Origin of the sequence: Methylocystis borbori (genome assembly GCF_036576025.1) — a bacterium.
GTDB lineage: Bacteria > Pseudomonadota > Alphaproteobacteria > Rhizobiales > Beijerinckiaceae > Methylocystis > Methylocystis borbori.
This window is the reverse complement of the sequence record NZ_JAZHYN010000013.1, coordinates 1-57,671: the sequence shown is the minus strand read 5'-3', so window position 1 is coordinate 57,671 and position 57,671 is coordinate 1. Positions and strand designations below refer to the sequence as shown.

Sequence of the window (57,671 nt, the reverse complement as noted above, 5' to 3'; positions counted from 1 at the left end):
CCGCCGAAAGTGAGATTTCCGGCGAAATAGGCGGGCGCCGCGACGATGATCGGCGCGACGATGGTGAACCACCCATAGCCGGCCGTGACCCAGGTCAGATTCGTCGTCGCGGTGACGATGCGGCGCAGCACGGCAAGAAGCCGGTCTAATTCGTCGTGCAGACGATTCTCTTCAAGCTTTTCTCCGCGATAGACGGAAATCGCTTCAATATGTTCATTCGCGTTCATGAGCGCGAAACGCATTTCCGATTCGCGCGCATAGCGCTCGGCGCCAAGCTCGACGAGCGGCCGGCCGACGCGCCAACTGCCAAAGGAGGCGACGCTCGCGTAAAGGAGCGCAGCCCAAACCATATAGCCGGGAATGGCGATATTCTTGCCGAAAATGTCGAAACTGACGCCTTCCGACAGTCCCCACAGCACGCCGACGAAGCTGACGAGCAACAGCGTCGCCTGCAGGAGCCCAATTCCCAAATCCGTCGACACCTCGGCCAAATGCTGCGCGTCGGCGTCAATGCGCTGGTCGGGGTTGACGCCGATTTCGCCGAGATTGGCGATATGGAAGCCCCGGTGCGGCTTCAACCACTGAAAGAACAAATCCCGCGTCAACCCCTCGCGTAATTTCAGCTTGGTCATCTGCGAGAGCCAGGTCTGCGCGACGTTGAGAACGAGCAGTGCGCCGGCGATATAGGCGAAAACCAGAAGCTGCTTGGTCACGCCCGGAAGATCCTTGCGCGAGAGCGCATCATAGAAGGGCTCATTCCAGGCGTTCAGCCGAATCTGGCCATAAGCCGTCGCGGCGACGATTACGACGACCGCGACGCCGAGCCCATAGAGCGCGCGTCTTTGGCGCGAACCGCCAAGGGCGTTAAGGATCGTTTTAAGATGCGGCCATAGGTCGATAGCCGCAATCTTCTCCCGAACTGCGCCGCTCTGATCCGTCATCGCCGACTATCCCGCCGAAACTTGCGTTCTTCGTCGCCGCGTCGCTTTGCCAGTTTGGCGGCCTATTGCAATATGGATGCAGTGTAGGACGGATCGTCGCGTCAAGGCGAGGGTCATCGATGCGCGAAAAGGGCCTTTATGAAGAAGTCCGCGGCGGGAGAGGCCATGGCGCGCATTGATTCCCTTCTGCGCGCCATGACGCTTGAGGAGAAGCTCGGCCAGCTTAATCTCGTCACGGCCAATCAAACCGTAACCGGACCAATCGTCGCAGGGGAGATGCCGCAAGACATTCGCGCCGGGCGCGTCGGCGGCGTCTTCAACCTGTGGGGGCGAGAGACGGCGACGGGGGCGCAGCGGCTCGCGGTCGAGGAGACGCGGCTCGGCGTTCCGCTTCTTTTCGGCCTCGACGTGCTGCATGGGCATCGTACGATCTTTCCGATTCCGCTCGCCGAGGCGGGCGCCTTCGACGAAAGCCTATGGGAGCATACGGCGCGCGTCGCGGCGTTTGAGGCGGCGAACGAGGGCGTTTGCCTGACCTTCGCGCCCATGCTCGACGTGGCGCGCGACCCGCGCTGGGGCCGGATCGCCGAGGGGCCGGGCGAAGACCCATTCCTCGCCGAAAAATTCGCGCGGGCGAAGGTTAAGGGCTTCCAGGGCGAGAGTCTTTCGCATCGAAACGCCATCGCCGCGACGGCGAAGCATTTCTGCGCAGGCGGCGCCGCGACGGCGGGTCGCGATTATGCGTCGGTGGATGTCTCGGAGCGTGCTCTGCGCGAAGTCTATCTGCCGCCCTTTCGCGCCGCCGTCGAAGCTGGCGTTGCGGCGATCATGTCCGCCTTCAACAGCGTCAACGGCCATCCTATGGCGGCGCATGGCGTGTTGCTGAACGGCTTTTTGCGCCGCGAACTCGGTTTCGAGGGCGTCGTCATGAGCGATTATGGGGCGATCGCCGAACTCGTCGAACATGGCGTCGCCGCCGATCTTGTCGAGGCGGCGGCGCTCGCGCTCAAAGCCGGCGTCGATATGGATATGGTCAGCGGCGTCTATCTTAATCGCCTGCCGGAGGCGCTGGCGCGCGGCCTTGTCGAAATGGGCGACATCGACGCGGCGGTCGCGCGCGTGTTGAGGCTCAAGGAGCGGCTCGGGCTTTTCGACGATCCCTATCGCTTTGCGATGCTCGAAGAAGATGCGAACGAAACGCATCGGGAGTTGGCGCGGGAAGCCGCGCGCCGCGCGATCACGCTGCTCTCCAACGATGGCGTGCTGCCGCTCGCCGCCGATATTCGGCGTCTCGCGGTCATAGGCCCCTTGGCGGACGCGCCCGCGGAGATGCTTGGCCCCTGGTGTGCGGCGGGCGCGAGCGCGAATTGCGTCACGGTTCTCGAAGGGCTGAAAAGCGCCTTGCCGCATTGCGACATCGCGCATCATCCGGGCGTCTCGATCGCGGGCGATGACGAAAGCGGGATCGAGGCGGCCTGCGCGCTCGCCGCCGGCGCCGACGCTATCCTGCTCTGCCTCGGCGAATCCGCCGGCATGAGCGGCGAAGCCGCCTCCCGCGCGATGCTGGGATTGCCGGGCAAGCAGCGCGCGCTTGCCGAAAAGGTCTTGGCTTTGGGCGCGCCTGCGATCGCGCTTCTGACGTCCGGTCGCCCGCTGACTGTTCCCTGGCTCTTTGAGAAAGCGCAGGCCGTGCTCGCGACTTGGTTCCTCGGCGATATGGCGGGCAATGCCATCGCCGACGTTCTAACGGGTCGCTTCAATCCCAGCGCGCGGCTCCCCGTCGCCTGGCCACGAGAAGTCGGGCAGATTCCGATCTTTTACGCCGAGCGTTCGACCGGCCGGCCGCCCGAAGCCAACAATCCTTTCACGAGCAAATATCTCGATTGTCCCGTCGAGCCCCAATTTCCCTTCGGCCATGGGCTCTCGTACGCGCGCGTGACATTGGCTAATCTTCGCGTGAATAAAATCGAATTTTCGCCAGATGAGCATATCGAAACGACGATCGAAGCGCGCAACGAAAGCGACAAGACGACGCAAGAAACGATCTTTCTCTTCATTCACGACGTGACGGCGAGCGTCGCGCGCCCGTTGATGGAATTGAAAGCCTGCGCCAGGGTCGCTCTCGCGCCTTACGAAAGCAAAACCGTCGCTTTCACGCTCGGCGCGGAAAGCTTTTCCTTCCTCGGCGAGGATATGGAGCCGCTGATCGAGCCGGGCGCCTTCGACATACTGGTCGGCCTCAGCGCCGAGCGGAAAAATCTGCTGAGCGCCCGTGTGCGGCTTCTTTCCATATCGCAGCCAGGAGGAAGAGCGTGATGTCCTATGCCTGGTGGCAGACCGGAACGGTCTATCAAATCTATCCGCGCTCCTTTCAGGATTCCAATGGCGATGGCGTCGGCGATCTCGACGGCGTTCGGCGCCGGCTCGACTATCTCGTCTGGCTCGGCGTCGACGCCATCTGGCTTTCGCCCTTCTATCCGTCGCCCATGCATGATTTTGGCTATGACGTTGCCGATTATTGCAATGTCGATCCGCTCTTCGGCTCCCTTGCCGATTTCGACGCGCTCATGACGGAAGCGCATGCGAGGCAACTAAGGATCATCGTCGATTTCGTTCCGAACCATACGTCGAACGCCCATCCCTGGTTTCTGGAGAGCAAAAGTGCGCGCAACAATCCCAAGCGCGATTGGTATCTCTGGCGCGACGCGGGGCCGAATGGCGAACCGCCGAATAATTGGTTCAGCCATTTCGGCGGTCCTGCCTGGACATGGGACGAAGTTACGCAGCAATATTATCTGCACTCATTTCTGCCCGAGCAGCCCGATCTCAACTGGCGCAATCCTCAAGTGCGTGTGGCGATGCATGACGTGCTGCGCTTCTGGCTGCGGCGCGGCGTCGATGGCTTCCGCGTCGATGTGATCTCCCATCTCATCAAGGATGCAGCCTTCCGCGACAATCCCGTCAATCCCGGCTTTGCCGGAGAAGGGCCGGATATTCGCCGTCTCGCGCAGACCTACTCCTCTGACCAGCCCGAAACGCAAGAGGTCATCGCGGGCCTGCGACGCGTTATCGATGAATTTGAGGACCGCGTGCTGATCGGCGAAATCTATCTCCCCGTCGAGCGGCTCGTCGCCTATTACGGGAAGAATCTTGGCGGCGTGCATCTGCCGTTTAATTTTCAACTGATCGGCGCGCCTTGGGACGCCGCCGAAATCGGCGGCTTGATCGAGAAATATGAAGCGGCGCTGCCGGAAGGCGCCTGGCCCAATTGGGTGCTCGGCAATCACGACCAGCCGCGCATCGCCGCGCGCGTCGGCGCAGCGCAGGCGCGCGTCGCCGCCATGCTGCTTTTGACGCTGCGCGGGACGCCGACCCTCTTTTATGGCGACGAAATCGGGATCGGTCATGTCGAGATTCCGTCCGATCGCGTGCAGGACCCCTGGGCGAAGCGCGAGCCAGGCCTCAATGTCGGCCGCGACCCATCGCGCACGCCGATGCAATGGGATGCGAGCGCTTTTGCTGGATTTTCCACGCGCGAGCCCTGGCTGCCGCTGACGGAGGATCATCGGACCCGCAATGTCGCGACCCTGCGCGAGGACGAGTCGTCCATCCTTTCGCTGACGAGAAACCTGCTGCGCTATCGGCGCGAACACGCCGCGCTCGACGGGGGCGCCTGGCGCCTGCTGACGGCTGAGAACGACATTCTCGCCTATGAGCGCGTCCATGATCGCGAGCGCGTTATTGCCGCGCTAAATTTCAGCGGCGAGGCGAGAAACTGGAAGCCGCCGGCGCTCTCCGGCGCGACGATTGCGATCTCCACGCATGGCGGCCGCAATGGGGAATTGCTCGCGCCAGAAATAACGCTTCGCGCCGACGAGGGGCTTCTGATCTCGCTCTAGATCACGCTGCCTTTGGGCGGAAGCGCCCAAAGGCAGATAACGCGATCGATTCAAAAAGTTTAGAGCGCGCTTTCCGCGAAAGGCCGGATTCCACCTTTTCGCAGCGCGCTCTAGCCTCCCGAAATCGGCCACATTCGTAAAAAAAAGGTTAACGCGGCGGCGGTCGTCGAGACGAACCGTAAGAAGGATGGCGCCGATGCGCGAAAAGCGTCTGTGGATTGTCTTTGCGGCGCTTTGTCTTTGCGGCGCCGCGCCGGCGCGCGCTCAGGAGAGCCCGCTCAGTCGCGGGCCGCTCGCGGATTTTCTCAACATCTTTCGAGAGCAGGCGATACCGCGGCAAATCGTCTATTGGAAACATCCGCAATATGGGCGCGGCACGATCGTGATCTCAACGAAGGAGCGCCGGCTCTATTATGTGCTGGGCGAGGGGCGCGCCATCGAATATGGCGTCGGCGTCGGCAGAGAGGGCTTCGCCTGGTCTGGCGTGAAGACGGTCTCGCGCAAACGCGAATGGCCGGACTGGAGCCCGCCGCCGCAGATGCTGAGGCGCCGTCCCGACCTGCCGCGGCACATGGCGGGCGGCATGGACAATCCGCTCGGCGCGCGCGCTTTGTATTTGGGCTCTAGCCAGTATCGCATTCACGGCTCCAACGAGCCGGATACGATCGGCGCCGCCGTGTCTTCCGGCTGCATCCGCATGACCAATAAGGATGTCGTTGATCTCTACGGCCGCGCGAAGGTCGGGACGAAAGTCGTCGTGCTCAATTAGGCCGCGTCGCCTCGTCGGCTTCGACCGCTTCGCATATGGGTCGTTGGCGCCAGACGCCGTAGCGCCAGGGCGTCAGCGCGCTGGCGTCGGCGCGCAGCCTGTCCGGGACAGGATCGAAGCCCGCGCCGCCGCCGGGGCGGCAACGGCAGAGGCGCGCCAGGCCCATCCAGCCGCCGGCCCAGAGGCCATGGCGCGCGATCGCTTCGTCGGCATATTCCGAGCAGGTCGGCGCATAGCGGCAGAAGCGCCCCGCGATCATCGAGAAAGTGACGCGATAGAGGAAGATCAGCCCGCGCGCCGCACGGGCGGGGAGGGATAGGGACACTGCTGCGTTCCTTTCCGCTCACATATAGGCGATGCGCAGCCGGCGTGCAGCATGGGCGTCCTAATTCCGTTGCACGCGCAATGACAGCGCGCAGGCCAAAGCAAAAGGCCGCCCGGCAAAGGGCGGCCTTTTCAATTTTCATAATGCCTGCAGTTTCACTCCGCTGGCGGCAGCGCCGGCGCGGGTTCAGCCGTTTCGGCGCGCTGCTCGATGATGAGATCGTCGCGGCCGCCGGCGATGCCGCGGAACTTCGACATCGCCGCGCCGGTGCCGGCCGGAATGAGCCGGCCGACGATGACGTTCTCCTTCAGCCCGACCAGCGGGTCGATCTTGCCGTTGACCGCGGCCTCGGTGAGCACGCGCGTCGTCTCCTGGAAGGAGGCGGCGGAGAAGAAGGAGCGCGTCTGCAGCGACGCCTTGGTGATGCCGAGCAGCACCGGCGTGCCCGTCGCGGGTTTGCCGCCATTCTCGATCGCCTTGACGTTGGCCTCGTCGAGCTCGACGTGATCCACCTGCTCGCCTTCGAGGAAGCCGGTGTCGCCCGGATCGACGATATCGACCTTCTGCAACATCTGACGCACGATCACTTCAATGTGCTTGTCGTTGATGTTGACGCCCTGCAGCCGGTAGACCTCCTGGATCTCATTGACGAGGTAAGCGGCAAGCTCCTCCACGCCCTTGATCGCCAGAATGTCGTGCGGCGCCGGATTGCCGTCGACGATATAATCGCCTTTTTCTACCACGTCGCCGTCCTGAAGGTGAATATGCTTGCCCTTCGGGATGAGATATTCGACCGGCTCCGCGCCTTCCTCCGTCGGTGTGATGGTGATGCGCTGCTTGTTCTTATAGTCCTTGCCGAACTGCACGACGCCGGAGATTTCCGCGATGATCGCATGGTCCTTCGGCCGGCGCGCCTCGAAGAGTTCGGCGACGCGCGGCAGACCGCCGGTGATGTCGCGCGTCTTGGCGCTTTCGACCGAAATACGCGCGACGATGTCGCCGGCTTTCACCGTGCCGCCGGGCTCGACCGCGATGATCGAGTCGACGGGCAAGAGATAGCGGGCGTCGCCGCCGCGCTGCAGCTTGCCGATCTTGCCGTCCTCGCCCTTGATGACGATCGAGGGCTTGAGACTCGCCGAGCGCAGGTTGAGGCGATAGTCCATGACCATGCGCTTGGAGATGCCGGTCGACTCGTCGGCCGTCTCCGACATCGACTGGCCCTCGACCAGATCCTCGAAGCCGATGATGCCGTCGATTTCGCTGATGATCGGCCGCGTATAGGGATCCCACTCGGCGAGGCGCTGCCCGCGCTTCACCTTGTCGCCCTCGTCGACCTTCAGCCTCGCGCCGTATTGGATACGGTTGACCGCGCGCTCGGAGCCGTCGGGACCAAGAATCACCACGGCGACGTTACGCGCCATGACGATGAGGTCGCCGTCCGAGTTGCGGGCGACATGGCGGTTGCGCACATGCACCTTGCCCTCGAAATTCGACTCGATGAAGGACTGGTCCGCAAGCTGCGCCGCGCCGCCGATATGGAAGGTGCGCATGGTGAGCTGCGTGCCCGGCTCGCCGATCGACTGCGCCGCGATGACGCCGACGGCTTCGCCCATATTGACGGGCGTGCCGCGCGCGAGATCGCGCCCATAGCACTTGCCGCAGACGCCGTTCTTGGCCTCGCAGGTGAGAACCGAGCGGATCTTCACCTCCTGAATGCCGGCGGCGTTGATCGCCTCGATATGCTCCTCCTGGATCATGTCGCCGGCGCGCACGATGATCGTCTTGCCGTCCTGCGACTTCAGATCCTCCGCCGCGGTGCGGCCGAGAATGCGCGAGGTGAGCGAGGCGACGACCTGTCCCGCGTCGATGATGGCGCGCATGCGGATGCCGTTCTGCGTGCCGCAGTCGGTCGTGGAGATGATCGAATCCTGCGCGACGTCGACGAGGCGGCGCGTGAGATAGCCCGAGTTCGCGGTTTTCAACGCCGTGTCGGCGAGACCCTTGCGGGCGCCGTGCGTGGAGTTGAAATATTCGAGAACGGTGAGGCCTTCCTTGAAGTTCGAGATGATCGGGCTCTCGATGATCTCGCCGGAGGGCTTCGCCATCAGGCCGCGCATGGCGGCGAGCTGACGCATCTGCGTCGGCGAACCGCGCGCGCCAGAATGCGACATCATATAGATGGAGTTGATCGGCAGATCGCGGCCGTGCTCGTCCTTATGGACGGCCGAGATGCGCGCCATCATCTCCTCGGCGAGCTTCTCGGAGCATTTCGCCCAGGCGTCGACGACCTTATTGTATTTCTCGCCCTGGGTGATGAGGCCGTCATTATACTGCTGCTCATATTCCTTGGCGGCGGCGCGCGTCTCGCCGACGATCTTCTCCTTCGTCTCCGGCACGACCATGTCGTCCTTGCCGAAGGAGATGCCAGCCTTGAAGGCTTCGCGGAAGCCGAGCGACATGATGCGGTCGCAGAAAATCACCGTCTCCTTCTGACCGCAGTTGCGGTAGACGGTGTCGATCATGTTGGAGATTTCCTTCTTCGTCATCAGCTTGTTGACGACGTCGAAGGGAATCTTGTGGTGGGTCGGCAGAAGCTGGCCGAGCATCATGCGGCCGGGCGTGGTGTCGAAGATTTTTGATACGCGACGGCCCTTCTCGTCATAGGTCCAGGCGCGGCCCTTGATCTTGCTGTGCAGCGTGATCGCCTTGGCGGCGAGCGCATGCTCGATTTCGCCCTGGTTCGAGAAGGCCATGCCCTGTCCGGGATCGCCGTCGCGCTCGATCGTAAGATAATAGAGGCCGAGAACGATGTCCTGGCTCGGCACGATGATCGGCTGGCCATTGGCGGGATGCAGGATGTTGTTCGTCGACATCATCAGCACGCGCGCTTCAAGCTGCGCTTCGAGCGACAGCGGCACGTGAACGGCCATCTGGTCGCCGTCGAAGTCGGCGTTGAAGGCGGCGCACACCAGCGGATGAAGCTGAATCGCCTTACCCTCGATCAGCACCGGCTCGAAAGCCTGAATGCCGAGGCGATGCAGCGTCGGCGCGCGATTGAGGAGCACCGGATGTTCGCGAATGACCTCGTCGAGAATGTCCCAGACTTCGGGCTTCTCCTTTTCGACGAGCTTCTTCGCCTGCTTCACGGTCGCGGAATAGCCCTTGGCGTCGAGGCGCGAATAGATGAAGGGCTTGAACAGCTCCAGCGCCATCTTCTTGGGCAGGCCGCATTGATGCAGCTTGAGCTCCGGTCCGACGACGATGACCGAACGGCCGGAATAGTCGACGCGCTTGCCGAGCAGGTTCTGGCGGAAGCGGCCCTGTTTACCCTTCAGCATGTCGGCGAGCGACTTCAGCGGGCGCTTGTTGGCGCCCGTGATGACGCGCCCGCGCCGGCCGTTGTCGAACAGCGCGTCGACCGCCTCCTGCAACATGCGCTTCTCGTTGCGGATGATGATGTCCGGCGCGCGCAGTTCGATGAGCCGCTTGAGGCGATTGTTGCGGTTGATGACGCGGCGGTAGAGATCGTTCAGGTCCGAGGTCGCGAAACGGCCGCCGTCGAGCGGCACGAGCGGACGCAAATCCGGCGGAATGACCGGCACTTCCTTGAGGATCATCCATTCCGGGCGATTGCCCGACTGGATGAAGGCCTCGATGATCTTCAGGCGTTTGGCGAGCTTCTTGGGCTTCAGCTCGGTCTTCGCTTCAGAGATCTCGATGCGCAGCGACGCGGCGATGGCCTCGAGGTCCATCGACTCCAAGAGCTTGCGGATCGCCTCGGCGCCGATCATGGCCTGGAAATGATCCTGGCCATATTCGTCCTGCGCGCGCAGACATTCCTCTTCCGACAGGAGCTGGCGCTCCTTGAGCGGCGTCAGGCCTGGATCGATGACGATATAGGACTCGAAATAGAGGATGCGCTCGAGATCCTTGAGCGTCATGTCGAGCAGCAAGCCGATGCGCGAGGGCAGCGACTTCAAGAACCAGATATGCGCGACGGGCGCGGCGAGCGAAATATGGCCCATGCGGTCGCGCCGCACGCGCGCCAGCGTCACCTCGACGCCGCATTTCTCGCAGATGACGCCCTTATACTTCATGCGCTTATATTTGCCGCAAAGGCACTCATAGTCCTTGATCGGACCGAAGATGCGCGCGCAGAAAAGGCCGTCGCGTTCGGGCTTGAACGTGCGGTAGTTGATCGTCTCGGGCTTTTTGATTTCGCCGAAGGACCAGGAGAGGATTTTCTCCGGGCTCGCGATCGAAATCTGAATCTGGTCGAAGGCCTGCGTCGCCACGACCGGATTGAAGAGATTCATGACCTCTTGCTGATTCATGGTCTTCTCCTGGACCGGGATGGAAGCGCGTCTTGCGTCTTCCGCCGGTCGAAAATCTCTGGGCGCGTCCCTTCTCCCGCTTGCGGGAGAAGGTGTCGTCACGAAGTGACGACGGATGAGGGCCCTCACCCGGCTCGACTTCGTCGAGCCACCCTCTCCCGCGAGCGGGAGAGGGAAACGCGAACTTACTCCGCCGCTTCGGCCGCCGTGGGCGGCGCTTCCTCTTCCGGCGCGGCGTTGGTCAGCTCAACATTGAGCGCCAATGAACGCATTTCCTTGATGAGCACGTTGAAGCTCTCGGGGATGCCGGATTCGAACGTGTCGTCGCCGCGCACGATCGACTCATAGACCTTGGTGCGGCCGGCGACGTCGTCCGATTTCACCGTCAGCATTTCCTGCAGCGTATAGGCGGCGCCATAGGCTTCGAGCGCCCAGACCTCCATTTCGCCGAAACGCTGGCCGCCGAATTGCGCCTTGCCGCCCAGCGGCTGCTGGGTGACGAGCGAATAAGGGCCGATCGAGCGCGCGTGAATCTTGTCGTCGACGAGATGGTGCAGCTTCAGCATATAGATGTAGCCCACCGTCACCTTGCGGTCGAAAGTTTCGCCCGTGCGCCCGTCGAAGAGCGTCACCTGACCGGACGAGGCGAGCCCGGCCTTGGCCAGCATCTCGACGATGTCCTTCTCGCGCGCGCCGTCGAAGACAGGCGTCGCGATCGGCACGCCGCGCTTCAAGTCCTTGCCGACCTCGATCAGGCTTTGATCGTCGAGCGAGGAAAGCTCCGGATCGTCGCCATAGACCTCGGTCAGCGCCTTGCGCAAAGGCTTGATGTCCTTATTGCGGTAATAGGCGTCGACCGTTTGCCCGATCTGCTTGCCCAGTCCCGCGCAGGCCCAGCCGAGATGCGTCTCGAGAATCTGTCCGACGTTCATGCGACTCGGCACGCCGAGCGGGTTGAGCACGATGTCGACGGGCGTGCCGTCCTCGAGGAAGGGCATGTCCTCCTGCGGCACGATGCGCGAGACGACGCCCTTGTTGCCGTGACGGCCGGCCATTTTGTCGCCGGGCTGAATCTTGCGCTTCACCGCGACGAAGACCTTGACCATCTTCATCACGCCGGGCGGCAGTTCGTCGCCGCGCTGCAATTTCTCGACCTTGTCGAGGAAGCGGTTCTCAAGCCCCTTCTTCGACTCGTCATATTGCTTGCGCACGGCTTCGATCGACGCCATCAGCGCATCGTCCTCGACGACGAAGGTCCACCATTGCGAACGGGGATATTCGTCGAGAATCGCCTGGCTGAGCTTTTCGCCCTTCTTGAAGCTCTTCGGCCCGGCGATCGCGACCTTGCCGACAAGCGTCTCGCCGAGGCGCGCATAGACGTTGCGGTCGAGGATGGCGAGCTCGTCGTCGCGGTCCTTGGCGAGACGCTCGATCTCCTCGCGCTCGATCGCCTGGGCGCGTTCGTCCTTCTCGACGCCGTGGCGGTTGAAGACGCGCACTTCGACGATCGTGCCCTGAACGCCCGGCGGCACGCGCAACGAGGTGTCGCGCACGTCGGAGGCCTTTTCGCCGAAGATGGCGCGCAGGAGCTTCTCCTCCGGCGTCATCGGGCTTTCGCCCTTGGGCGTGATCTTGCCGACGAGAATGTCGCCCGCCTGGACCTCAGCGCCGATATAGACGATGCCCGCTTCGTCCAAATTCTTCAGCGTCTCTTCCGAGACGTTCGGAATGTCGCGGGTGATCTCCTCGGGACCGAGCTTGGTGTCGCGCGCCATCACCTCGAATTCGTCGATATGAATCGAAGTGAAGACGTCGTCCTTGACGATGCGCTCGTTGAGGAGGATCGAGTCCTCGAAGTTGTAGCCGTTCCACGGCATGAAGGCGACGAGCACGTTGCGGCCGAGCGCCAGATCGCCGAGGTCCGTCGAGGGGCCGTCGGCGATGATGTCGCCCTTTTGCACCAGATCGCCGACGCGAACGAGCGGCTTCTGGTTGATGCAGGTTGACTGGTTCGAGCGCTGGAACTTCATCAGCCGATAGATGTCGACGCCGGGCTTCGCCGGATCGAGCTCCTCCATCGCGCGGACGACGATGCGGGTCGCGTCGATCTGATCGACGACGCCGGTGCGGCGCGCCGAAATGGCGGCTCCAGAATCGCGCGCGACGATCGGCTCCATGCCGGTGCCGACGAGCGGCGCGTCGGCTTTCACAAGCGGCACCGCCTGGCGCTGCATGTTAGAGCCCATCAGCGCGCGGTTGGCGTCGTCGTTCTCCAGGAACGGAATGAGCGCCGCCGCGACCGAGACGAGCTGCTTGGGCGACACGTCCATCGCGTCGACCTTTTCGCGCGGCACCAGCATCACGTCGCCGGCGTGGCGGCAGAGCACGAGGTCTTCCGTCAGATTGCCATTGTCGTCGACCGGCGCGTTCGCCTGGGCGACGTGGTATTTCGCCTCCTCCATCGCGGAGAGATAGGCGACCTCGCCCGTCACCTTGCCGTCGCGCACGCGGCGATAAGGCGCTTCGATGAAGCCGTATTTATTGACGCGCGCAAAGGTCGCGAGCGAATTGATGAGGCCGATGTTCGGGCCTTCCGGCGTTTCGATCGGACAGATGCGGCCGTAATGGGTGGGGTGCACGTCGCGCACCTCGAAGCCGGCGCGCTCGCGCGTCAGGCCGCCCGGACCCAGCGCCGAGAGACGACGCTTATGCGTGATCTCCGATAGCGGATTGGTCTGGTCCATGAATTGCGAGAGCTGCGACGAGCCGAAGAATTCGCGCACCGCCGCCGCCGCCGGCTTGGCGTTGATGAGGTCCTGCGGCATCACCGTATCGATGTCGACCGAGGACATGCGCTCCTTGATCGCGCGCTCCATGCGGAGCAGGCCGAGGCGATACTGATTTTCCATCAATTCGCCGACCGAGCGCACGCGGCGGTTGCCGAGATGGTCGATGTCGTCGATTTCGCCGCGGCCGTCGCGCAGATCGACGAGCGCCCGCACGACCGCGACGATATCCTCGCGGCGCAGCGTGCGCGTCGTGTCCGGCGCGTCGAGATCGAGGCGCATATTCATCTTCACGCGGCCGACCGCCGAAAGATCGTAGCGCTCGGAATCGAAGAATAGCGAATGGAACATGGCTTCCGCCGTGTCCATCGTCGGCGGCTCGCCCGGACGCATCACGCGATAGATGTCGAACAGCGCCTCCTCGCGGCTGCTGTTCTTGTCGACGGCGAGCGTGTTGCGGATATAGGGGCCGATATTGATATGGTCGATGTCGAGCACGGGCAGCTCGTCGAAGCCTTTTTCGATGAGCAGCGGCAGCGTTTTCACGGTGATCTCGTCGCCGGCCTCGGCGAAGATTTCGCCCGTCGCTGGATCGTAGAGATCTTGCGCGAGATATTGGCCGTAGAGCTCTTCCGGCGCGACGCGGACCGCCTTCACGCCGTTTTCGGCGAGTTGGCGCGCGGCGCGGACGGCGAGTTTCTTGCCGGCTTCAAGAATGACCTGGCCTGAATCGGCGTCGATCATGTCGGCGACGGCCTTCACGCCCTTGACGCGTTCGGCGTCGAAAGGCATGCGCCAGCTCTCGCCATCCGCCGTATAGACGATGGTCTTGTAGAAGGTCGAGAGAATCTCCTCGCCGTCGAGGCCGAGCGCGAAGAGCAGCGACGTCACCGGAATCTTGCGGCGCCGGTCGATGCGCGCATAGACGATGTCCTTGGCGTCGAATTCGATGTCGAGCCAGGAGCCGCGATAGGGAATGATGCGGGCGGCGAACAGGAGCTTGCCGGAAGAATGGCTCTTGCCCTTGTCGTGATCGAAGAAGACGCCGGGCGAGCGATGCATCTGCGAGACGATGACGCGCTCGGTGCCGTTGACGACAAAGGTGCCGTTCGACGTCATGAAGGGCATGTCGCCCATATAGACGTCCTGCTCCTTGATGTCCTTGACCGACTTCGCCTGCGTGTCGGGATCGACGTCGAACACGATGAGCCGCAGCGTCACTTTGAGCGGCGCGGCGTAGGTCATGCCGCGCTGGCGGCATTCGTCGACGTCATATTTGGGCGCCTCGAATTCGTAGCGCACGAATTCGAGCAGCGAAACCTGCGAGAAATCGGAGATCGGGAAGACGGATTTGAAGACGGACTGCAGGCCCTCGTCGGGACGCCCGCCCTTCGGCTCGTCGACAAGCAGGAACTGATCGTAGGAGGCCTTTTGCACCTCGATCAGATTGGGCATTTCCGCCGCTTCGCGGATATGTCCGAAGAATTTGCGGATGCGCTTGCGACCGGTGAATTTTCTCGCCGACGTCTGAGCCATGTCGCCCTTCGAGCCTCTTGGTGAGTAGCAACCGAAATCTAAAAGCGCGGTGCGCTTCCTCTCCCCGCGTGCGGGGAGAGGGTCTGAGCAGCGTAAAACGCGGCTCGCTTACTTGAGTTCGACCTTGGCGCCGGCCTTTTCGAGGGCGGCCTTGATCTTCTCGGCTTCTTCCTTGCTCGCGCCTTCCTTGACGGGCTTGGGCGCGCCTTCGACGAGATCCTTGGCCTCCTTGAGGCCGAGGCCCGTGATCGCGCGGACTTCCTTGATGACCTCGATCTTCTTGTCGCCGGCGGCGGCGAGAATCACGTTGAACTCGGTCTTCTCCTCGACGGCCGGCGCGGCGGCGGCGCCGGCGCCCGGGGCGGCCGCGACGGCGACGGCCGCGGCGGCGGAGACGCCCCATTTCTCTTCGAGGAGCTTCGCAAGCTCGGCGGCCTCGAGCACGGTGAGGGCCGAGAGGTCTTCGACGATCTTTTCCAGATTAGCCATTTGTTACGTCCTTTGAATTTGGTTCTTTAGGTTGCGAGCCTCTTAGGCCGCGTCTCGATTGGCGTAGGCTCCGAAGACGCGCGCGAGCTTGGCGGCCGGCGCGGTCGAGAGCTGGGCGATCTTGGTCGCGGGCGCCTGGATGAGGCCCACGAGCTTGCCGCGCAGTTCGTCGAGGGACGGCATGGTCGCGAGCGACTTCACGCTGTCCGGGTTCAGAGCAGTCTTGCCCATGGCCCCGCCGAGGATGACGAATTTGTCATGGTCCTTGGCGAAGGCCACGGCGACTTTCGGCGCCGCCACCGGATCGTCCGAATAGGCGATCAGGGTCGGCCCCTTGAGCAGGGGCGCGATGGAGGCGACGTCGGCGCCATCGAGAGCGATCTTGGCGAGGCGGTTCTTTGCGACCTGGACCGTCGCGCCCGCGTTGCGCGCCTGCTTGCGCAGGTTTTGCAACTGAGCCACGGTCAGGCCGGAGTAGTGCGCCACGACGACCACGCCCGTCTTCGAAAAGACTTCGCGCAACGTCGCGACCGCTTCCTTTTTCTCCGCTCTGTCCACGGTTGCTCTCTTCTAACTGGCGGGAAAACCCCGCCGGTTGCGACATGCCGCTCGCGCGAGGCAATTTTGCCTGGAGCAAGCGGCGCCGTAGATCCTGTCCCCGTCGCGGGCGAAGCCGCGGCGGTTGAAGGGGCGTGAACCAAATTCGAAGGACGCTGGCGGGAAACCCGTTCACGGCCTTGTAAAATTACGGTTTCCCCGTCTGTGCAGGCCGCCCTCAAGGCGACGGACGGGCCGTCGTCTCCTGGGCCGATTGAGCCGCTACAGGGTTTTGAGGCCCCTAGCGCGCGCCGGCAGTCTCGGACAGGACATGGCCGGACCGGACACGAGGAATTCCCCGGGTCCGCCGGCCTATCCGCCGCCATTGACTAAGCCCTTGTTAGGACTTTTGTTTTAGGCGGAAGCTCAAATCTGAAAACGGGGCCGCAGGTCGATTGGCCAGCCCCGGAACGCTCTATTTAGTCGGGCGGAGCGGTTTTGCCAAGGGGAAAATTCGGGATTTCCGCTAATCCCTCGCGACCTCAAGACTGGCTGATCTGCAATTTGGATACATCTATTTCACAAACAATGTTGTTGGAGCGGTCCCGGACCATAAAAGCCTTGTCTCCTTCGTCGATCATATAGAAATGACCTTGATCCGTGACGAAATGCCATGCCGTTCTTCGGGCGCCATTAAATTCCTGGCTAACACCCGCAGTGACTGTTTCAAGCTTTTGGTTCGCCTCGGCGCATAAAGCCAGGATGATTTTGTGATCGCGTCGGGCTTTAGCTCGCAAAGCAATCCTCGCGTCCTGATCCGGAACGCAATCAGCGCGCCTCTCGATTTCAGCGTCTATCTGTTCGCCGCTCGCTATCACCAGCGCGGGATGCGCTTTTAGCCAAGCTGAGTTGAGTTCAATGAGGTCTTCTTCCTCATTGATTCGAAAAAAATCGTCGCTGATAAAATCTAGGATAGGCAGTTCCGGGCTGGCGACATAAGTATCGATGTCCGCCTGCGAAAAAGCTTGTAGCCGTTCTGGGGAGAGCGTAGCTACTAATGCCGCGCCTTTTTCGAAAAGTTGGGAATGTTTAGCCGCGCCAATTGCTTGCAGGCCATTTCGAACACACTGTATACCGAAAGAAGGCCAACCTGAGTTGTGAACGAATTGGGCAAAACCGCCGTTGTTCATTTGCGTGAGGTAGTAATCAACCCAGTAGCTTAACATCGCATGATAGGATATTTCCTCTTGCATGTATAGCATGCCAAGCATGTCGTTTATAAAGTCGATGTTAGATTGGATAATATCATAATTGTCACCCGTAGTTAAAGATTCGTCGAAGATAATGATTGCTTCTGGATCAGTTATTTTTGTCAAAGCTGCCCCCTATCGTCTGTATTCATTGACGTCGGCCAGGCGTGAACTCCATCCGCACGCGGCCGCCGCGTCCCTGCGAGAGCTGCGCCCCTCCTGGCGCCGGGCGATAGCTCCCCGCGCCTTTGCTCCTGCCGCCCTCGCTGGCGACGCCGGGATATGTCTTGCCGCGCTGGCCGCGAACCGGCCCAAAAGAGGCGAGGCAGCGATTATAGGCGTCGGCTTCCTGAATCTTCTCGCAATCGGCGATCGAGCGCGCCGCCGCGCCCGCGCGCCCGGGAAGGAGCGTCACGGCGAGGAGCGCGGCGCCGAGCGTGCGCGCCCAATAATGTTCGCCTATCCTCTGAGCGTCGCGCCGCATTTTTTTTCCGCCTCCGTCACGATTTTTTGCGCGATCGTTTCGATCTCGGCGTCGGTCAGGGTTTTCTCGCGCGGCTGCAGGGTGACGGCGACGCCAACCGACTTCTTGCCTTCCGGCACGCCCTTGCCCTCATAGACGTCGAAGACGCTGACATCCGAGATGAGCGCCTTGTCGGCGCCGGCGACGGCGCGGATGAGATCGCTCGCGAGCGCGTCGCGCGCGACGAGGAAGGCGAAATCGCGCGAGACGGGCTGAAGATCGGAAATCTCCAGCTTCGGCTTGATCTTCGTCGGCTTCGCCTTCGGCGCCGGCAGCGCATCGAGAATGATCTCGAAAGCCGCGACCGGCCCTTCGACGTCCATCGCGGTCAGCGCCCGCGGATGCAATTCGCCGAAATGGCCGATGACGGCCTTGGGCCCGAATTGCAGCGTCGCCGAGCGGCCGGGATGAAACCACGGCGGCCCGCCGGGAACGACCTGCAGACCGCCCGTCGCGACGCCAAGCGTCGCGAGCAGCGCCATCGCGTCGGCCTTGGCGTCGAAAGCGCCGGCGTCCTGCGCCGGCGCGGACCAGTGGCGGCCAGCGCCCGTAAGGCCGCGCCTGACGCCCGCGGCGGCGAGGCGCTGGCCCTTTTCGCTTGGATCAAGGAAAATCTGCCCGACTTCGAAAAGAGCTGTGTCGCCAAGCCCGCGCGCGGCGTTGCGCCCCGATGCGGCGACAAGGCCCGGCAGCAGGCTCGGCCGCATGTCGGAGAGGTCCGACGCGATCGGATTGGCGAGCGCGAGCCCCGGCGCGCCGCCGCCGAACGCCTCCGCTTGCTCTTTCGAGACGAAGGACCAGGTCACCGCTTCGACGAGGCCCTGGCTCGCGAGCGCGCGACGGGCGTTGCGGGCGCGCTTCTGAAGCAATGTGAGCACTGGCGGCGCGACGCCGTCCATGCGCGGCAGCGGCGTCGCGGGCACATTGTCGACGCCGACCATGCGTACGATTTCTTCGACGATATCGGCCTTGCCCTCAATATCGGGTCGCCAACTCGGGGCGGCGATATGCGCAATCTCGTCGCCGGCGCTTTCCACGCTGAAGCCGAGGCGCTCGAGAATCATCGTCGCTTCTTCGCGGGTAACATCCAATCCCGTGAGGCGTTTCGTTTCGCTCCAGGGAAAACTGATCGCGCGCGAGAGCCGCGGAAGCTCGCCGGCGAGCGTGAGCTCCGACGGCGCGCCGCCGCAGAAGTCGAGCGCGAGCTGCGTCGCGAGTTCGAGACCCGCCAGCGCGAAGTCGGGATCGACGCCGCGTTCGAAACGATAGCGCGCGTCGGTGACGATGCCGAGCTTGCGCCCGGTATGCGCGATATTTTGCGAGTCCCACAGCGCCGTCTCGATCAACACGTCGGTCGTCGATTCATCACAGCCTGACGCCTCGCCGCCCATGACGCCCGCGAGCGATTCAGGCCCATTGTCGTCGCAGATGACGACCATGCTCTCGTCGAGTTCATAGGTCCTGCCATCGAGGGCATGCAGGGTCTCGCCCTTTTTCGCGCGGCGCAGGACGAGATTTCCCTTCACCTTTTTCGCGTCGAAGACATGCAGCGGGCGCGCGCGGTCGAAGGTGAGAAAATTGGTGATGTCGACGAGGGCGTTGATCGGACGCAGGCCGATCTCGCGCAGCCGCGCCTGCAGCCAGGCGGGGCTTTGCCCGTTCTTGACGCCGCGTACGAGACGCAGGCCGAAGAACGGCGCGAGATGCGCGTCTTCCTCCGCAAAGTCGCGGGTCACGGCGACGGGGCAGGGGAATTTGCCCTCGACCGGCAGAATGTCTCTCGTCTTGAGAACGCCGAGGCCCGCGGCGGCGAGATCGCGCGCGATTCCATAAACGCCGGCGGCGTCGGGGCGATTGGGCGTCAGATTGATCTCGATCACCGGATCGTCGAGCCCGGCCCATTGCGCGTAAATCGCGCCGACCGGCGCGTCATCGGGCAGGTCGATGATGCCGTCATGATCGTTGGAGAGTTCAAGCTCGGCGGAAGAGCAGAGCATGCCAAGCGACTCGACGCCGCGAATGACGCCCTTGCCGAGCGTGATCTTCTTGCCGGGAATATAGGTTCCGGGCGGCGAGAAGACGCTCTTCATGCCGGTGCGGGCGTTGGGCGCGCCGCAGACGACCTGCACCGGCGCGCCGCTTCCCGTATCAACCATGCAGACGCGCAGACGATCGGCGTTGGGATGCGGCTTCGCCTCGATTACGCTTGCGATGGTGAAGTCTTTAAGCTGCGCGGCCGGGTCATGCACATGCTCGACCTCGAGGCCGATGCGCGTCAGCGTCTCGACGATTTCGGCGAGCGAGGCCGAGGTGTCGAGATGTTCCTTAAGCCAGGAGAGGGTGAATTTCATTTGCTTTATTGCGATGCCGAGATTACGCGCGATTCTGCTATAGGAATTCCTGCGCCCGTTAATCGTTGTGCGATTTTGGCAGCTACCTCTTTTACATGAGTGTTGTACTCAACACGGATGATGCCCTCGAGGTCGGACGGCAGTTCTAGCGTGCCCTTCTTTATAAGGGCGACTCGATCAGAGCCAAGTTTTGACAACGCCATCCCGGCTTCCAGAATTACATTCTGGCGGGCTCGTGGTTGCCGTTCCGTATCGTTTTGATCCTTGCGGTATCCGTAATCGTCTGGAGTCATCAGCACGAATACGAAGTCCGATTCATTCCCAATGTTTTCCATGAGAGCATGAAAAAGGGGCAGGCCCTTACCGTCCACGTTTTTCTGAATTAGAGGCTCGATACCCAAACGAAACAACACTAGTTCGAGCTGCTCGAGAGCTTCGTGATCGCTGCCATGAACGATAAAAATTCGCCGAACATTAGACGACGCCTTGGCTTCAAAATTTGCCTTTTCGCCAATGATCCTCGTCAAATCGGCGGCAAGCGCGTCTGCCCTTTTTCCTTGGCAGCTGACCGTCCCAGTCTTTGGCCACCAGTTTAGAATGTCGCCAGACCTTGATCGGAATCGGTGACAGCCCTTCCCATCGTCAGACCAATCTCCCTCGCGCCCGGCAAATTTTACATACTGCTGTAGTTCATCAAGTTCACCGTGAAACTTCATGATGACAGTCCTCCCGCGAGCGTCGGGAAGTCGAGCGGCCTGAATCCATAATGCGCGAGCCAGCGCAGGTCGGCGTCGAAAAAGGCGCGCAAATCCGACATGCCATATTTCAGCATGGCGAGGCGGTCGACGCCGACGCCGAAGGCGAAGCCCTGATAGCGGTCGGGATCGATGCCGCAGTTTCTGAGCACATTGGGATGCACCATGCCGCAGCCCAAAATCTCCATCCAGTCCTCGCCCTCGCCGAAACGGATTTCGCCGCCCTGGCGCCGGCACTGAACGTCGACCTCCATCGACGGTTCGGTGAAGGGGAAGAAGGAGGGGCGGAAGCGCAGTTTCACCCCCTTCACCTCGAAGAAGCTCTTCAAGAATTCTTCAAGCGTCCATTTGAGATGTCCCAAATGCGTCGTCTCGTCGATGACGAGGCCCTCGATCTGATGGAACATCGGCGTATGCGTCTGATCGAAGTCGCAGCGATAGACGCGGCCGGGGCAGATGACGCGGATCGGCGGCTTTTGCGACAGCATGGTGCGGACCTGCACCGGGCTCGTATGGGTGCGCAGCAGCCGCTTCTCGCCGCCTTCCGGGGCGAGGAAGAACGTGTCCTGCATCTCCCGCGCCGGGTGGCCCTCGGGAAAGTTCAGCCTGGTGAAATTATAGTCATCGCTTTCGATGTCGGGGCCTTCCGCCACCGCGAAGCCCATATCGGCGAAGATGACGGAAAGTTCGTCCGTCACTTGCGAAATCGGGTGAATGCGTCCGCGCTCGAGCGGGCTCGTCGCGGCGGGCAGGGTCACGTCGAGGGTTTCGGCCTTGAGCCGCGTTTCTAAAGCGGCTTCCGAAAGCGCCGCGCGGCGGGCGGCGATCGCCTCGGCCGCCTTGTCCTTCAGCGCATTGATCTTTGCGCCTTCGGTCTTGCGCTCTTCGGGCGCCATTTTGCCGAGCGTGGCGAGCAGCGCCGAAATCGCGCCCTTCTTGCCGAGCGCGGAAAGGCGCACGGCCTCGAGCTGCGCTTCGTCGGTCGCGGCGTCGATCTGGCGCAGCGTCTCTTCTTCCAGTTTGGCGATGTCGGTCATAGGCGTCGATCGGGCGTCGAAAAAGTCGCGCCCGGCGGCGACGCGGCGCGTCGCCCCGAGCGCCGAAAGCGTCACGGATTGAGGCGTTTCTGCCATGCGGCGCGCGCAATGTCGAGAAGCGCGCGGGCTTTTGGCTTCCCGCGCTAAAGCGGCGGCTGGCGCGGCCGGTGGGTGAAAATCTGCGCCAGCGCGGAGGAAACGACGCGCGATTGGACGTCGTCGGCGCGACTCGTCAGCACGATGGGGACCCGCGCGCCGAGCACCAGCCCCGCCGTATCGGCGCCGGCCAGAAACACCAGTTGCTTGGCGAGAATATTGCCGGCCTCGAGATCGGGCGCGACGAGAATATCGGGGTCGCCGGCGACTTCCGAGCGGATATGTTTCGCCTCCGCCGCCTCGCGCGAAATGGCGTTGTCGAAGGCGAGCGGCCCATCGAGCGTCGCGTCGGCGATCTGGCCGCGATCCGCCATTTTGCAAAGGGCGGCGGCCTCGACGGTCGAGGGGATTTTCGCCTCGACCGTCTCCACCGCCGAAAGCAGCGCGACCTTCGGCCGCTCGATGCCGATGGCGTGGGCGAGATCGACGGCGTTGCGCACGATGTCGCGTTTAACGTCCAGCGTCGGCGCGATGTTGATCGCGGCGTCGGTGACGAGCAGCAGCTTGTGATAGGTCGGCGCGTCAATGACGAAAACATGGCTGATGCGGCGGTCGGTGCGCAGCCCCGAGCCCTCGCGCACCACGGCGCTCATTACTTCGTCCGTATGCAGCGCGCCTTTCATCAGGGCGTGCAGCCGGCCGCGGCGCACGAGTTCGACGGCCTGGTCGGCGGCGGCGTGGCTATGCGGCGCGTCGACGATCTCGACGCCTTCGAGCGAAACGCCGCTCGCGCGCGCCGCCGCCTCGATCTTGGCGCAGGGCCCAACGAAGGTGGGGACGATCAGCCCCTTGTCGCGCGCGGCGAGCGCGCCTTCCAGCGAACGGGCGTCGCAGGGATGGACGACGCCCATGCGGATCGGCGGCAGCGATTGCGCCCGCAAAACAAGTTCATCGAGAAGCGCGCCGCGCGTGCGCGCGAACGCCATCGCCGCCCAGGGCGGCCGCGTGGCGTCCGTCGTTTCTCCGCCGACTCTCTGGCTCATGCGCTCCCCTTATTCACTGTGACGGATCGCGGTCGACGCGGTCCATGAAAAATTTCGCCGCCCGCGCCCGGGAACTGTCATTGTCGCCGCGAAAATCGAAGCCTTGATGAAAGATCAATTCGCGGGTCGAAAGCGCGCGCGACCCCCGTTCGGTCACGACGATATCATATATTTGTCGCGGGGCGGCTCGGGGAGCGCGAGACCGACCGGATTGCTCCGGTCCCTCATCGCGCCTTGGCTCCATATTTATGGAGATGCGCGCCATGCGCGGAAAGCCAGGCCTCGGCGCGATCGGTGTCGGCGCAGAGCCGGCGCGCGAGGCGCCAGAATTTCGGCGAATGATCGAGATGGACGAGATGCGCGACTTCATGCGCGGCGAGATAGTCGAGCACGAAAGGCGGCGCCATGATGAGCCGCCAGGAAAAATTCAGCGCGCCGGTAGCCGAGCATGATCCCCAGCGGCTCACCGGATCGCGCAGGCCGATGCCGCGCGGGGCCAAGTTCAGCGAGGCGGTGTGACGGGCCACGGCCTCCTCGATGTCGCGGCGCGCCTCGCGCTTGAGATAGTCCTGCACGCGCCGATGCACATGTTCCGCGCGTCCCGCGACGCAGAGCGCGAAAGGCGTCTCGGCGCCGTCGCGCTCTTCGATCCAGGTGACGCCGCGCCGCTCGGGACAATGGGCGATCATATGATCGACGCCGCGCAAGGGCGTCACCGAGCCATGTGCGAAGGGGATCGTCGCCGGCAGGCGATTGAGCCGCGCGGCGATCCAGGCGGCGTGGCGCTCCGCGAATTCCCGCGCGTCGCGCAGGGAGGCGCGCTGCGGCATGGTCAATACGGCGTCGCGCGCCGCGAAGCGCACGCGCAGCGTGAAACGTCTTGCATTCTGCGAACGGCGCAGGGCGACGACGATGGTCGCGTCGGCGTGGGTCAATGTGAGCAGCGAGGCGCCGCCTTTTGGCGCTGGCCCTTCACGCAGGAGTCGAAGCATGGCCTTATGGTAACGCAAAGGCCATATGAGTCGCGAGATCGAAAAACGCCTCACGCGAAAATATTTCGCTTGCGCGGCGCGTCGCGCATGATCTTCTTGCGCGCTAAGGGCGGCGGCGCATTCATGAATCATCGATTCATGAAGACGTTCCAACTCAGCGCGCGTTCACCACGCCAGTCCCCGCGCTGGGCGTAAACGCTTCTTAAAGATAACGCTCAAGCTCGCGCGCCGCTTCCGCGGGGCGGCGCGCCACGTTGAAGGGGCGCACGAAGCGGCCGTTCTTGTCCATCAGATAGACGACGGTCGTGTGGTCGACGGAATAGTCTTCCTCCTTGCTCGGCGCGCGCTTGGAGAAGATGCGATATTCGCGCAGCACCGGGTCGATCGAGGCGCGCGGGCCGGTGACGCCGATGATGCGCGGATCGAAATTGGCGAGATAGTCCTTGAGTTTTTCCGGCGTGTCGCGTTCGGGATCGACGGTGACGAAGAGTCCGCCGACCTTGGCGTCCGGCCCCAGGGCGCGCAGCACCTCCGACATTTCGAAGAGCGTCGTCGGACAAACGTCGGGACAGTGCGTATAGCCAAAAAAGACGAGGAAAGGGCGTCCCAGAAAATCCTGGTCCGTCACCGGCTGGCCGGTATGGGCGGTGAGCTGGAAGGGGCCGCCGATCGCCGAGGGCGGCGGGGCAGAGGGCTTGCCGCTCGTAAAGAAGACGAAGACGCCGAAGATGAGCGCGAAGACGGCGCCGACGCCGATCACCAGCGGCTTGGAGATGGCGGGCGCCGCCGCGCGGCCGTTTTTGGCCCCACTCTTGCCCCCCTTCGAATTATTCTTCGTCGGCCCGTTGGACATGGATGCGTTTCCTGGCGATTGTTTGAATTGGCGGCGAGCGCCGCAAAGGCGGGGCGGGGCGTCGCTGCGAAAGCCGACCGGCCTCTTGTCGCCGCCGCCGATTTGATATCGAAGCCGTCAAGCGCCGCCGCCGCCAAACGTCGCGTCATTGAACTTCCTTTCGCGCGCGGGGAAACTTATCTCGGCCCTTTGCATTCGCCAAGCGCCGGCGCCGAGCGCGGACTTGGGGGCTTCGACGCGGGACGGGCGACGATGCGCCTGGCGGGCGAATGGTGTAGCTTTGCGGCCTTTCCGCGATTCCGCTTCGAAAGCGCCTTTGATGATGAGCGACAATCCCAATGACGTTCCGGGCAAAATCCTCGTCGGCGCGAGCGCGACAGGCGAAAAATTATTTCAATATCGTTACCTTTCCCTGGCGCTCGGCAATCGCCATGGCCTGATCGCGGGCGCGACGGGCGGCGGCAAGACCGTTTCGCTGCAGCGGCTTGCGGAAGGTTTCTCCAATGCGGGAACCGCCGTCTTCCTCGCCGACGTGAAGGGCGATCTCGCCGGCCTCTCGCAGCCGGGCGACGCCAAACCCGCTTTCGTCGCCCGCGCCAAGGAGATCGGCGTTCCTTACGCGCCCGACCGTTTCCCCGTCGTCTTCTGGGATGTTTTCGGCGAGCAGGGCCATCCGGTGCGCGCGACAGTCTCCGAAATGGGACCGCTGCTGCTCTCGCGCCTCCTCGACCTCAACGATACGCAGGAAGGCGTTCTCAACATCGTCTTCAAGGCGGCGGACGAGCAGGGAATGCTCCTGCTCGATCTGAAAGATCTGCGCGCCATGCTGACCCATGTCGCCGAGAACGCCGCGACCTACAAGGCCAAATATGGCAATGTCGCGCCCGCGAGCGTCGGCGCGATCCAACGCCAGCTCCTGGTGCTGGAGACGCAGGGCGGCGAGAATTTCTTCGGCGAGCCGGCGCTCGACATCATGGATTTCCTGCGCGTCGATCGCGACGGGCGCGGCGTCGTCAATATTCTCGCCGCCGACAAACTGATGCGCGCGCCGCGGCTTTACGCGACCTTCCTGCTATGGATGCTGTCGGAGCTTTTCGAAAGGCTTCCCGAGGTCGGCGATCTCGACAAGCCGAAGCTCGTCTTCTTTTTTGACGAGGCGCATCTGCTTTTCGAGGATGCGCCCAAGGCGCTGCTTTCGGCGATCGAGCAGGTCGTGCGGCTCATCCGCTCCAAGGGCGTCGGCGTTTATCTCGTGACGCAAAATCCGCTCGACCTGCCCGATACGGTGCTGGGCCAGCTCGGCAATCGCATTCAGCATGTGTTGCGGGCCTTCACCCCGCGCGAGCAGAAGGCCGTGCGCGCCGCCGCCGAGACTTTCCGCGACAATCCTAAGATCGACGAAGCCGACGTCATCATGCATCTGGGGGTCGGCGAGGCGCTCGTCTCCATGCTCGACGCCAAGGGCGCGCCCGAGGTGGTCGAGCGGGCCCTGATCGCGCCGCCCGCCGCGCGCGTTGGCCCGATCACGCCCGAGGAGCGCAAGGCGATCCTTGCGGCGAGCGCCCTTGCCGGAAAATACGACACAATGTTCGATCGCGAGTCCGCTTTTGAGCTTTTGCAGGCGCGCGCGGGCAAGGGCGATTCCGGCGAGGCCGCGGGCGGCGGCCTGCTAGGAACTTTAGGCGGCGTGCTGGGAAGCATTTTCGGCAGGGCGGACAGGAAGCGCATGTCGCCGGCCGAACTCGCGGCGCGCGCCGCCATTCAATCCGCCGCGCGCTCCGCCGGCACGCAGATCGCCCGGCAGATTTTGCGCGGCGTGCTCGGCGGCATGTCGAAGTGACGCCTAACCGTCACGCAAAAGGGTCGTTACTCTCGATGATGGCGAAACTCTGCACAACGCCTTCTTCGATCGAGACTTCGGGAAAGAAAAGCCATGAAGCTTCACTACTATCCTGAGACGGACAGTCTTTACATCGAATTGAAGGCTTCGCCTGCCGCTGAAACGCGCGAAATCGTGTCCGGCGTCAATGCAGATTTTGATCCGGCGGGCGACCTCGTGGGGCTAGATATCGATCACGCGTCCAAGAAACTCGATTTAATGACGCTCGAAACCATCGCCTTGCCGCTGCGCGTTGCGAAGGTCGCCTAAGCGCTTTTCCAAGCGCATTCACATTGCGAAATCTTAATCCCGGCTTTAGCGCGCCTTCACGCAATCGTCATTTTCCCGCCCCCTGCCGGCGCCCTATAATCTCCCCTCGCGGTCGGCGTCTCGCGATCGCTCATTGCGGTCCCGCCAAGGCACGGGGGTCCGCTCGGAGGACGACTTTATGGCGAATGCTTTGCCCATCGTCTCGGAAGACGGCCTCACACGCTATCTTTCTGAAATCAGGCGGTTTCCTATGTTGGAGCCGCAGCAGGAATATATGCTGGCCAAACGCTGGCGGGAGCATGAGGACCCCAAAGCGGCTCAGGAGCTGATCACCTCGCATCTGCGTCTCGTCGCCAAGATCGCCATGGGCTATCGCGGCTATGGCCTGCCGATCGGCGAAATCGTCTCGGAAGGCAATGTCGGCCTGATGCAGGCCGTCAAGCGTTTCGAGCCGGATCGCGGCTTTCGCCTTGCGACCTATGCGATGTGGTGGATCCGCGCCTCAATTCAAGAATATATTCTGCGCTCCTGGTCGCTCGTGAAAATGGGCACGACGGCGAGCCAGAAGCGGCTCTTCTTCAATCTGCGCAAGGCGAAAAGCCGCATCTCCGCTTTCGAGGAGGGCGATCTCAAGCCCGAAAACGTCGAGAAAATCGCGCATCGTCTCGGCGTGTCGGAGCGGGACGTGATCGACATGAATCGCCGCATGAGCGGTGACGCCTCGCTCAACACGCCCCTGCGCGAGGAGGGCGAGGGCGAGTGGCAGGACTGGCTCGTCGACGACAGCGCCGATCAGGAGCATCTGCTCGTCGCGCAGGAAGAGAGCGACAATCGCCTCAAGGCGCTGCGCGGCGCGCTCGACGTGCTCAACCCGCGCGAGCGACGCATTTTCGAGGCGCGCCGTCTTTCCGACGATCCGATCACGCTCGAACAGCTCTCGGAGGAGTTCGGCGTCTCGCGCGAGCGGGTGCGCCAGATCGAGGTGCGGGCTTTCGAGAAAGTGCAGGCGGCGGTGCGCGACGGCGTGGCGCGCATCGAGTCGGCGCAGCAAATTCCCGCGATGTAGTCGCCGATCGCCGCGCGCGATCCTCGAAATTTAAGGGATAGAACGGGATTCTCTTGAGCCGGAGTCGCAATGCGATTCCGGCTCATTTGCGACTCTCGCCTAGTCTTTGTGAGCCGGGGTCCGTTTTGGCGGAATGCTGTCTAATGATGATGTCCGCCGCCGCCGGGGCTCGATATTTCGCCGGCGCCCTGGCCCCCTGCGCCTTCTGGCGGCAAGCCCGGCGGGGGGCGGCGCGTCAGGCGAGCATGGGTCGCGGCGTCATGGCCGGCGTGGGGATCGGCCGCCGCCGTTTGCTGCTGCGTGGTGTTGCAGGCGCCAAGCGACAGGAGAGCGCCGCAGGCGACGAGTGAATACAGAGATAATTTCATCTTAACTCCTCGCATCAATCCGCCCGCGACGCTTCCTCATTGGCGCCTCGACGGAGGGTTAAATTAGATCAAAATTATATAGTTTAGCAACGTCACCCGAGCTCGTCGAAATAGCTGGCCCGTGACGCATCCGCGGAATTATTTCCACTAAAATCAATATAATTCAGTCAACTGTTGCAAAAATGTCAGACTCTGGCGGAAACGTGGCGGCCCGCGCGGAACCGCTCTTGACCGATAGCTTCCCTCTATTTCTATATTATTCCTACCTAGAAAATAGAATTTAAATCCAGAAACAGGAGGCCATCCATGTCCTGCGTCGCGCGCAAATTGCGTTCCTCTCTCAAGCGCGGCGTCTCGTCGCGCGCCTATGCGGTCGCGACAGGCGCGGCGATCATCGCCTTCGCGGGCGCCTCATTCGCTCAGGAGGCGCAGAACGCGAATGTCGCCGATATTCACGTCACGGGCAGCGGCGGCGGCGAGGGCGAAACTTCCAAGCCTGTGATGCAGGCGCAGCGAAAGCCGCGCTCCATCGTCGTCGTCGATCCCAAGACCATCGAGCGCGAGAACATCAACCGTCTCGACGAACTGCAGCAGAAGGTTCCGAATTATCGCGCCAACAACGGCGGCACCCAGCAGTCTTCGCGCCAAACGATACGATGGATCGGCATCGGCGCGGGCACTGGCGTCGGCACCGAATCTCCCACTGGCTATGTCGTCGACAATATTTTCTGGAAATATTGGGGCTTCCAGTGGATGGACCTCTTTGACGTGGCGTCCTTCGAAGTCGCCTATGGCCCGCAGGGGACGGCCGGCGGCAAGAACACCGCGGCGGGCAACCTCATCATCCGCAACCGGATGCCGTCCTTCACGCGCGAGGCGACGAACGAGACCAATTTCGCCAATCTCAGCCGCGTCATCGAGAAGGCGACCGTCACCGGGCCGATCATCGACGACAAGCTCGCCTATCGCGTCAGCTTCTTTCTCGACAAGGGCGACGGCTGGATTCGCGATCAGGCGAGCGGGGCCGGCTATAAGAACACCGACCGTTGGGCCGCGCGCGGACAATTGCTCTATGTCGGCGATGATTTCACTGACCGCCTGATCTTCAATTACAACAGGTCCAATGAATATAACACCAGCAATCTCTGGCCCTTCGCCGATTCCTTCCTGATCTATGCGAATGGGACGCGCCCCTCCGCGACCTATGGCCAGAATATCGTCAACCGTCTCGGCAAGCCGATCCTCTCCTACAATCCTTACAAGCCCTATATCGCGAACATGGGCGTCGATCCGGTTAGAAACATTCAGGTTTCGAACGAATTCAATCTGAACGTCGGCGAAAACGTCTTCACGTCGCTTTCGGCCTATGGCTTCAACCGCAATGAGCAGAGGTACAAAGAGGACGGTCAATTGCTCGGCCTTTGGCGCTCCGGCATGAACACCTATGTCGGGCAGGGGTCGCAGGAATTCAGGCTGACGTCGCCCAAGGACCAGGAGCTCGAATGGACCACCGGCGTCTATCTCTTCTACGACGACGCCGCCAATCAAATGCATCACGTGCAATTCGGCTGGGACGCCGCGAACTGGCTAAAGCGGCCGGCGGCGCTGCCGGGCGTGGAGGACTGGTGGTACACCAAGGCGCGGGACATTCAATTCGCCGCCTATGGCCAGGCGACCTGGCATTACGACGAGCAACTGGCGTTCACCTTGGGCCTGCGCGACAGCTATGAGATTCGCGGCGGCGCGGTGAGCCATCTCAACCGCTATTATCCGAACGTATCGATCTTCGATCAGGACCAGGCGATCATCGCGGCGGGCGGCTGGGGCCTCTCCGACAGGGGATACCAGTCAAAATTTCTCAACCACGCGATGGGGATATTCAATCCGCAATATCAGTGGAGCGAGAATGTTCTTCTTTACGGCCTTCTGGGCCGCGCCGAGAAGGCGCCTGCCGTCAACACCAGCGGCAATCCGCGCTATATCCAAAGGAATGGCGTCTATCAGTTTGACACCTGGACGCCGCTTTTCACCAAGCCGGAGATCTCGTGGGATTACGAGATGGGCTTCAAGTCGCAATGGCTCGACAACCGGCTGCTCTTCAACGTCAACCTCTACTGGAACGATTACTACAATTTCCAGACGGACGTGGTCGACGCGTCGCGCACCGACGCGCTGGGCGCGCCCGTCGCCGTCACCGCGCTCGGCAACGCCGATCATGCGCGCATCCGCGGCGTCGAACTCGACGGGCGTTGGAGTCCGATCGACAGGCTGTGGCTCAATTTCAACGCCGCCTTTTCCGACGCCCGCTGGGTGTCCTACCCCAATGCGGCGCCGCCGGCGGATTGGCAATGGAGCACTGGGCCTACGACGGCGCCGTCAAAACTGTCGCTTTCCAATACGCGCTGGCAGGGCGTTCCTCTCTGGACCTTCAATATCGGCGCGAATTACGAGCATCCGCTGGGGCGCGTATTCAGCAATGTCGGCGGCTTCTCGGGTGTCGGGAGCGTCGGCGACTGGCTTGACCGGCCGCTCACCGCATTCGGCTATTTCAACGTCAACTGGCAAGACAAGACGCAATTGACCAATCCCTGGTCCATCCAGCAATACTGGCAGGGAAGCTTTGCGATCGTGAACGCCGGCTTTGGCGTCCGCACCGACGACGATCGATATAGCCTCAGCTTCTGGGCCAAGAACATCGGCGACGAGAGGCCTTTCAGCTCTTGGGATCCGGGAAGCGCGAGCAATCCGGCACGAGTGGGCCTCGCCCGCTGGCCGGCGACTTTCGGCGGCGCTTTCCGCGCGAAGTTCCTGTAGCGGCGCTCTTACGGGAGCAGCGCCTTTGCGCTCAATCGCAGATCGTCTTCAGCGCTTTCCATTCGTCGTCGGTCAATACCGGCGGCGCGGTCTCGCCTTTGTCGGCGGCGGCGAGCTGCGCAAGCCGCTCTTCGCTTAAAGGATGATCGTGAAGAATGGTGAAAACGCCGTCCCGCTCATCGCCGGTCACCCGCAAGAGCAGTTCGCCCATCGGCTTTGTCGGCCGGCCGAGGCGGGCGAGCGTTTGCGCGGCGAAAGCGTCGGCCTGCGCCTCGACCTCGCGCGAATTGGCGGCGCTGAGCAGCGTCCTGCCGACATAGACCACCGCGCCGGCGCCGGCCACATCGCCAAAGAGCAGGCCGAAGAGATAGGCGACGCCGCCGTCGGCGATAAGGCGACGCAAATGATCGCGGTTTTGCAAATGGCCGAATTCATGCGCGAGCACGCCGACGATCTCGTCCTGCGACTGCGCCTTTTCGAGGAGCCCCTCAAGAATGAAGACCTTGCCGCCGGGCATGGCGACGGCGTTGGGCGTCTTCGAGGAAATCGCTTCGATGGTCGCCGGCAGACGAAGATTGGAGGCTTCCTGCAAGCGTTGCGAAAGCTTCGCGAGGGCCGCCGATCCTTGCGCCGAAACGCAAGCGCTTCCGCCGAAAGTTTCGTGGACCTGGCCTTCCGCGGCTTCGCCCAGGCGCTTCTCCCAGGAGAGCGGGACGAGCGGGGCGATCTCGCTCGCCGCGAAAGGCGCGCCGAACCAGACGAGGCCGACGAAGCCGGCCACAGCGGCAAGCGACCAGGCGACGATTTTAAGGGTCGAGCCTTTTCGAAGCAGCGTTTTATCGCCTTCGAGCAGCGGACAATGGCGCTCGATCTCCTTTCGCGCGTCGGGATCGCGAATCTCTAGACGCGCCAGTCGGGGCGCGCTCGCGGCGCGCAGCCGCATCATGTCAGGCGGCGCGGGGATGCGCCGCGCCTCGGCGTAGGGCCAGGCGAAAAGAAAGGCGTCCCCGTCATAGACCTCCAACATCGGGCCAAAGCGCAATGCGACGCGGCGCGCCTCATTGGCGAAACCGTCGAAATAGGTCGCTTCGAATCGCGTCATCGCGTTTGGAATCCTCCGACGATCGGATTTTGTCGCCGCAGCTGCCTCAGGACGATAAGGATCGTAGGGGAATTTACGACGATCCTCCATATCCCTTCGGATAAGGCGCGCCGCCGCCGAACGTCCCGCTAGCCCTGTTCGCCGGCGCGCCGACGTTATATTGAATGCTGGGGAAGCGTCGGGCGGAGAGCGGATATGGCCCATTGGCTGGTCGTCGGCGCAAGCCGCGGCATCGGATTGGAGGCCGCGCGCCAGCTCACGGCGCGCGGCGAGCGCGTCACCGCAAGCGTGCGCGACGCCAAGGGCCTGGCGGCGCTCGAAGCGGCGGCGCCGCGCGCCGCAACGCTGCAATTTGACACGCGCGATGAGGCCGCCATTCGCGCCGCGGCGAACCAAATCTCCGATCCGATCGACAGGCTCATCGCCAACGCCGCCGCCTATGGGCCAAAACGGCAATCCTCGCTCGACATGGATTTCGACGGCGCGCTCGACCTTCTCTCGACCAACACGCTCGGGCCGCTGCGCGTCGTTCAGGCCTTTCTGCCGCTCGTCAGGCGCGGGCGCGCGCCGCGCATCGTAATGATGACGAGCATTTTGGGCTCAATGGCGATCGAGGGAACGTTCAACGTCGCCTATCGCGTCTCGAAAGTGGGCTTGAACAAAATCGCGCGATGTCTCGCCGCCGACCTCAAGAAGGAAAACGTCATCGTCGTCGCCATGAGTCCGGGCTGGGTGCGCACCGACATGGGCGGCCCCGACGCGCCGCTCGACGTGGCCGACAGCGTCGCCGGCGTGATCGAGACGACCGAGACGCTGAAGCTCGCCGATACCGGCCGCTATCTCGATTATAGGGGCGCCGACATTCCCTGGTGACTCGCCGTCCCTAACGACGGCCGGCTTCCAGCGCCGCATGCGCTTGCGCCTCGAGCCGCTCCGCCGTCTCTTTCGTCATCAGGCGGCGCGGCGTCGCCACGTCGAGCGTCGCGACGACATGGGCCGGGCGCGGCGACAGCAGGAAAATCCTGTCCGCGAGCGCGATCGCTTCGCGAAGATCATGCGTCACGATCAGCGTGGTGATGCGCCGCTCATCGATGAGACGCGCGATCATTTCGCGCAAGTCCCGCGCAAGCGCGGCGTCGAGTGAGACCAGCGGCTCGTCAAGAAGCAGTAGATCCGGCTTTATCGCGAGCGCGCGGGCGAGCGCGACGCGGCGCGCGATCCCAAGGGACAATTCCTGCGGGAAATGCGCCGCATGTTCCGCCAGCGACAATTGCTCGACGAGCCCGGCGATCTCTTCCTCGCGCGCCTGCGGCGCGGCGATCGCGATATTGTCGTGGACGCTGCGCCAGGGCAAAAGCCGCGGCTCCTGAAAGACCATGCCAAGGCGCCCATGTTCAGGGAGCGCGATCGTTCCAACAAAATCCTTGTCGAGGCCGGCGATGAGGCGCAGCAGAGTCGTCTTGCCGCAGCCCGAAGGACCGACGAGAGCGCCTGCCTGTCCCGCCGGCAGCGTCAGCCGCAAATCTTCGAGCGCGCGCGCCGGGGGCGCGTCGCCAGCATGATAATCCTTAGCCGCGATCGCGAGGTCGAGCGACGCCGCGCCGCCAGCGCGAAACGTGTCGTTCAATGGGCTGCACCAGGAAGTTTTCGACGCAAAGCATCAGCGCGATAAAGGGAAGGGCGTAGGCGAGCAAGAGCTTCATGTCGAAGAGCTGAAAGGCCATGTTGATCTCGAAGCCGACGCCGTTGGAGCGGCCGAGCAGTTCGACAATGAGCACGATCTTCCATACGAGCGAAAGTCCCGAGCGCGTCGCCGCCGCGAGATAGGGCGCGAGCTGCGGCAGGACGAGATGCTTGAGCCGCGCGGCGCGCGAGAAGCGGAAGACCTGCGCCATGTCCTCAAGCTGCGGATCGAGCGCGCGAGCGCCTTCGCGCACGACGACGACGGCGTTCGGCAGCTTGTTAAGCGCGACGGCGCCGATCGCCGCGACTTCCGTGAGGCCGGCCCAGACATAGGCAAGCACGATGACGACGAGCGCCGGCAGATTGAGCAGCGCGATAAGCCAGGGGTCGAGCAAGCGGTCGGCGAGCCTGTTGCGCCCCATGAGATAGCCGATCGCCGCGCCAAGACTCATGGCGAGCGCGAAAGCGGCGGCGACGCGCGCAAGCGTGATCGCGAGATTGAAGAAGAGCGCGCCGGAGATCGCTTCTTCGTAAATCGCTTCGAAGACGAGGAGCGGTCCCGGCAGGCGGCGCGGATCGGAGAAATAGGCGCCGATCTGCCAGAGAAGAAGCAGCGCCGCGAGAGAGAGAAGGCGGATCAATGCGCCTTGTCCTCGGCGCCCTTGTAGAAGGTACCGGGATCGAGCGCCTTGCCGGGTCCGACGAGCTTTTCGCCGCCGATCTTCGCGAGCGTCTGATAGAGCGCGCTTGCGTCTTCTTCTTCCTCCGCGACGCTGCGCTTGGGGGCGCCGGCGACATAACGTTTGCGATAGACATCGAGCGTTTTCGCATCCCCTGCGCCGATGCGCTTCGCGGCGGCGGCCCAGGCCTCGTCGGATGTGGCGATCAGCTCCTTGGCCTTTTTCGTCATGGCGAAGAAACGCGCGAGCGCATCCTTTTTCTTCGCCGCGAAGCCTTCGTCGAACACATAGCCGGTGACGATTGCGTCGCCCTTGGCGCCGAGGGCCTTCTCGACCTGCGCAAGCTCAATTGCGCGCGCGAAACCTTTCGCTTCGAGATCGGCGGCGAAATTCCAGAACTCAAGCGCCGCGTCGAGTTCGCCCTGAAGCGCCTTTTCGGCGATGAGCGGCGGCGCGCCGTAAAGCACGGTCGCGCTTTTTTCGAGATCGACGCCGTTTTGGAGCGCATAGGCCTTGAGCAGCAGCCAGCTTTTGTCGAGCGGACCGCCGGCGACGCCGAGCTTCTTGCCGGCAAGGTCGTTGACGCTTTTGATCGCGGAATTTTTCGTCATCACCGCGCCAATGCCGGTGGAATAGGGATAGAGCGTGAGCTTCGCGCCCTGCGCCCGTTCGCGCGCGACCCAGAGCCAGTCGGAGACGATGATGTCGGCGCCGCCGCCCTGAATGGCGATCTTGCCGGCGTCGGTCGAGGCGAGTTCGACGGCGTCGATGTCGAGCTTCGCCTCCTTGTCGAGGCCATAGGCTTTGACGACGGCGAGCTCCCAGCCGAGCGTGCCGGTCTTCTGCAACGCGACGCGAAGCTTATCGGCCTGCGCCGGCGCGGCGAGCGCGAAGACGCCGACGAGATAGGCGGTAAGAAGGGCGACGACGCCTCGCATATTTTTCCCTGAAATTTCGCCTAAGCTTCTTACCGCAGGATCGACTCGGCGTCGATGCGCGACTAAATGTCTCGCAGCCAGATGCTGCAATTTGGCTGGCGGCGCCAACGCCATCGTCCCCTCGCCCTTCGAGACGGCTCCTGCGGAGCCTCCTCAGGGTGAGGGGCCTCAGTTTCGCGCTTCATCCTATACGGCGACCATAAGCAGTCCTCATGCTGAGGAGCCTGCGTAGCAGGCGTCTCGAAGCACGAGGACTGCGACGCCGATCGAAGGATATCGTTCGATGCGCTGTGCTTAACCATCGGAGAACATCGTCAAAACTTGGGAATCGCGTTAGTTCCCTGAGCCGCTTGGCTTTTCGCCGCGAGCGACGCTTCATAATAATCCGCGAGCTGCGAAAGCAGGGCGGCGCCGTCGCCCTCGTAGCTTGAGCCATGCATCAGAGCGAGGCGACGGGGCTCGAGCGCCCCCAGCATGCGAATCGTCGGGCCCGTCATCGGCGTCAGCGCGGTCGCCTGGAAGGCGTTCTCCGCCGCGATTGCGGCCTCGAGCACGCTCTCCCTGACGATCGCCGGCCCCTGACCGATTTGCGTGAAAAGATCGCCGCAAAATAGCGTGCGGGTCGTCTCCTCAAAGATCAATCCCGATTCCCACGCATGCGGCACATGCGGCGTATCGATGTAGCGTATGCGCTTTCCGCCGATATCCAGGACCTCGCCGTCGGCAAGGGCGCGCGGCGCCCGGTCGGCGAGATCGTCGAGCGACACCATGCAGGCCGTCTGGCCATGAACCACTTGCGCCGCCGGCGCAGCGGCGAGCCAGAGATTCATCGACCCGCATTCATCGGCTTCGACATGGCCGAAGGAAATCCAGCGCAGCCGTTCGACCGGCATGATCGCGCCCAAAGCCTTCGATACGAGCGGAAACAGCGCCCGCGGCCCGCAATGAAACAGCAGCGGCTCGTCCGCATCGATGAGGAACTGGTTGAAGGTGAAGCCCGCCGGCGGCGCGATCTGCGGCGCAAAGGTCGAAAAGCGGTAGACGCCTTCGGCGATTTCGTCGACTTTCGTTTCCATCTTCAACCTCAGACGCCGATCCGTCGCGACGGCGGACGATTGGTTCCGGCCTCACTGATATTCCTTCTCTCCCCCATCCCAGCGATGCTTGAGATAGAGCAGCAGGAGCAGCCAGAAGGCGATGAAGCCGTCTGAAAAAATCGTCAAAAAGTTGTAAGGCGCATAGTCGCCCGCTTTGAGCGTCTGCACGACATGGCCATAGGTGGCGCCGAGCAGGAAGAACGACCATCCAAGCCCGGTGGCGAGCCAGAATGCGCCGCCGATCCAGATGCAGAGGAAGCCGAGAATCCCCCAGGCGCCGTCGTGAAAGCCGACCTCGAACTGGAAGGGGCTCCCCGGCGGCCAGCCGATGCTCTTCGCCGTCGCGTCGGCGAAGAAAATATGGGGAATGAAGCCGAAGAAGAAGCCGATAACGCCCACATCCAGCACAAGCGCGTAGAGCAGCAGCAGCCGGACGATTCGGGCGCGAGTCCGGGGGACCTTGCTCAGCGCGAGATGAATGAGGGGCAGCAGCACGCTCAGGAGCGCGATGACGATCATGATCATTTTAAAGGCCTCCGAGCGTCATCCCCTCGGCGTTCAAGGCGCTGGCGCCGCTCGATTGTCCATTGTAAAGGGGCTTCGGCGCGAAAACCACTGGCCAAGCCTTATCCGCGCCGCCGCTCCCCGAATCGCGCTAATATCGCCCCATGGCTGTAAAACCCGATCTCTTCAGCGGCGCGCCGCGCAAGGCGCCCGCGGCAAAACCCGCCGCCAAGCGCGGCCCCGCCGAATATACCGCCGCCTCCATCGAGGTTCTGGAGGGGCTGGAGCCCGTGCGCCGGCGCCCCGGCATGTATATTGGCGGCACGGACGAGGCTGCGATGCATCACCTCTTCGCCGAGGTGCTGGACAACGCCATGGACGAGGCGGTCGCCGGCCACGCCACTTTCATCGAGGTGACGCTGGAGGCCGCCGGCTGGCTGACCGTGACCGACAACGGCCGCGGCATTCCGGTCGAGCCGCATCCGAAATTTCCGAAAAAATCGGCGCTCGAAGTAGTGATGACCACCCTCCACGCCGGCGGCAAATTCGATTCGGGCGCCTATCAGACTTCCGGCGGGCTGCATGGCGTCGGCGTCTCGGTCGTCAATGCGCTTTCCGAAAAGCTCGACGTCGAAGTGGCGATCGCCGGCCAGCTTTATGGCCAGGAATTTTCCCGCGGCCTGCCGCTCGGCAAGCTGAAGACGCTCGGCCGCGTGAACAATCGGCGCGGCACGAAAGTGCGCTTCAAGCCCGACGCGCAGATTTTCGGCGCCGGCGCGCATTGGAAGCCGGCGCGCCTCTTCCGCATGGCGCGCTCCAAGGCCTATCTCTTCGGCGGCGTCGAGATCCGCTGGCGTTGCGACCCGTCGCTGATCGAACCCGGCGCGGATACGCCGCCTGAGGCGGTGCTGCGTTTTCCCGGCGGCCTCAAGGACTATCTCGCCCGCGAAATCCACGGCAAGGAGCTGGTCGCGGATCAGCCTTTCGTCGGCAAGGCGACGCGCGAGGGCGGACATGGCTCGCTCGAATGGGCGGTGTCCTGGCTCGCGGAAGACGACGGCTTCGTCCATTCCTATTGCAACACCATTCCGACGCCCGACGGCGGCACGCATGAAGCGGGCTTTCGCCTCGCGCTGCTGAAAGCGCTCAAGGATCACGCCGATCGCGTCGGGCAGAGCAAGCGCGCCAAGGAAATCACCGCCGACGATCTCATGGGACAATCGGCGGCGATGATCTCCGTCTTCATTCGCGAGCCGGAGTTTCAAGGCCAGAACAAGAGCCGGCTGATGAGCGCCGAGGCGTCGCGCATCGTCGAAAGCGTCGTGCGCGACGCTTTCGACCATTGGCTGGCGGGCGCGCCGTCGCAGGCCAATAAGCTGCTGGATTTTGCGGTGGAGCGCGCCGAAGAGCGCCTGCGCCGCCGCGCCGAAAAGGACATCGCCCGCAAGACCGCGACGCGCAAGCTCCGTCTGCCCGGCAAGCTCGTCGACTGCACGAATAATTCGGCGCAAGGCTCCGAGCTTTTTATCGTCGAGGGCGATTCCGCGGGCGGCTCGGCGAAGGAGGGGCGCAATCGCGTCACCCAGGCGATTTTGCCGTTGCGCGGCAAGATTCTCAACGTGGCGTCGGCGACGAAGGACAAGCTCCTCGCCAATCAGCAGCTCGCCGATTTGGCGCAGGCGCTCGGCTGCGGCCTCGGCGCGCATTACCGCGACGAGGATCTGCGTTATGAAAAAGTGATCGTGATGACGGACGCCGACGTTGACGGCGCGCATATCGCGTCGTTGCTCATCACCTTTTTCTACCGGCAGATGCCGCGCCTCATCGAGAAGGGGCATCTCTATCTGGCGCAGCCGCCGCTCTATAAGCTGACGCAAGGCGCGAAGACCGTTTATGCGCGCGACAACGAACATCGCGACGAATTGATCCGCACGGAATTGACCGGCAAGGGCAAGATCGAGACGAGCCGCTTCAAGGGCCTTGGCGAGATGAGCGCGGCTCAGCTCAAGGAAACCACGATGGACCCGGGAAGGCGCATGCTGCTCAAGGTCGTCATCGAGCCGGAAGAGCGCGAAGAAACCGCCGATTGCGTCGAGCGGCTGATGGGCAATAGGCCCGAGGCGCGCTTCGCCTTCATCCAGGAACGGGCCGCCTTCGCGGCGGAGCTTGTCGATATCTGATTTTTTGTTGAAGCGGTCGCCCGTTCGGCTCAAGAATAGGCCTCGATCCGACAAGCTAAATCATTGTTCATAAGCGATCGTTTCCTGCACACGATCTAGCCTCTCGCGCGACGGCGCTTCTGGCGCTATGCTGTCGCGATCCCGCTTTGCAGGTGATGCGTGACCGATACGGACATACGCCCAGAACCCCTCGACGCGCCTTCGGCGCCGTTGTGCTGCGATACGACGAACGAGCAGGCCTATGCGCTGGAGCGCATGCAGCTCGCGCTCGACGCGGCCCGCACGGGCATCTGGGACTGGAACCTCATCACCGGCGAAGTGCATATCGACCCCCGCGTGCGCCGCTTGTGGGGGCTCCCGGACGATGCGGAGGCGAGCTTCGAGATTTTTCGCAACGCCCTGCATCCGCAGGACCGCAAGCGCACCAAGGAAGCCGTCAATGTCGCGCTCGATCCCACGCATGAGGGCGATTACGAGATCGAATATCGGGTGATCGGACAGACGGACCGGATCGAGCGATGGGTTTCGGTGCGCGGCCGCACCTTCTTCGAGAACGGACGCGCGGTGCGCATTCTCGGCACGGCGCGCGACATCACCGAGCGCAAGCAACGCGAGCAGCATGTGCGCGTCCTGCTGCGCGAGCTGGTGCATCGCTCCAAGAATCTGCTCGCCGTCGTGCAGGCCATGGCGCGGCAGACGGCGGCGGGCTCTCCCTCGGTCGAGGATTTCCAGCGCAAATTCGGCGCGCGTCTGCAGGCGCTCTCCATGGCGCACGACCTGCTCGTCTCCCAGGACTGGCGCGGCGCCTCCATGTGCGATCTGGTGCGCGCGCAAATGGCCTATTGCCTGGATATGAAGGAAGGCGAACTGGCGACGCGTGCGACGATCGAGGGACCAAGGATCATGCTGAAGCCGGAGGCCGCGCAGAACATCGGCCTCGCGCTGCACGAACTCGCGACCAATGCGCTCAGCTTCGGCGGCCTTTCGCGGCCGGAGGGCGCCGTGTCGCTAACCTGGCGCTTCGATGACGGAAGGCTCAACATAGAATGGCGCGAGAGCGGCGGCCCCGCCGTGACGGCGCCGCCGCGCGAGGGCTTTGGCCATAAGGTCGTGAAGCGTCTCGTCGCGCAGGCGCTCGACGGAACCGCGACGCTGCATTTTCCGCCCGAAGGGCTTATCTGGACGCTCTCCATTCCCGCAAGCTATGCGACGGTCAGGGAAGAGTTGGCTTAGATCTCGCTCTAGGCGCCTAACGCGGCCTGCGCGAGAAACGCCTCATAGTCCTTGGCGTTCTGCCGCGCATAAAGCATGGCGAAGGAGGCGAGCGCGTCGTCGAAGGCCGCGCTTTTTCCCATATAGCCGGCGAGCGCGGCGGCGTCCGTCGAGCGGGCGTGCGCGCGCGCCAGAACGCATCCGCAAAGCTTCGCATAGTCGAGCAGGGCGTGCTGCTGCATGAGTTCGGTGAGCGAGCCGAGCCGGCGCGTCTTGAGATGACGCATATAGAATTCGCGCCCCGAGCCGGGGTCGCGCATGAAGCCGAGAAAAATATCCGACGCCGCCTGCATCATGCGCTGGCCCGTGACGACGCGCTCGCCCTGCGCGCCGGACCATGCGCCGACGCCAAAGCGCTCCAGCACGGAGCGGCCGGCCTCCTTGACCTGAAGGAAGAGCGGCTCCTCGTCCGGCGTCATCAGCAAGGCGATCACGCAACGCGTTCCGACGCTGCCGACGCCGACGGCCTTGAAGGCGATGTCGTCCAAGTCGTAGCGGCGCAACAGCGCGGCGACCTGCGCGGGCAGGGTCGCGAGCGCCGCGGCGATCAGCGCGTCACGATCGACCTGCATGTCGATCTCCCCATCGATGTGAAAAAGCCGCGGCGGCTTGTCCTTTATGCGCCAGGCGCCGTTTTCGTCCTGCTCGATCTTTGGAAAATTATCGGCGTAGTCGGCGTCCCGATCCTTCGATATGGCGCGGTGGACCGCGGCATGAAGCACGCGATTGCGAAGGCTGTCGGCGACATCGGCGAGCGGCACGCGCATGTTCCAGGCTTCGAGCGGAGAGAGCCGAGCGAGCGCGGCGACCGTCCGGCGGTAGGTCTTCATCGTGGCGCGCGCGATGCGCCTTGCGGCGGGCTTCGTCTCGCCGGCGCCGAGCGCCGCGATGACAACGCTTGTCGCGAGGCGGCGCAGATCGAATGTCACGTCGACATTGGGCAGCGTCTCGTCGAAATCGTTGACGTCGAAGAGCGCCTGGCCTTCCGGTGAGATGAAAGCGCCGAAATTCATCAGATGACAGTCGCCGCCGGCCTGCGCGCGAACGCCCGGCGCGAGCTGCGTCGAAAGGTCGGACGCCATGACGTCGGCGGCGCCGCGCAGAAAGGCGTGGGGCGAGACCGCCATGGATTCGCGGCGCAGCGGCAGAAGCGACTGAACGCGGTCGCGCTCGGTCGCGGCGATGATCGCCAATGCGTCGCGTTCCGGCGCCGGCGCGAAATCCGCCAGAGCCTCGCGCTTGACGGCGTCGCGCAAGGCCTTGCCGGCGGCGTAGCGGGCGCGATGATCGAGTCCGTTGAGGTCGGGCGCGCCGACCTCCGCCTCAATGGTCATGGTCGACAATCCTTAATGCGAAAACGCACCATCATGGCGTAAAACGGGTTCGGCGTCACGCGGCTGAAACCGGCGGCGGTGTCTCAGTTTGAATTTATGGCCTTTGGTTCGGGCGGCAGGCACCATCTAAGCGCATCCGACAATGTTTTGTTCCAACATTTGTAGTCATGATCTCCTTCAAATTCTTGGTACATTACCGAATGACCTAAATTGGCTAATACGTCCCTAAAGCGCCGGACGCCTTCAATCTGGGACACGACCTGAAGGACATATCCATGGTCGACGTTCTCGTAAATCTCACGGCTCCCAACGTCCAGGTAAAATTCAACCGGAATTCGCGAATTCAATCGCCTGAATTCTTCGACCAGCCAGCAGTCATTCCACCAGAATGAACCCGATTGGCTGATGACTCGCTGAAACGCTGCGGGAAAGTCTTTGGCGACAGAGGCCGCAGCCAAACCTGTGTAGCTGAGGCCAGCGAGCGTTCTTCGTCGGACTTGATTGAAGTCGATATGCGTATTTTCGAGGTAAGGGAGCAACTCTTCGGCGATGAATCGAGAGAAAGGCGGATAGCAGGGGCATTCGAGGCGACGAGCTTCCGGACTACCCGCCGATACGAAAACGAACCATGCGTCGGCGATCTCGCCTTGAAGGTCCTCGATCACCGTCGACACATCGACATGGTCCCGATAAAGTTCTCCATCGAGAAACACCACGAGATTGCTTGCATTTGCGATATTCCGGGGCTCGCGAATCCAGATGGGGCGCTCATTCTCAAGATGGGAGCTTCTGAGCCTGATGACGACTTCCATGGATTTGCCTGCCGCAGCTAATTTTTCGCTAAACTGGTCCAAAAGCTGCCCCACCGCAAACCACCCGTAGCGGAAATTCAAACTGAGACATTGCCAAACCGGCGTTCAGCCGAGCAGATCGATGAGCGGGCCGATCAGCGGCGCGTCGGCGGGCGGCATGGGATAGTTGCGCAAGTCGCGGGCGCGCGCCCATTTCACCGCCTGTCCCTCCGCGGGCCGCACGATTCCTTCCCATTTACGGCAGACGTAAAGCGGCATCAGCAAATGGAAGTCGTCATAGGCGTGGCTGGCGAAGGTCAAGGGCGCGAGACAGGGCGCGCAGACCTTGACGCCAAGCTCCTCCTCGAGTTCGCGCACGAGCGCCTCCTCCGGGCGCTCGCCTTCATGGAGCTTGCCGCCAGGAAACTCCCACAGGCCCGCAAGCTGCTTGCCTTCGGGGCGCTGCGCGATCAGCACGCGATTGTCGGCGTCGATCAGCGCCGCGGCGACGACCAGCAGGAGACTCATGGGGCGAGCTCAGTCACCGGAAAGAATGACGCTCAAGGGGCCGCTCTCATTGCCGGTGAGGGTCACTTCCTCATATATGGCGCCGCCTTCGGGGACGGAGGCATCCTTCGGCGTCCAGACGAGCTGCGTTGTGAGATAGTAGCGGCCGGGCGCGACATTCTGGAAAGTGAATCGCCCATCGGCTTCCGTTTTCGTCGTGCGGGTCAGCGCGGCATATTGCGCGTCGGCTTCGACCTTCGGGATCGACGCCGCCGGCACGAATTTGACCGAGCCGTAGAAATGCTTGATGCGCGCCTGGGCGTAGGTCGTCGCCGGGATAAGACGCACGGTTTCTCCCGCGGCGTAGCGCACATTGGATCGGCCGGATCTGTCGCGCAGGAAAGCCTGTCCGGCGATGACGCCCTTGCCGGGCGCCCTTATGTAATTCGCCTGCGCCGGCTCGAAACCCACGCTGGGAGCGGGCCCGCGCGCGGCGTTGCAGGCGGAGAGCGCCGCGAGCGGCGCGACGATCATGAGCAGGGCAAGGCGACGCATGGTCAACGCTCCACAAGCGACGGCGTCGCGTTTTCGCCGGCGCGCAGACAGTCTAGCACGTCAAACATGGTCTTGACGACCGCGACGCAAACCGACTGTTCCGCCACTGTCGCCGGAACCATATCCGGGACCATGATCGTCATCGCGCCGGAGGCCGCGGCGGAGCGGACGCCCGCGGGCGAGTCTTCAAGCGCGAGACAATAGTGAGATGCGACGCCCAGCGCCTCGGAGGCTTTGCGAAAGGTCTCGGGCGCGGGCTTGGGCTCCGCCACCATATCCGCGCTGACGCGCGCGGCGAAAAAATCCAGGATGCCGGCGTGTTCGAGATGCCGTTTCGCGAGCGCGCCGCCCGTCGAGGTGGCGACGGCCATCGGCGTTTCGAGCGAGGCGAGATGTTCGAGCAATTCGCGAACGCCGGGCTTTAACGGAATTCCGCCGCGCGTCAGTTGCGCAAAGCCCTGGTCGAACAGCGGGTCGAAGCGGCTGCGTTCGAAGCCCGCGCCAAATCTCGCGCCAAGCATCCTATAGCAATCCGGCCAGGGCCGCCCGAGCATTTGAAAGAAGAAAGCTTCGGGCGCCTCGAGCCCCACGGCGAGACAGGCCTCGCGGATCGCGCGCAGATAGAACCGTTCGGAGTCGAGCAGCGTGCCGTCCATGTCGAAGATCGCCGCGCGCACGGCATTGGGAAGCATCATGCGCCGCGTCAGCTCCGATAGTCGCCGTTGATCGCGACATATTCCTTGGTGAGGTCGCAGGTCCAAACCGTCGCGACGCCCTTGCCGAGCGCGAGATCGACATTGATGACGATCTCGTCGCGCTTCATGATTTGCGAGACCTGGGTCTCGTCGTAAGAAGGATCGCGCAGGCCCTTATGGGCGACGCGGACGCCGCCGAACCAGATCGAGAGACGATCGCGATCCGCCTTTTCGCCCGCCTTGCCGACGGCCATGACGATGCGGCCCCAATTGGCGTCCTCGCCGGCGATGGCGGTCTTGACGAGCGGGGAATTGGCGATGGAGAGGGCGACGCGCTTCGCCGCCTTGGCGCTTTCGGCGCCGGTCACCGTCACCTCCACGAATTTGCGCGCGCCTTCGCCGTCCTTGACGACCTGATGCGCGAGATCGAGCAGCAGCGAGTCGAGGGCCTTTCTGAAATCCGCGAGCCGCCTGTCGCTCGCATTGTCGATCTTCGGCGCGCCGCGTTTCTTCGCCGCGCCTGTCGCAAAGAGCAGCAGCGTATCCGAAGTGGACGTGTCGCTGTCGACGGTGATGGCGTTGAAGCTCCCCCGCACGGATTTCGACAGCAGCTTCTGCAAGGCCTCGGCGCCGATGGCGGCGTCGGTGAAGGCGAAGGCGAGCATCGTCGCCATATTCGGCGCGATCATGCCGGCGCCCTTGGCGAAGCCGCTGATCGTGACGTCGACGCCGTCGATCGTCGCCTTGCGGGTCGCGAGCTTGGGGAAAGTGTCGGTCGTCATAATGGCGCGCGCCGCGTCGAGCCAGGCGTCGGCGCGGGCTTCCTGCGCAAGCGTCTCCAGCACGCCGTCGAATTTGCTGGCGTCGAGCGGCTCGCCGATGACGCCGGTCGAGGCGAGAAAGATCCGGTTCTCGGGCGCGCCGGTTGCGGCGGCGGCGAGTTTGGCGGAAAACTTCACGGCCTCGACGCCGGTCTTGCCGGTGAAGGCGTTGGCGTTGCCCGAATTGACGACGAGTGCGCGCGCCTTGCCGCCCTTAAGCCGGGCGCGGCACCAGTCGACAGGCGCCGAGGGGCATTTCGATCTGGTAAAGACGCCGGCGACGCTTGTTCCCTCGTCGAGCAGGGCGAGCATCACATCAGTGCGCCCGGGGTAGCGCACGCCCGCGGCGCCGGCGGCGAAGCGCACGCCCTCTAACGGCGGGATGTCCGGCGTGGTTGTGGGCGCAAGCGGCGAGAGCGGGGCGTCGTGTGCCATTGAGCTGACCTTTAGAATGGAGGAGCGGCGCGGTTTGACGGGGCGGGCCACCCGCGTCAAGGCGGCTCATAAGGGAAAGGGATTTTCAGCGCAAACTTACGCCGCGCGCGGGTTTTCGTATGTTTGTCATATCCCAGGACTGTATTGGAAAAAACGCGCCCATTGACGAATTGATTTGAGGACTGAGAATTATGAGGCCGACTTACGAAATTGGGCTTGTCCTATCCGGCGCGATCTCGGCGGGCGCCTATACGGCCGGCGTGATGGACTTCCTGATCGAGGCGCTCGACGCTTATGAGGAAGCGAAGGGCCAAGCCGGTTGGGACGGACCCACCCATAATGTCCGCATTCCCATCATGGCCGGGGCGTCGGCAGGCGGCATGACGGCCGCCATCGCCGCGCTGCACACATTTCGTCGACTCGAACATGTCTGGCCGGGCAAGCCCATTCCGCCCGATACGCGCAATCGCCTCTATTCGAGCTGGGTGCGAGACATAGACATCATGCGCTTGCTCGAAACGACGGACCTCGACGGCGTCAAAGCGTCCGCTGGCGTGAAATCGGCGCTTTGCTGCGACGTGATCGATGAAATTGTCGCGAACGCCTTCAATCTGTCGGGAGAATTGCGGCAGCCGAACTGGGTGGGACGCGGCGACGAGCGGTCCCTAAGAGTCATGTTTACGCTGACCAATCTGCGCGGCGTGCCCTATTCCTTCCAGCTCTTCGGCACGAACGATCCCCGTCGCTACGGCATGCTTAACCATGGCGACTATCTCGACTTCAATATTGGCGTCGAGCCTCGTTCCATCGACGGCGCGCTGTCTCTCGATATTCAAAACACCGTCGGCGACGGATGGGATCTGTTTCGAACCGGCGCCAAGGCCACGGGAGCTTTTCCGATGGGCCTTGCGCCGCGCTATATCGAGCGTCCGCCGACCGACTATTGGCACAGCGACCGCGTCGGATTCGAGACCGACGGCGGCTTCACGACCGTCGATCCGGACGATTGGGTGGGGACTGTCAAACCTTACGCTTTCGTCTCCGTCGACGGCGGCACGATCGACAATGAGCCGTTGGAGCTCGCAAGACGCTATCTCGCTGGCGCCGGCGGAAAAAACGAGCGCGCGGGCGACAAGGCGAGCAAATCCGTCATCCTCATCTCGCCCTTTCCGAATTATCAGAAGACGACGCTCGAGAGCCGCGGCGAGAAGCTGGTCGACGTCGTGCCGCGCCTGCTTTCGACGCTTGTCGACCAGGCGCGCTTCAAGCCGGCCGAATTGGAGCTCGTCCAGAACGAGGATGTGTATTCCCGCTATATGATCGCGCCCGAAAGGGAGCCAAACGCGCATCCCGATTCCAAGCTCTATCCCATTGCTTGCGGGGTGCTCGGGGGCTTCGGCGGTTTCCTGCACCAATCCTTCCGCCGGCATGATTATCTGCTCGGACGGCGCAACGCGCAGGCTTTCTTTCGCGCGAATTTCGCCTTGCCCGTCAGCAATCCTCTCTTCAATGAATTCCCTCAGGAGCGGCGGGACAAATGGCTTGTGCGCGACATTAAGACCGGAGCGCTAAAGACATATGCGACGAAGAATGGCGAGGAATATGGTTTGCCCATTATTCCTCTCATTGAGCCTCTGAGCGAAGAAATCAAAATCGAGGCGGCGGACCTGCCAAAGCCGCAGGTTTTCCATCAGCCGGACGTTCGCAGCGCCTTGCAGGCGGCGATCCAGCGGCGGGCGGAAACGGTCGTCGGCGCGCTCGTGGACAACGACCTGAAAGACGCCACGTCGGGATTTTTAGGCTATTTCAAACGGCTCGGCGCGAAGCGTTTTGGAACGGATTTCGCGGTCGGCAAAGCCAACGCAAGCATTTTTGCGGCGATCGACGATGTGACCAACGCATTCTATGAGAACTGATTCCAATTTTAGGAGCGCGCGCCGGTTCGGCGCAGGAAATGCGCCAATAAAAAAGCCTGTTCGCGAACCGATGATTCACGAACAGGCTGTGACGCTTGCCCGCGTGCGGGCGGCTTCGCTTACTTCTTCTTGCCTTCCGCCGGCTTTGGCGCTGGAGCCGGCTGCTGCGTCTCGGCGGGCTGGTCGGCGCGCTCGATCTTGGCGCCTTCGCGCAGCTGCATGACGAGTTCGCTCTGCGCCTTCTGCACGACATAGCGCGCGACCTGATCCTTCACCTGGTCGAGCGGCGGAAACACCTTGGGGCGCTTCTCGTCGAGCTTGATGACGTGCCAGCCGAATTGCGTCTTCACCGGATCGGAGATCTGGCCGGGCTGGAGTTTGGCCGCCGCCTCGCCGAATTCCGGCACCATGCGGTCCGTGGTGAACCAGCCGAGATCGCCGCCCTTGGCGCCGGGGTCCTTGGAGAGTTCGGTCGCGACCTTCGCGAAATCCTCGCCGCCCTTGACGCGCTTCAAGGCCGCCTTCGCCTCTTCCTCGGTCGGCACCAGAATGTGATGGGCGTGATATTCCGTCTCGGGCTTTTGATTCTTGGCCGCCTCGTCATAGGTCGCCTTGATCGAGGCCTCCGTCGCCGCCTTGCGCGCCACGTCGCCGAGCAGCGTCTCCATCAGCGCCTTGTCGCGCAGATAGGCGAGCTTCTTGACGAACTCCGGGCTCTCCGAGAGCTTGTCGGCCTGCGCCTTCTGCACGACGAGCTGCTCGTCGATGAGGAAATCGAGCACATAGCTCTCGCGCGCCTTGCCTTCGAGCTGGCGCGGAATGCCGGGCCCGAGATCGTCGAGCGCAATTTTCACGTCTTCGTCGGTGATCTCGACGCCGTTCACCTTGGCGAGCGTCTTCGCCTGTGCGCCTGTTCCGCCGATTGCGAAGCTCGCCGCAACGAGGGCGACGCAGGCGGAAAAACGCGCATAGTTGCGGGCATGAGACATGTTGTGCTCCACGAAACGGGCCGTCGCGGCCGGTAAGGGGCTAGCTCCTGCGCGACGAATCGGGCGTATCTATGCCCGAGCCGGCCTCTCTGACAACTCCCGTCAGGCCGAAATCTAGCGGCCCGCGACTTCTCCCACTGTTTTCAAGAAAATCTCGCGCGTCTTCTTCTGCGTGTCTTTCAGCAAGGCTTCCAGATTCGAGAGATCGGGGGCGTCGCCCACTCGCAGCAGCAGCTCCGCGAGGCCGCGCGGCGCGTCGGCCGGCCGGAAGGCGTCGTCGATCGCAAGCCGCAGCAATTGGGTGAGGCCCTGATAAAGACCCCAGGCGTTCGTCAGGGCCTCGGCCGCGCCCTGGTCGAGAAAGCCGGCCTCCTTCAGGCGATGCAGCCCTATGGGCGTCGTCGTTGAGAAGATTTCCACATTGCGCGCGCCATGCAGCAGCATCAGATATTGCGCCAGAAATTCAATGTCGATCAGGCCGCCCGCGACCTGTTTCATCTCCCAGGGGTTGGTCGAGCCCTTCTCCTTTTCGAGCCGCTGGCGCATGGACAGGACGTCGCCTTTGAGCTTTTGCGGATCGCGCGGGCGCGTGAGCGCCGTGCGGATCGCCCCCTCCACCTTTTTCACAAAATCCGGCGGCCCCGCGACGACGCGGGCGCGGGTCAGGGCCATATGCTCCCATGTCCAGGCTTCACGCGCCTGATAGTCGGAAAAGCTTTTCAGGCTCACCGCGATCGGGCCCATATTGCCGGAGGGCCGCAAACGGAAATCCGTCTCATAGAGCAGGCCTTCGGCGGTCGGCGCCGAAAGCGCGGCGATGAGGCGCTGGGTCAGGCGCGCGTAATATTGCGGCGTCGAGATTGGGCGTTCGCCGCCTTGCGACTCGGCCAGCGGGTCGGCCTCATAAAGCAGCATCAGATCGAGGTCGGAGGCCGCCGTCATCTCGCGGCCGCCCAACTTGCCCATGGCGACGACGGCCGCCGCGCCGCCTTCGATAAGGCCGTGCGCCTTGGCGAATTCGTCGCAGACGCGCGTAAAGAGGCCGGCGATGATCGTGTCCGCAAGCCGCGAATAGGCGAGGCCGGCCTCCGCTACCGACACGGAGCCCGTCAGCACGCGCACCCCGACGAGAAATTTCTGCTCCTGTCCGAAAATGCGGGCGCGATCGAGCGCGTCTTCATAGGAGCGGGCTTCTAAAAATTGCGCCGCGAGGCGTTGCGCAAGCTCCGTCTGCGACGGAACGGTCTCGAAAAAGGCCGGCTCCATCAGCGCGTCGAGCACGCGCGGGCGCTGCGAGATCGTCTGCGCGAGTTTCGGCGCGGCCCCCATGATCGTCGCGAGAAGATCGAGGAGGCGCGGCTGCGAGACGAGAAGCGAGAAGGGCTGCACGCCGGCGGGCAGTTTCGCGATGAGCTTATCGAAAGCGAGAAAGGCGGCGTCGGCGTTCTCCGTCGCGGCGAGCGCTTCGAGCAGAGCGGGCGTGAGTTCGGTGAGGCGCTCGCGCGCGATCGTCGAGCGCGTCGCGGCGTAGCGCCCGAAATGCCAGCCGCGAATGGTCGCCGTGACGGTCTTGGGATTTTTGAAGCCCATATTGGCGAGCGTCTCGATCGTGCCCGGATCGTCGTCGTCGCCGGTGAAAACGAGATTGCCCGCGGAAGAGGTAAGCTGCGGCGCGCTCTCGAAGAGCTTCGCGTAGTGGCTCTGCACGACTTCGAGCCGCCTCCTCAGCGCCTCGGCGAAATCGGCGTAGCCCGCAAAGCCCATCATGGTGCCGATCATGGCGACGCCATCCTCGGTTTCTGGCAGGGTATGTTTCTGCTCGTCGGCGACCATCTGGATGCGATGCTCGACATCGCGCAGGAAGAGATAGGCTTCGCGCAGATCGTCGCGCGCTTCTTTCGCGACCCAGCCGCTTTCGACGAGCTGATCGAGCATATCGAGCGTCGCGCGGCCGCGCAGGCGCGGATCGCGTCCGCCGGTGATGAGCTGCTGCGTCTGCACGAAGAATTCGATCTCGCGGATGCCGCCGCGCCCGAGTTTTATATTGTGGCCGAGGACGGCGATCCTGCCATGGCCCTTATGGGCGTGAATCTGCCGCTTGATCGAATGCACGTCGGCGATGGCGGCGAAATCGAAATATTTGCGCCAGATGAAGGGCGAAAGCTCCTTCAGGAAGGCTTCGCCCGCGAAGAGATCGCCGGCGACCGGCCGCGCCTTGATGAAGGCCGCGCGCTCCCAGTTCTGGCCCATGCTTTCGTAATAGGAGAACGCCGCTTCGAGCGGGATCGCGATCGGCGTCGCGCCGGGATCGGGCCGTAGGCGCAGATCGGCGCGAAACACATAGCCGTCGCTCGTGCGCTCGCTCATGATCTTGACGATGCGCTTCGTCATTTTGACGAAGAAGTCGACATCCTCCGAAGGATCGGCGAGGCGCGCGCGGGCGCGATCGAAGAAGACGATGAGATCGATGTCGGAGGAATAATTCAGCTCATAGGCGCCGCCCTTGCCCATGCCGAGAAATATCCAGCCCGAGCCGCGTTCGGGGTCGCGCTGATCGGCGAGTTCGATCTTGCCGTCCAGCGCCGCCGCGCGCAGGGTGAAGCGGATCGCGGCGGAGAGCGTCGCGTCGGCGATGCGGGTCAGCGCCGCGGCGGCCTCCATCGTGGCCCAAACCTTAGTAAGATCGGCGAGCGCGATGACGAGCGCCGCTTCCTGCTTGATGCGGCGGAGCCCGCGCATCAGCTCCGCTTCGTCTTGCGCCTCCATCTCGCGCGCCGATTCGATGAGGCGTTCGACGATATTCGCGGGATCGGAAGCGAGCGCATGGGCGAGCCGCGCCGGATCGCGCGCGGAAAGATCGGTGAGATAGGAGGAGGAGCCGAGTGTTCCAAGCAGAAGGTCGCGCGCTTCCGGGCGCTCGGCAAGCAATGCGGCGAGCGCGCCTTCGGCGTCCTTCTCTATGACGCGCGCCAGCGCCTTCTCGGCCCGCTCGGGGTCGGCGGGCGCGATGACGACTTTCGCGCGATCGAGGAGCGAATCTTCTGTCGGCGTCAAAATCTTTTCCTGGCGGAGGCGTCGATAGGGGTTTGGCTCTTCGATATAATCCGACGCGACACGCAAATCAGCCGGCCGTCAAGGACCATTCATGTCGAAGAAGGAAATCGCCGAATATCTCTCCCGCATCGCCGGGGCCCTAGAGCGGCTCGCGCCGGCGCCGCCAAAAGCGCCGGACTTTTCCGCAGCCGAGGCGTTCGTCTGGCGCGCTTCCGGCGAAGCCTTTCACGCCGTCGCCCGCGTCAATCGCGTTGATCTTTCGCTGCTCGAAGGGATCGATCGCCAGCGCGACATGCTCTTCGCCAATACGCGCCGTTTTGCGCAGGGCTTGCCGGCGAATAACGCGCTGCTCTGGGGCGCGCGCGGCATGGGCAAATCTTCGCTGGTGAAGTCGATCCATGGCGCGCTCGCGGGCGAGGGGCTGAAGCTCGTCGAAATCCATCGTGAGGATATAGAGGCGCTGCCCGCGCTGCTCGGACGGTTGTCCGAGGCGCCGTTCCGCTTCATCGTCTTTTGCGACGATCTTTCCTTCGACGGCGGCGAGACGAGCTATAAGGCGTTAAAATCGGCGCTCGAGGGCGGCGTCGAAGGCCGACCGGCGAATGTGCTCTTCTACGCGACCTCCAACCGGCGCCATCTGCTGCCGCGCGACATGATGGAGAATGAGCGCGCAAGCGCGATCCATCCCGGCGAGGCGGTGGAGGAGAAAGTCTCGCTCTCCGACCGTTTCGGCCTGTGGATCGGCTTTCACCATTGCAGCCAGGACGATTATCTCGCCATCGTCTTCGGCTATGCGCGGCATTTCGGGCTCGACGCGCCCGAAGACGCCATTCGCGCCGAGGCGCTCGAATGGTCGATCACGCGCGGCGCGCGCTCGGGCCGCGTCGCCTGGCAATATATTCAGGATCTGGCGGGGCGGTTGGGGAAGGAGCTGCCTTAAAGCGAGATCGTTCTTGGCGATTTTTCCCTCGCTATCTTTCGCCCTGCTGACGGCATAGGCTGCGCTGGGCATGAGAGGGGAGGGGGCGATGAACTTCGCACGCGTTGCGGTTATCTCGGCGGCGATGGCGGTTTCGCTGGTTTCATTATCTGGAAGCGCTTTTGCTTTCTGCGGCGTGTTGCAGGCCTCGGCCAACGGCTATTCCCGAGAGGATGCGCTTTTCAAAGCTAATAACAAAGGGCTCGTAGAAGTTCGAAGGCTCGAAGCCAATTATGGAAGAAGCAGCGTTCATTACCAGCCCGCCCAGTCGACATGTCGGGAGGGCGGCGCGGTGAGCTGCTTCATTTCCCAAAAATTCTGCGTCGACAGCAGCCGGCCGCAGCGGCCGGCGCGCGGAGAGGAAGGCGGCTCCATGCATGGTTGCCCGCCCGGCACGCGGCCTGTGCCGCAAACCGATAATTGCGTTCCGATACGCAAACGATCCGGCGAGTTCGAAAGCCAGCCGTGGAAAAAGCCGGGTTGCCGGACCTGGAAACAGAATTGCGACACGGGCGACGCCAGGTCTTGCGCGAAATATGAATCGACCTGCCAGGTGAATTGACGCAAGCCCATTCCGAGGCGCCCGCTTCGCGCGTCTCGGATCGCCTTCTCGGGGATCAAAGCGATCGTGCGGCGCGCCATGCGCTCGCCATCGGGTCCGCGAAGGGCGCGGCGGCTAGATCGTCTTTGCTTTGAACCGGCAGAGATCGGCGATGACGCAGCGCGGGCATTCGGGCTTGCGCGCCTTGCACACATAGCGCCCATGCAGAATGAGCCAGTGATGCGCATGGAGGCGATATTTCTCCGGCACGACGCGCTCCAATCCCGCCTCAACCGCTTCGGGCGTCGCGCCCTTGGCGAGCGGCAGCCGATTCGAGACGCGAAAAATATGCGTATCCACTGCAATCGTGGGATGGCGAAAGGCGATGTTGAGCACGACATTCGCCGTCTTGCGGCCGACGCCTGGCAGCGCTGTCAGCTCGTCGCGCGTTTGCGGAATCTCGCCGCCATGGCGCTCGATGAGAAGCCGCGACAGCGCGACGACATTCTTCGCCTTGCCGCGAAAGAGCCCGATCGTCTTGATGAGGTCGCGCACGCGCTCTTCGCCGAGCGCGACCATTTTCTGAGGCGTGTCGGCGAGCGTGAAGAGGGCGGGCGTCGCCTTGTTCACGCCCGCGTCCGTCGCCTGCGCGGAGAGCACGACGGCGACGAGCAGGGTGAAGGGATTGACGTAATGCAATTCGCCCTTGGGCTCGGGATTGACGCGCGCGAGACGGGCGAAAATCTCCTCGATGCGTTTGGCTTCCGCGGCCGACGGGCGCCGGTTCTCGGGCGCGCGCTTCGCGCGCCGCGCATTTTGGGCGTTTGTTTCCGTCATCGGCGCGTTATAACTATTGATCCCAGGGGACGAAAGCGCTGGCCTTAAAAAGATGTCCGACCCCTTCGAGCGAAAAATCTACGAGGCGCGGCTGTCGCCGCATCGCTCCATGTCGCCGCGCGCCTTCTATCTTTTCATCATCGCTTTCTGCCTCGGCCAGCTCGCCTTCGCGCTGCCCTTTTTCGTCATGGGCGCCTGGCCCGTCGCCGGCTTCATGGGGCTCGACGCGCTCGCGCTTTATCTCGCTTTCCGCATCAGCTTCCGCGCCGCGCAGAGTTATGAAACGCTCGATCTCACGCCGCTCGAACTCGTTTTCGCGCAGATCGGCGTGACCGGCCAGCGGCGGGAGTGGCGGTTCAACCCCTCCTGGGTGCGGCTGGAGCAGACCGTGCATGAGGAGTTCGGCACGGAGCGCGTCGCGCTCGTCTCGCGCGGCGAAAGCGTCGAGATCGGCGCCTTTCTGGGGCCCGACCAGAAGGCTGCGCTCGCGCGCGATCTCAACCGCGCGCTTCTCGACGCGCGCATGGGCGCGCGGTTCGGCTAAAGCGTTTTTCCGCCGAAGTGGACTCCGGTTCGGGGTAGAAAACTAACCATCATAAGGCGCCTGTTGGCTAAGCAGCGCGTCCGCCTCCCGCATCAGCCGGCTCTCATGCCGCTTGTAATAGCGCCAGAGGAAAAACAGGCCGATCAACGCGCCGCCGGCGAGCGCGGCGGCGATCGGCCCTTCGACCTTCTCGAAGCCGGCGGTGAGATAATAGGCGCCAAAGCCGAAGACGCACGCCCAGACGATTCCGCCCGTCGCGTTGAAAAGGAAGAAGCGCCCGGGCGGCAGGCGATTGGCGCCCGCGAGCGAGGCCGCGAGAATGCGCAATAACGCCACGAAACGGCCGAAGAAGACGATCCAGCCGCCCCATCTGTAAAAAAGATATTGGCCGAGCCGCAATTTCTCCCGCGTCAGTCCGACATGATGGCCGTAACGCTCAAGGAGCTTGGTGCCGAATTGCCGGCCGAGCCAGTAGCCGACATTGTCGCCGACGATCGCGCCCGCCGCGGCGGCGAGCACGATATATTCGATGAAAAGCGCGCCCGAGAGCCGGGCGTAGATCGCGGCGCCAACGAGCATGGTTTCGCCCGGCAGGGGAACGCCCGCGCTCTCCAGCGCCACGACGACGAAAATCGCCGAATAGCCGAAAACGGCGAGAATGGAGGCGATTTGGGCTTGATCGAGAAGATGCGACATCCGCGGCCTGAAAGAGACGGGTCTCGTCGCTTATATAGTCAGGATGACGCCAATGGCGACATCGCCGGAGCGACGCCGCCATTTAAGGAGGAGCGTTCTCGACCGCCCTTAATGATAGCGCAGCGAATAATCGCAGGCCGCGCCCACCGCATAGGGCGGATAGGGAACGGAGTCTTCATTATTGACGAAGAACGGTTCGCGCTCCAAAGCGGATTCGAGGACTTCCCGCAATCCTTTGAGCAGAGGCTGGTCGTCGCCCATGATTTTGGCGCGCAGCGCCTCATGGGCGGTTTCGTCGGCGCGACGGGCGAAATCCCGCACGACGACGACGACGAATCTGCCGACGCTGACGCCTTTCCTGTGCGCGACGGCGCGAACGCGCTCGGCGAAACAGCCGCCGATGCACGCCAAGGCTGCCTGTGCGACCTTGTCATTAGAGCAGGAATGGACCAAATCCGCGATCAGCATGACAACCTCCGCTCTTCTTCCCCGTTTCCCCGTCCCGATTTCGGAACCGCCTCCTCTTATTTTTGGCCCCTTACCCTCAAGCCGACGCTTGAGATTGAAGGGGCGAAGCTGAACGGCGCCTGTATGAAATTTGGCGAAAGCGTCCCGGACGCTTTCAAGCCGTTCTGAAGCACGCGACAGACGCTTTGCGTCCGCAATCGTCGCATTTCGCTTTCCAGCGATCTTTATGCGAAGCCAATGACAGCTTCACGACGGAGATCGCCAGCAGACACAAATACTTAATTGATTGAATCGCGCCGAGACCACACAGCACGACTCGAGTAAAAACGCCTCACGCCGGGGATGGTTCCGGAAGATGGGAAGGATTCGTAGCTGCGGCGCAGCAGGCTATGCGTTGCGCTGCGAGAGCGCGCTTTACCAGGCGCCGATATTGGGCGCGGAAGACCAAGGCTCTCTTGGCGGCAGCGGCGCGCCTTTTTGCAGCAACTCGATCGAAATGGCGTCCGGCGTGCGCACGAAAGCCATATGGCCGTCGCGCGGCGGGCGATTGATCGTCACGCCGGCCGCCTGCAATTTCGCGCAAGCGTCGTAAATATTCTCAACCGCGAAGGCGAGGTGGCCGAAATTGCGCCCGCCGGCGTATTCATGCTCGTCCCAATTATAGGTCAGTTCGATGAGCGGCGCGTCAGTGGTTTGCGCCTGCCCCGCGTCCGCGGGCGCGGCGAGATAGACGAGCGTGTAGCGGCCTTTTTCGTTCTCCGTGCGCCGCACTTCCTTCAGGCCGAGAACGTCGCAAAAGAAATGCAGCGAGCGGTCGAGGTCGCCGACCCGGATCATCGTATGCAGGAACTTCATGTCCGCCTCCTGTCTTCTGTTCATCATAGCATTGGGGCGCGGGCGAGACGATTTGCGGGGCGCCCCTTCGCCTGCTAGCCAAACCGCCGATGATGACCAAGACAGAGACTTTCCCAAGAGGCGGGGCGAGCCGCAAGCTCGCCGCCGCCAGGGCGTCGATCGCCGCAAGCGCCTTGCTCGCGTCGGCGAAGCTCGCCGCCGGGCTTTGGTCGGGCTCGCTCGCCCTATTGTCGGAAGCCGGCCACGCCTTTGTCGACACAGGCGCGACCTTGTTGACCTTCTTCGCGCTGCGCGAGGCGGAAAAGCCCGCCGACGCCGAACATCACTACGGCCATGGCAAATTCGAGGCGCTGGCGGCGCTTGTCGAAACCGGGTTTCTCTTCGCCCTCGCGCTTTTCGTCGTCGCGGAGGCCTTTCGGCGGCTGTCGGAAGCTCATGTCGACATCGACGTCGGCTGGCCGGTCTACGCGGCGCTCGCCGTTTCCATCGCCGTGGATTTCCTGCGCTCCCGGCAATTGGGACGGATCGCGAAGGAGGAGGGCAGCGACGCGCTCGCCGCCGACGCGCTGCATTTCGCGAGCGATCTTCTTTCCTCGCTCCTCGTGCTGATCGGCCTTGTCGCGGCGCAGTATGGATTCAAGCAAGGCGATGCGCTCGCCTCCTTCGGCGTCGCCGCTTTCATCGCCGTCGCGGGCGTCAGGCTCGGACGGCGCACGATCGGCACGCTGCTCGACGCCGCCCCGCGAGATCTCGCGCCGGGGATCGAGCGGGCGATCGGGGAGGTTCCCGGCGTCATCGCGCTCGACGCCTTGCGGTTGCGCACGGTCGGCCCCGACGTCGTCGGCGAGGCGACCATCGGCGTGTCGCGCGGCCTCAGCATGGAGCAGGCGGCGCGGATCAAATCCGCGGTGGCCGACGCGATCGCCGCGATCGCGCCGCGCGCGCGCATCACCCTCGCCGCGACGCCGCGCGCGCTCGACGACGAAACGCTCGCCGAACGCATCATGCTGGTCGGGGCGCGGCGCCATATTCCGACGCATAAGATCATCTTCCAGGAGATCGACGGAAAGCTCTCGGTCAGTCTCGACATAGAGCTCGACGGCTCCATGCCCTTGGGCCGCGCGCATGCCATCGCCATGGATTTCGAGCGCGCCATTCAGGACGAATGCGGCGCTGATATCGACATCGCGACGCGGGTAGAGCCGCTGGAGCCGCATGTGCTCGCCGCGCGTCCGGCCGATCCCGCCGTCGCGGCGGCGCTCGGCGCGGCGCTCGCGCGTTCGGC

49 protein-coding genes (1 of these 49 running past the window's edge) are annotated in these 57,671 nt (G+C 63.2%); 14 read left to right on the top strand and 35 right to left on the bottom strand.

Annotated elements, in window-relative coordinates; translation table 11 throughout:
* Positions 1-941: the 5' portion of an ABC transporter ATP-binding protein/permease gene (locus V3H18_RS06425; protein WP_332081150.1), read on the bottom strand. Its footprint begins 811 nt before the window's first position; 941 of the gene's 1,752 nt are visible here — the first part of the coding sequence; the start codon lies at positions 939-941; its stop codon lies off the left edge, out of view.
* Positions 942-1,106: 165 nt separating this feature from the next.
* Here V3H18_RS06425 and V3H18_RS06420 point away from each other — a divergent pair, with 165 nt between their 5' ends.
* The 3 genes from V3H18_RS06420 to V3H18_RS06410 all read left to right on the top strand — a co-directional run bounded on the left by V3H18_RS06420 (position 1,107) and on the right by V3H18_RS06410 (position 5,609).
* Positions 1,107-3,257: a glycoside hydrolase family 3 N-terminal domain-containing protein gene (locus V3H18_RS06420; protein ID WP_332081149.1), complete on the top strand. Its 2,151-nt coding sequence runs from the start codon at positions 1,107-1,109 to the stop codon at positions 3,255-3,257.
* Complete coding sequence (locus tag V3H18_RS06415) at positions 3,257-4,840, top strand: alpha-amylase family glycosyl hydrolase (protein ID WP_332081162.1); 1,584 nt, start codon at positions 3,257-3,259, stop codon at positions 4,838-4,840. The genes V3H18_RS06420 and V3H18_RS06415 overlap by 1 nt, the downstream gene beginning before the upstream one ends.
* 196 nt (positions 4,841-5,036) lie before the next feature.
* Entirely contained in the window at positions 5,037-5,609 is a 573-nt protein-coding gene (locus V3H18_RS06410) for a L,D-transpeptidase (RefSeq protein WP_332081147.1), read from the top strand.
* Here the strand turns inward: V3H18_RS06410 and yidD are convergent.
* The 14 genes from yidD to V3H18_RS06340 form a co-directional block, all read right to left on the bottom strand.
* Positions 5,602-5,934 (bottom strand): membrane protein insertion efficiency factor YidD, encoded by a 333-nt coding sequence (gene yidD, locus V3H18_RS06405; RefSeq protein ID WP_332081145.1) that lies wholly within the window; start codon positions 5,932-5,934, stop codon positions 5,602-5,604. The genes V3H18_RS06410 and yidD overlap by 8 nt on opposite strands.
* A gap of 155 nt (positions 5,935-6,089) precedes the next feature.
* Entirely contained in the window at positions 6,090-10,268 is a 4,179-nt protein-coding gene (gene rpoC / locus V3H18_RS06400) for a DNA-directed RNA polymerase subunit beta' (RefSeq protein WP_332081144.1), read from the bottom strand.
* A 185-nt stretch (positions 10,269-10,453) separates the two neighbouring features.
* On the bottom strand, positions 10,454-14,590 hold the full coding sequence (gene rpoB, locus V3H18_RS06395) for a DNA-directed RNA polymerase subunit beta (protein ID WP_332081143.1): 4,137 nt from the start codon (positions 14,588-14,590) through the stop codon (positions 10,454-10,456).
* 108 nt (positions 14,591-14,698) lie between these two features.
* Positions 14,699-15,079 carry a 50S ribosomal protein L7/L12 gene (gene rplL / locus V3H18_RS06390; RefSeq protein WP_332081142.1) on the bottom strand — a complete coding sequence of 127 codons (381 nt, stop codon included), beginning with the start codon at positions 15,077-15,079 and terminating at the stop codon, positions 14,699-14,701.
* 42 nt (positions 15,080-15,121) lie between these two features.
* The gene (gene rplJ, locus V3H18_RS06385; protein ID WP_332081141.1) at positions 15,122-15,637 is read right to left on the bottom strand and encodes a 50S ribosomal protein L10; all 516 of its coding nucleotides are present in this window, start codon (positions 15,635-15,637) and stop codon (positions 15,122-15,124) included.
* Between the two features lie 521 nt (positions 15,638-16,158).
* Positions 16,159-16,992, bottom strand: a complete 834-nt coding sequence (locus V3H18_RS06380) for a DMP19 family protein (RefSeq protein WP_332081140.1) — start codon at positions 16,990-16,992, stop codon at positions 16,159-16,161.
* Between the two features lie 22 nt (positions 16,993-17,014).
* Positions 17,015-17,350: a hypothetical protein gene (locus V3H18_RS06375; RefSeq protein WP_332081139.1), complete on the bottom strand. Its 336-nt coding sequence runs from the start codon at positions 17,348-17,350 to the stop codon at positions 17,015-17,017.
* Entirely contained in the window at positions 17,326-19,740 is a 2,415-nt protein-coding gene (pheT, locus tag V3H18_RS06370; RefSeq protein ID WP_332081138.1) for a phenylalanine--tRNA ligase subunit beta, read from the bottom strand. The genes V3H18_RS06375 and pheT overlap by 25 nt, the downstream gene beginning before the upstream one ends.
* A 5-nt stretch (positions 19,741-19,745) precedes the next feature.
* Positions 19,746-20,456 (bottom strand): nucleotide-binding protein, encoded by a 711-nt coding sequence (locus V3H18_RS06365; protein ID WP_332081137.1) that lies wholly within the window; start codon positions 20,454-20,456, stop codon positions 19,746-19,748.
* On the bottom strand, positions 20,453-21,532 hold the full coding sequence (pheS, locus tag V3H18_RS06360) for a phenylalanine--tRNA ligase subunit alpha (RefSeq protein ID WP_332081161.1): 1,080 nt from the start codon (positions 21,530-21,532) through the stop codon (positions 20,453-20,455). The genes V3H18_RS06365 and pheS overlap by 4 nt, the downstream gene beginning before the upstream one ends.
* A gap of 143 nt (positions 21,533-21,675) precedes the next feature.
* The gene (locus V3H18_RS06355; RefSeq protein ID WP_332081135.1) at positions 21,676-22,671 is read right to left on the bottom strand and encodes a bifunctional enoyl-CoA hydratase/phosphate acetyltransferase; all 996 of its coding nucleotides are present in this window, start codon (positions 22,669-22,671) and stop codon (positions 21,676-21,678) included.
* 13 nt (positions 22,672-22,684) lie between these two features.
* Complete coding sequence (locus tag V3H18_RS06350; protein ID WP_332081134.1) at positions 22,685-22,828, bottom strand: hypothetical protein; 144 nt, start codon at positions 22,826-22,828, stop codon at positions 22,685-22,687.
* Positions 22,829-22,895: 67 nt separating this feature from the next.
* Complete coding sequence (locus V3H18_RS06345) at positions 22,896-23,663, bottom strand: M48 family metallopeptidase (protein WP_332081133.1); 768 nt, start codon at positions 23,661-23,663, stop codon at positions 22,896-22,898.
* Between the two features lie 202 nt (positions 23,664-23,865).
* Complete coding sequence (locus V3H18_RS06340; RefSeq protein ID WP_332081132.1) at positions 23,866-24,516, bottom strand: SCO family protein; 651 nt, start codon at positions 24,514-24,516, stop codon at positions 23,866-23,868.
* A gap of 322 nt (positions 24,517-24,838) precedes the next feature.
* Between V3H18_RS06340 and V3H18_RS06335 the strand changes: the two genes are divergently transcribed.
* From V3H18_RS06335 to rpoH, 3 genes are all read left to right on the top strand, one after another.
* Positions 24,839-26,356: a helicase HerA-like domain-containing protein gene (locus V3H18_RS06335; RefSeq protein ID WP_332081131.1), complete on the top strand. Its 1,518-nt coding sequence runs from the start codon at positions 24,839-24,841 to the stop codon at positions 26,354-26,356.
* A 93-nt stretch (positions 26,357-26,449) separates the two neighbouring features.
* Complete coding sequence (locus tag V3H18_RS06330) at positions 26,450-26,665, top strand: DUF2283 domain-containing protein (RefSeq protein ID WP_332081130.1); 216 nt, start codon at positions 26,450-26,452, stop codon at positions 26,663-26,665.
* Positions 26,666-26,843: 178 nt separating this feature from the next.
* Positions 26,844-27,731, top strand: a complete 888-nt coding sequence (gene rpoH / locus V3H18_RS06325; RefSeq protein ID WP_332081129.1) for an RNA polymerase sigma factor RpoH — start codon at positions 26,844-26,846, stop codon at positions 27,729-27,731.
* A 140-nt stretch (positions 27,732-27,871) separates the two neighbouring features.
* Here the strand turns inward: rpoH and V3H18_RS06320 are convergent, their stop codons facing one another.
* Positions 27,872-28,099, bottom strand: coding sequence for a hypothetical protein (locus tag V3H18_RS06320; protein WP_332081128.1), 228 nt, complete (start codon positions 28,097-28,099; stop codon positions 27,872-27,874).
* Positions 28,100-28,405: 306 nt separating this feature from the next.
* Here V3H18_RS06320 and V3H18_RS06315 point away from each other — a divergent pair, with 306 nt between their 5' ends.
* Complete coding sequence (locus tag V3H18_RS06315; protein ID WP_332081127.1) at positions 28,406-30,913, top strand: TonB-dependent receptor; 2,508 nt, start codon at positions 28,406-28,408, stop codon at positions 30,911-30,913.
* 31 nt (positions 30,914-30,944) lie between these two features.
* Here V3H18_RS06315 and V3H18_RS06310 read toward each other — a convergent pair whose 3' ends face one another.
* Positions 30,945-32,015, bottom strand: coding sequence for a M48 family metallopeptidase (locus tag V3H18_RS06310; protein ID WP_332081126.1), 1,071 nt, complete (start codon positions 32,013-32,015; stop codon positions 30,945-30,947).
* A gap of 195 nt (positions 32,016-32,210) precedes the next feature.
* On the opposite strand from V3H18_RS06310, the gene V3H18_RS06305 reads away from it, so the two are divergent.
* Complete coding sequence (locus tag V3H18_RS06305; protein ID WP_332081125.1) at positions 32,211-32,888, top strand: SDR family oxidoreductase; 678 nt, start codon at positions 32,211-32,213, stop codon at positions 32,886-32,888.
* A 10-nt stretch (positions 32,889-32,898) separates the two neighbouring features.
* Here V3H18_RS06305 and V3H18_RS06300 read toward each other — a convergent pair whose 3' ends face one another.
* The 5 genes from V3H18_RS06300 to V3H18_RS06280 all read right to left on the bottom strand — a co-directional run bounded on the left by V3H18_RS06300 (position 32,899) and on the right by V3H18_RS06280 (position 36,938).
* Positions 32,899-33,642, bottom strand: a complete 744-nt coding sequence (locus tag V3H18_RS06300) for an ABC transporter ATP-binding protein (protein WP_332081124.1) — start codon at positions 33,640-33,642, stop codon at positions 32,899-32,901.
* Positions 33,584-34,339 carry an ABC transporter permease gene (locus tag V3H18_RS06295; RefSeq protein WP_332081123.1) on the bottom strand — a complete coding sequence of 252 codons (756 nt, stop codon included), beginning with the start codon at positions 34,337-34,339 and terminating at the stop codon, positions 33,584-33,586. The genes V3H18_RS06300 and V3H18_RS06295 overlap by 59 nt, the downstream gene beginning before the upstream one ends.
* Positions 34,336-35,316: an ABC transporter substrate-binding protein gene (locus tag V3H18_RS06290; protein ID WP_332081122.1), complete on the bottom strand. Its 981-nt coding sequence runs from the start codon at positions 35,314-35,316 to the stop codon at positions 34,336-34,338. Before V3H18_RS06290 ends, V3H18_RS06295 begins: the two co-directional genes overlap by 4 nt.
* Before the next feature lie 314 nt (positions 35,317-35,630).
* A complete protein-coding gene (locus V3H18_RS06285) occupies positions 35,631-36,392 on the bottom strand; it encodes an oxygen-binding di-iron domain-containing protein (protein WP_332081121.1) in 762 nt (253 codons plus the stop codon).
* A 51-nt stretch (positions 36,393-36,443) separates the two neighbouring features.
* On the bottom strand, positions 36,444-36,938 hold the full coding sequence (locus tag V3H18_RS06280; protein ID WP_332081120.1) for a DUF6790 family protein: 495 nt from the start codon (positions 36,936-36,938) through the stop codon (positions 36,444-36,446).
* A 143-nt stretch (positions 36,939-37,081) separates the two neighbouring features.
* On the opposite strand from V3H18_RS06280, the gene parE reads away from it, so the two are divergent.
* A complete protein-coding gene (parE, locus tag V3H18_RS06275; RefSeq protein ID WP_332081119.1) occupies positions 37,082-39,097 on the top strand; it encodes a DNA topoisomerase IV subunit B in 2,016 nt (671 codons plus the stop codon).
* A gap of 159 nt (positions 39,098-39,256) precedes the next feature.
* Entirely contained in the window at positions 39,257-40,330 is a 1,074-nt protein-coding gene (locus tag V3H18_RS06270; RefSeq protein ID WP_332081117.1) for a sensor histidine kinase, read from the top strand.
* An 8-nt stretch (positions 40,331-40,338) separates the two neighbouring features.
* Here V3H18_RS06270 and V3H18_RS06265 read toward each other — a convergent pair whose 3' ends face one another.
* From V3H18_RS06265 to argJ, 6 genes are all read right to left on the bottom strand, one after another.
* Positions 40,339-41,703 (bottom strand): DUF2252 domain-containing protein, encoded by a 1,365-nt coding sequence (locus V3H18_RS06265; protein ID WP_332081116.1) that lies wholly within the window; start codon positions 41,701-41,703, stop codon positions 40,339-40,341.
* A gap of 83 nt (positions 41,704-41,786) precedes the next feature.
* Complete coding sequence (locus V3H18_RS06260) at positions 41,787-42,596, bottom strand: alpha/beta hydrolase (RefSeq protein WP_332081115.1); 810 nt, start codon at positions 42,594-42,596, stop codon at positions 41,787-41,789.
* Between the two features lie 24 nt (positions 42,597-42,620).
* Entirely contained in the window at positions 42,621-43,022 is a 402-nt protein-coding gene (locus tag V3H18_RS06255; RefSeq protein ID WP_332081114.1) for a (deoxy)nucleoside triphosphate pyrophosphohydrolase, read from the bottom strand.
* A 9-nt stretch (positions 43,023-43,031) separates the two neighbouring features.
* A complete protein-coding gene (locus V3H18_RS06250; protein ID WP_332081113.1) occupies positions 43,032-43,556 on the bottom strand; it encodes a carboxypeptidase-like regulatory domain-containing protein in 525 nt (174 codons plus the stop codon).
* 2 nt (positions 43,557-43,558) lie between these two features.
* Positions 43,559-44,251 carry an HAD family hydrolase gene (locus tag V3H18_RS06245; RefSeq protein ID WP_332081112.1) on the bottom strand — a complete coding sequence of 231 codons (693 nt, stop codon included), beginning with the start codon at positions 44,249-44,251 and terminating at the stop codon, positions 43,559-43,561.
* Between the two features lie 8 nt (positions 44,252-44,259).
* The gene (gene argJ, locus V3H18_RS06240) at positions 44,260-45,507 is read right to left on the bottom strand and encodes a bifunctional glutamate N-acetyltransferase/amino-acid acetyltransferase ArgJ (RefSeq protein WP_332081111.1); all 1,248 of its coding nucleotides are present in this window, start codon (positions 45,505-45,507) and stop codon (positions 44,260-44,262) included.
* Between the two features lie 191 nt (positions 45,508-45,698).
* Here argJ and V3H18_RS06235 point away from each other — a divergent pair, with 191 nt between their 5' ends.
* Positions 45,699-47,423: a patatin-like phospholipase family protein gene (locus V3H18_RS06235; protein WP_332081110.1), complete on the top strand. Its 1,725-nt coding sequence runs from the start codon at positions 45,699-45,701 to the stop codon at positions 47,421-47,423.
* Between the two features lie 119 nt (positions 47,424-47,542).
* Here V3H18_RS06235 and V3H18_RS06230 read toward each other — a convergent pair whose 3' ends face one another.
* Both V3H18_RS06230 and V3H18_RS06225 read right to left on the bottom strand, forming a co-directional pair.
* Positions 47,543-48,412, bottom strand: coding sequence for a peptidylprolyl isomerase (locus V3H18_RS06230; protein ID WP_332081109.1), 870 nt, complete (start codon positions 48,410-48,412; stop codon positions 47,543-47,545).
* A gap of 114 nt (positions 48,413-48,526) precedes the next feature.
* Positions 48,527-51,466: a bifunctional [glutamine synthetase] adenylyltransferase/[glutamine synthetase]-adenylyl-L-tyrosine phosphorylase gene (locus V3H18_RS06225; RefSeq protein WP_332081108.1), complete on the bottom strand. Its 2,940-nt coding sequence runs from the start codon at positions 51,464-51,466 to the stop codon at positions 48,527-48,529.
* 91 nt (positions 51,467-51,557) lie between these two features.
* On the opposite strand from V3H18_RS06225, the gene V3H18_RS06220 reads away from it, so the two are divergent.
* Entirely contained in the window at positions 51,558-52,406 is an 849-nt protein-coding gene (locus tag V3H18_RS06220) for an ATP-binding protein (RefSeq protein WP_332081107.1), read from the top strand.
* 291 nt (positions 52,407-52,697) lie between these two features.
* Here the strand turns inward: V3H18_RS06220 and V3H18_RS06215 are convergent, their stop codons facing one another.
* Complete coding sequence (locus V3H18_RS06215) at positions 52,698-53,087, bottom strand: hypothetical protein (protein ID WP_332081106.1); 390 nt, start codon at positions 53,085-53,087, stop codon at positions 52,698-52,700.
* 34 nt (positions 53,088-53,121) lie between these two features.
* Positions 53,122-53,823 (bottom strand): endonuclease III, encoded by a 702-nt coding sequence (gene nth, locus V3H18_RS06210; protein ID WP_332081105.1) that lies wholly within the window; start codon positions 53,821-53,823, stop codon positions 53,122-53,124.
* A gap of 52 nt (positions 53,824-53,875) precedes the next feature.
* Between nth and V3H18_RS06205 the strand changes: the two genes are divergently transcribed.
* Positions 53,876-54,367 carry a DUF2244 domain-containing protein gene (locus tag V3H18_RS06205; RefSeq protein WP_332081104.1) on the top strand — a complete coding sequence of 164 codons (492 nt, stop codon included), beginning with the start codon at positions 53,876-53,878 and terminating at the stop codon, positions 54,365-54,367.
* 42 nt (positions 54,368-54,409) lie between these two features.
* Here the strand turns inward: V3H18_RS06205 and V3H18_RS06200 are convergent, their stop codons facing one another.
* From V3H18_RS06200 to V3H18_RS06190, 3 genes are all read right to left on the bottom strand, one after another.
* Entirely contained in the window at positions 54,410-55,063 is a 654-nt protein-coding gene (locus V3H18_RS06200) for a DedA family protein (protein ID WP_332081103.1), read from the bottom strand.
* Between the two features lie 108 nt (positions 55,064-55,171).
* On the bottom strand, positions 55,172-55,531 hold the full coding sequence (locus tag V3H18_RS06195; protein WP_332081101.1) for a hypothetical protein: 360 nt from the start codon (positions 55,529-55,531) through the stop codon (positions 55,172-55,174).
* A 414-nt stretch (positions 55,532-55,945) separates the two neighbouring features.
* On the bottom strand, positions 55,946-56,386 hold the full coding sequence (locus V3H18_RS06190) for a VOC family protein (protein WP_332081100.1): 441 nt from the start codon (positions 56,384-56,386) through the stop codon (positions 55,946-55,948).
* 89 nt (positions 56,387-56,475) lie between these two features.
* Between V3H18_RS06190 and V3H18_RS06185 the strand changes: the two genes are divergently transcribed.
* The coding region (locus V3H18_RS06185) for a cation diffusion facilitator family transporter (RefSeq protein ID WP_332081099.1) at positions 56,476-57,671 on the top strand (1,196 nt) is incomplete at its 3' end.

Excerpts from the sequence above, each read along its gene's own strand:
- V3H18_RS06420 (WP_332081149.1), top strand. The coding sequence starts at position 1,107 with ATGGCGCGCATTGATTCCCTTCTGCGCGCCATGACGCTTGAGGAGAAG.
- V3H18_RS06415 (WP_332081162.1), top strand. The coding sequence starts at position 3,257 with ATGTCCTATGCCTGGTGGCAGACCGGAACGGTCTATCAAATCTATCCG.
- V3H18_RS06410 (WP_332081147.1), top strand. The coding sequence starts at position 5,037 with ATGCGCGAAAAGCGTCTGTGGATTGTCTTTGCGGCGCTTTGTCTTTGC.
- rpoC (WP_332081144.1), bottom strand. The coding sequence starts at position 10,268 with ATGAATCAGCAAGAGGTCATGAATCTCTTCAATCCGGTCGTGGCGACG.
- rpoB (WP_332081143.1), bottom strand. The coding sequence starts at position 14,590 with ATGGCTCAGACGTCGGCGAGAAAATTCACCGGTCGCAAGCGCATCCGC.
- rplL (WP_332081142.1), bottom strand. The coding sequence starts at position 15,079 with ATGGCTAATCTGGAAAAGATCGTCGAAGACCTCTCGGCCCTCACCGTG.
- V3H18_RS06375 (WP_332081139.1), bottom strand. The coding sequence starts at position 17,350 with ATGCGGCGCGACGCTCAGAGGATAGGCGAACATTATTGGGCGCGCACG.
- pheT (WP_332081138.1), bottom strand. The coding sequence starts at position 19,740 with ATGAAATTCACCCTCTCCTGGCTTAAGGAACATCTCGACACCTCGGCC.
- V3H18_RS06365 (WP_332081137.1), bottom strand. The coding sequence starts at position 20,456 with ATGAAGTTTCACGGTGAACTTGATGAACTACAGCAGTATGTAAAATTT.
- pheS (WP_332081161.1), bottom strand. The coding sequence starts at position 21,532 with ATGACCGACATCGCCAAACTGGAAGAAGAGACGCTGCGCCAGATCGAC.
- V3H18_RS06355 (WP_332081135.1), bottom strand. The coding sequence starts at position 22,671 with ATGAGCCAGAGAGTCGGCGGAGAAACGACGGACGCCACGCGGCCGCCC.
- V3H18_RS06345 (WP_332081133.1), bottom strand. The coding sequence starts at position 23,663 with ATGCTTCGACTCCTGCGTGAAGGGCCAGCGCCAAAAGGCGGCGCCTCG.
- V3H18_RS06340 (WP_332081132.1), bottom strand. The coding sequence starts at position 24,516 with ATGTCCAACGGGCCGACGAAGAATAATTCGAAGGGGGGCAAGAGTGGG.
- V3H18_RS06335 (WP_332081131.1), top strand. The coding sequence starts at position 24,839 with ATGAGCGACAATCCCAATGACGTTCCGGGCAAAATCCTCGTCGGCGCG.
- V3H18_RS06330 (WP_332081130.1), top strand. The coding sequence starts at position 26,450 with ATGAAGCTTCACTACTATCCTGAGACGGACAGTCTTTACATCGAATTG.
- rpoH (WP_332081129.1), top strand. The coding sequence starts at position 26,844 with ATGGCGAATGCTTTGCCCATCGTCTCGGAAGACGGCCTCACACGCTAT.
- V3H18_RS06320 (WP_332081128.1), bottom strand. The coding sequence starts at position 28,099 with ATGAAATTATCTCTGTATTCACTCGTCGCCTGCGGCGCTCTCCTGTCG.
- V3H18_RS06315 (WP_332081127.1), top strand. The coding sequence starts at position 28,406 with ATGTCCTGCGTCGCGCGCAAATTGCGTTCCTCTCTCAAGCGCGGCGTC.
- V3H18_RS06310 (WP_332081126.1), bottom strand. The coding sequence starts at position 32,015 with ATGACGCGATTCGAAGCGACCTATTTCGACGGTTTCGCCAATGAGGCG.
- V3H18_RS06305 (WP_332081125.1), top strand. The coding sequence starts at position 32,211 with ATGGCCCATTGGCTGGTCGTCGGCGCAAGCCGCGGCATCGGATTGGAG.
- V3H18_RS06290 (WP_332081122.1), bottom strand. The coding sequence starts at position 35,316 with ATGCGAGGCGTCGTCGCCCTTCTTACCGCCTATCTCGTCGGCGTCTTC.
- V3H18_RS06285 (WP_332081121.1), bottom strand. The coding sequence starts at position 36,392 with ATGGAAACGAAAGTCGACGAAATCGCCGAAGGCGTCTACCGCTTTTCG.
- V3H18_RS06280 (WP_332081120.1), bottom strand. The coding sequence starts at position 36,938 with ATGATCATGATCGTCATCGCGCTCCTGAGCGTGCTGCTGCCCCTCATT.
- parE (WP_332081119.1), top strand. The coding sequence starts at position 37,082 with ATGGCTGTAAAACCCGATCTCTTCAGCGGCGCGCCGCGCAAGGCGCCC.
- V3H18_RS06265 (WP_332081116.1), bottom strand. The coding sequence starts at position 41,703 with ATGACCATTGAGGCGGAGGTCGGCGCGCCCGACCTCAACGGACTCGAT.
- V3H18_RS06255 (WP_332081114.1), bottom strand. The coding sequence starts at position 43,022 with ATGAGTCTCCTGCTGGTCGTCGCCGCGGCGCTGATCGACGCCGACAAT.
- V3H18_RS06250 (WP_332081113.1), bottom strand. The coding sequence starts at position 43,556 with ATGCGTCGCCTTGCCCTGCTCATGATCGTCGCGCCGCTCGCGGCGCTC.
- V3H18_RS06245 (WP_332081112.1), bottom strand. The coding sequence starts at position 44,251 with ATGATGCTTCCCAATGCCGTGCGCGCGGCGATCTTCGACATGGACGGC.
- argJ (WP_332081111.1), bottom strand. The coding sequence starts at position 45,507 with ATGGCACACGACGCCCCGCTCTCGCCGCTTGCGCCCACAACCACGCCG.
- V3H18_RS06235 (WP_332081110.1), top strand. The coding sequence starts at position 45,699 with ATGAGGCCGACTTACGAAATTGGGCTTGTCCTATCCGGCGCGATCTCG.
- V3H18_RS06230 (WP_332081109.1), bottom strand. The coding sequence starts at position 48,412 with ATGTCTCATGCCCGCAACTATGCGCGTTTTTCCGCCTGCGTCGCCCTC.
- V3H18_RS06220 (WP_332081107.1), top strand. The coding sequence starts at position 51,558 with ATGTCGAAGAAGGAAATCGCCGAATATCTCTCCCGCATCGCCGGGGCC.
- V3H18_RS06215 (WP_332081106.1), bottom strand. The coding sequence starts at position 53,087 with ATGGCGCGCCGCACGATCGCTTTGATCCCCGAGAAGGCGATCCGAGAC.
- nth (WP_332081105.1), bottom strand. The coding sequence starts at position 53,823 with ATGACGGAAACAAACGCCCAAAATGCGCGGCGCGCGAAGCGCGCGCCC.
- V3H18_RS06205 (WP_332081104.1), top strand. The coding sequence starts at position 53,876 with ATGTCCGACCCCTTCGAGCGAAAAATCTACGAGGCGCGGCTGTCGCCG.
- V3H18_RS06200 (WP_332081103.1), bottom strand. The coding sequence starts at position 55,063 with ATGTCGCATCTTCTCGATCAAGCCCAAATCGCCTCCATTCTCGCCGTT.
- V3H18_RS06195 (WP_332081101.1), bottom strand. The coding sequence starts at position 55,531 with ATGCTGATCGCGGATTTGGTCCATTCCTGCTCTAATGACAAGGTCGCA.
- V3H18_RS06190 (WP_332081100.1), bottom strand. The coding sequence starts at position 56,386 with ATGAAGTTCCTGCATACGATGATCCGGGTCGGCGACCTCGACCGCTCG.